Source organism: Sedimenticola hydrogenitrophicus (genome assembly GCF_029017505.1).
Lineage (GTDB): Bacteria > Pseudomonadota > Gammaproteobacteria > Chromatiales > Chromatiaceae > Sedimenticola > Sedimenticola hydrogenitrophicus_A.
Map to the genome: position 1 here is coordinate 229,388 of NZ_JAQGEI010000001.1, position 57,671 is coordinate 287,058.

Consider the following 57,671-nt stretch of genomic DNA (forward strand, 5'->3'; position numbering starts at 1 on the left):
GGGAGACGCCTCCCTTGGGAGAGTCGCTCCCCCGTCGGGATGGTGAAAAGGAACAGGGCTAGGCGGCCTGCTCCTGATCGCTGGAAGGCAGTGTGACCGGTTCGCCGTCCACCTTGGCCCAGGTGATCTTGAGCAGCCGCGCCTTCAGGCTGACGCCGGTCTGGCCCTGCCGCTCGCCACGCTCGTAGGTGAAGGTCTCGGCATACAGATCACCGATCTTGAAACCCACGAGCACCTTGTGATCGGCCTCCATGGCGGGCATCAGACCGCGAATGATCTCCTGTGCCTCCTTACCGGAAACCCGGCAGTCGAAGCGGGTGTACTCGACGTTGTCGGCACTGCCGTGCAGAGCGGAAATGTCCACCGCCAGAAACGCCTCGGCTCGTTCGGGTTTCACCTCCCGGACGCGGTTCAGGTAGCCGATTCCGGTCGTGTGAAGATCGAAGTACTTCGGTTGCGATGAGTCTTGCATGGTGCTTTCTCCTATGAATGAAAGCCGGAGAGAGCAGCCCCCTGGACGGGGAATGACTTTCCCCGGTAGGGTGGATGAAAAATGGATCGACGGCCTTCAAGCCGCTGCGCCTGTTGCACGATCCGGCCAAGGCGCGTGGGTGCCGGTGGAAACCGGCAAGGGTACCGTTGAGTCCGCAACGGTGGCGGTGTAACTACCTTGAATCTAACAGGGAGGACAGGTGCGTCAATGGAAAAACGTTATCTGCGATTCGATACGGTTTTTCCGTATCCAGTGTCGATTGCCTACGCTGGTGACGCAGAGCCCCCGCCAAGCAGGTTCGGATGCCTCTTCTGGCGAAGCTCGTCCACGACCTTGCTCGTAAGCTTCCATGGATCACCTTCGATTCTGGCAACGAGTTCCGTCCAGACCGTATTGAACGCGTCGATGGCATCGTTATCCGTAAATGAGATGCCGGCAGGAAGCAGCGGTGCAATGTCCTCTGTCAGGCTCCGTCCGAGCTTCTCCAGCATCCGCTGCTCGGCGACGGCGCGCGTGATTGCATTACCCTCGATGGCGAGGTAATGCGCGAAGCAGGCGATGAGCTTGTCGGTGTTCATCGAGAGTTGCCTGAGCCCCTCGTACAGATCGAACAGGTCACGGTTCTTGCGCCGCTGCAGCAGTGCTCGAAGCTTTGTGCCGAAGAGCTCCTCGGGCTCGAAGGATACTATCTCGGTGCTTGCCCGGTGCCAGCGGCTATCAACCTCGAAGGGATACGTCTTGGTGCCGTACAGGCTATGGTGCTCCCGGGTATTGATCTCGACCTTCAGTTTGAGTGTGGCTTCAGGATCGACTTCGGGCGCGAACCGGAAAATCAGGTGCATCGAGTGTCCGGCTTGGGCGCGATTGCACTTGCCCAACCAGGAGAGCGCATCACGAATGGCATTGACCGTGGAGCCGATAGCCTCCGGCTGTGTTTGAACCAGGTCGATGTCTTCCGAGTAACGCAGCGGATGGCGGAACAGCAGCTTGTTGATTGCGGTGCCTCCGCGAAAGGCGATCTTGCCCGCCAACGCCGGTGAACTGAACAGATCGCAAAGCGCCCGAGAGATAATCAGATCCTGCTCGACCTGGCGCGCGTCGGGCCAGGGCGCCGTGGCACTCCACTCCTGAAGATAGGATGTCGGGATCAATAGTCGATCTCCACGGGTTCATTGATGACGAGCATCCACTTGACGTTCCGTTCGTGCAGACCGGCCAGGGATTCGGTGACCGGCTTGACGGAGGGGTCCAGGGGCTTGATCGATTTGGCCTTCCGGGCGAATGGCTCCAGGGCCTTGGCCTGGTGCGCGTGTCCGGCGCGTTCCAGCAGATACCCGAGCCGGCGCACGGCGGCGTTCTCGTAGACCCCGGCGGCATTCGCAAGCTTGCGGGGATCGGCGCCAGCGCCGATGTCCTTGGCAATCTGTGCCACGCCATTGATGCCGGTCGCCTTGTGGAAGTAACGGGCGCAATCCAGCAGGGTCAGCTCCACGCCGGCCACCTTGGCGAAACCCGCTTCGCTTTTCATCTGCCCGAGCCGATCGGGCAGGTTGGCCTTGGCGAAGGCCGCGGGAGCCTGGTAGATGAACTGGAGCCGGTGGCGGCCGATATCGAATGCCCGGAGCTGCTTCGGGACGATGACCTGAAACACCATGGCGGCCTGGTGCGAGGCGCCGTGGAAAGCTGCCGCGCGCAACAAGGAGATCCGATAGTCGAGGCCCAGGTAGTCCATCAGCGGGTCGATCCAACGTACCGGGTCGGGCGCCCCGCTGATACGATCCTCGGGCCGCAGGATCAGATAGAAGCCGCGCCGAGGACTCGCCAGGCGCTGCTTCCTGGCCAATCGACCGGCGGCGGCAAGGAATGCCTCCGCAGTCAGGCCCAGCGCCACCCGTGCCTCCTCCCGAGTGAAGTATGCACGGCCGCGGGAAAGCTGATCGTCGAGGTATCGGTCCAGAGTGCTCATTCCCCGCTTATATTCAAAAACAGACAGAAAAGCAATAGATATGCATATGATTGGGGCTGTGGGGGCGATGCGATTGGAAGCACCATCAAGATCGGATTGGCTCCATAGATCCGAGCTGGCGCCGGGGTCAATCCCGTTCATAGCCCAGCCGCTCCAGTATCCCCTCCAGGGCCTCAAGGGAGTGGAAGGTGAACGAGATCCGGCCCCCGCCACGGTCCGCTGCATAGTCGATTCGGGTCTCCGTCCCGACGATTTCACCGACCTGCTGCTCCAGGCGCACGATGTCGGCATCGCGCCGCGTGTGGGTCTCGGTCGACGGTTTGGGGTTGCTGTTCAGAGAATGAATACGCCGCTCCAGCGCCCGAACCGACAGGCCCTTGCTGAAGGTGGTCTGGGCCAGGCTGAGTTGCATGGCCTGCGGCAGACCCACCAACAGTTTGGCGTGTCCGAGACTGAGCCGGCCGTTCTCGACTTGGGCCAGAACCGGGGGTTCCAGTTTCAGGATCCGCAGCAGATGCGTTATGGCATCACGGGATCGGCCGAGTCGGCGGGCGGCCTCGATGTGGGTCAGTTGAAACTCACCGATCAGCTGTTCTACGCCGCGCGCTGTTTCCACGGGGTTGAGGTCCTCGCGCTGGATGTTCTCCACCAGGGCCTGAAGCAGGGTGGAGCGGTCGTCGGCGTGTCGCACCAGGGCAGGAACCTGCTGGAGCCCGGCCAGTTGGGCGGCACGCCAGCGGCGTTCGCCGGCGATGATCTCGTACCGCTGTGGCGCGGTACCCGGGAGGGGCCGGACGATGATCGGCTGCACCACGCCCTCGGCGCGGATGGATTCGGCCAGATCCGCCAGCGCTTCGGGCGTGAATGTGCGCCGGGGCTGGTAACGCCCCGGGCTAAGCAGATCCACATCGAGCTGCCGCAGGCCCCCCTCATGGGCCTTCGCTGCGCTGTGCCACGTGGCGCACTGATTCGGCTGGTCCATTCCGGGGGCGTCGTTCACGGCGTGGGGTCTGTTGTCAGACGCGGTTTCCATGGATACCCGAGGTGCTCGGTTGCAGGTGTCAAACCGCATCATCGTCCGGCGGATCGGCCTTGGTGCGCACGGACAGGGTGTCGACGCACAGCAGGTCCACAGTGAGATAGTCCGCATCGAGGCGCAGCTGGGTATGCTGCTCGTTCTGGTCGTCTTCCCAGGTCTCTTCACGCAAGCGGCCACGGGCGAAGATGCGGGCACCCTTGGGCAGTAGTTTTGCCGCCGCCTCGGCGCGCCAACCCCAGATGCTGGCGGTCACCCAGAAACCGCCACCGTCGGCATAGTTGCCGTCCTCCTGTTTGACACGGCGATCGAAAAAGATCCGCATGTCAGCCACGGGCCGCTTCTCGCCGTTCACATCGAAATACTTCAAATCGGGGACGTTGCCCAAATTGCCGGTACCACTGAACAAGCTACTCATTTCAGTTCCTCCTGGGGTTGGATAGTCACTACCATGGCACCACGAGCGCCTTGGAGCGCACAGCAAAAACCGTATTTCCATTCAACGCGCGTTTTCTTGTTCACAGTCGCGAAGTGCATCCAGTTTGGAAAGGTAATCGCGCAGTCTCCGCAGCTCGTGCTGGCAGGTACTGGAAGCGAGGTTCAGCTCCAGGCGCCGGCGCTCGAAACCAAGGAAGAGTCGTCGCACGGGAGTGGGCAGTGTCGCTAACGCAAGCCGGCCCCGAGCGGTGGTGGTGAGTTCGAAAAACACCGGAACGCCACTGTCGCCCGCATCCCCACGCCAGCGCAGATTGAAGTAACCGCCGTTGTGGTGCACGGCCAGGTATGCGATGCGCGGCGCCCGAAAGGTCGCCTTGAACTCCGAGGCCACGGCGCGCATCCTTCGCTCGATCTCATCACGCTGCCGCTCCAGCTCGCGCAAACGCCTCCGGGCTCCCCCCTTACCCTTAAAGGGCATCAAAGGGCCCTTTGTGTCCGCCTGTATCACTCGCTGTCCTCCGTTCCGGTCATACCACCCGGCGATGGATCGGTGTCTATGGCCGGGCCACGGACGGACATAAAGCGTTTGCCCGCACCGTCGGCGACTGCCGGGCGTGGGCGGATTTCGGGGGCATGGCGGGCGCGGTGCTTGCCGTCGAGGACATCCTGCGGCAGTTCCCCCATGGCTGCGCGCGCCGCCTGGGCGCGTTGGTTGTTCTGTTCCAGGTCGGTGCGATCGACGGCGCAGTGTTTCCACTGTGTCGGGAGCAGAAAGGCGCGGCGGATCAGCCGCCCACCCCGCTGCAGCACCTGTTCAGCATGGTCCCGGCTGAGCAAGCCGACGTGCCGCGCGGTAAGCACCGCGCAGACCAACTCGTCGTAGTCGCCTACCAGATAGGCGCCCATGTAGCCGTAGGGATTGGCGAACTGAAGTGGCACCCGGGCCGGTTTGAGGGAGTGGGCCACGGTGATCTCCACGCCGCGTGCGGAACCGAGCAGCTCGTCGATCTGGTTCCGCGATTGCCGGATCTCCACACGGCCCGTCTCGAGCGTTTCATCGATCTGCAACAGGTACCAGTCCGCATAGGGATCGTCGAGCATCGCCGAGACCCAGATGCGCTTCATCAACATGCCGAAGCGGACCAGGCCGATGATGCCGGGCTGTTGCCCCACTTGCTTGCGGCCGTAGACCAGACGCTGCGCCTGACGGGTCTGGATCACCAGGCAGGCGTCGCCACGCAGGGTGCCAGGCCGTTCCGCGACGGTCTTGTAATCCACCGCGGGGTCCGCGTTGTCCGGGAGCGCGCGGGACGTCCTGTCGTCCGTATCGTTTGCCAATGTCGTTTGGGTCATGGGCCTTCCTCTTTTGTCAGTAGATTGGGATGTGCCACGTGGCACCTGTGAGAGTGATGGCAGTGCCATCACCCCCGGGGCTTGTTCGAAGCCTGCGGTGGACCGGTCGCGGGATTGATGGCACTGCCATCAGCAGCCATATCGGTCCGAGAAGTGATGGCACTGCCATCGGACAAGGGGTCGTATGGAGGGGTGATGGCACTGCCATCACCTTGTGACTGAAGTGCTCGGCGGATCGGATGCAGGCGATCAGGTGAGGGACCGATGGCACTGCCATCACCAGACGCGGGGGAATGGTGCGTCGGTTCCGGGGTCGATGGCTCACGCTTCGCAAGCAGGCTCTGCATGTGGGCCAGCGCACGTTCACGGCTGATCTCTTCCTGCCGCTTGAGGTGGGCCTCCCGATGGCGTTGTTCACGGGCTTTCAGTCCCAGGCTGGTGAGGATGAACGATCCCTGGCGTGCGGCCTTGCACAGTTGCGCCAGGTAGCCCACGGGATTGTCGATGGATTCGTTCTTGCGCTTGGCGGACAGTAGCCTGCCGGCCATTTCATCCAGGATGTCCTGGTGCATGGCCCCTGGTGCGTTGCGCAGGCACATGCTGGCCAGACGGTGCTCGTTCCGTGTCAGCGAGGCAGGGAAGGCGAGGGCTTCCTGGTCGCTGTCCGCTTCGCGCGCGCACGCGTCTGTCTGCTCTACCTCCGCTGTTGTTGTAGTAGTTGTTTTTTTTATATAACTACAACTACTACTAGAATTCGACTTCAGATTTTGAGGTGGACCGCACTTCATTTTTTGAAGTGGGGTGGGTTCGGGCACCGACTTCAAATTTTGAAGTTGGCGGGACGAGAAGCCGAAATAGCGGGTCGCCTCGCCTTGCAGGGTGCGGATGGCTTCCTGGCGCCGGTACATCGGGTTGACGTTCTCGATGCAGCCGTCGCCTTCGCGGAGATCTTCTTCAATGGTGCCCAGCACGGCCGCCGCGATCTTCCGCACCTGGGGATGGGCGTGGGTCTGCGCCTGTTCCAGGAACTGGATGTAGGCCTGGTCGAGATAGAGCGCATCGGCCAGCGGCAAGGGCTCGTCATGGAGTGCGTAGATGTTGCCCCGGAACCGGCCCTGGGCGTCGCGTACGCGGTGGCACAGTGAGAGCCAGCGGGCGGCACGCAGGATGGCCATGGACCGGGCCACCGTTGCCTCGGAACCGACATTCGCGGTTTTGGCGATTTGCTTGTAGGTCGGAAACGCGGTCGGGCCGGTGCCGGCAGCCGCGATCTTGATCACACCCCAGATGCGGGTGTCGACCGGTTGCAGCACCGGGTCCTGAAAGATCAGCCGCGGCATGGCATCGTGCCAGTTACCAAGGAACAGCAGACCATCACCCGATACGGTATTGCGGGTGTCAGCGCTCAGGAGGCGTTCCACGGTGGCATGGATAAAGGCGTCCAGGGCGTGTGTTTCCGGTCTGATCTTTTCGTTATCGCGCTCCACTCAGCTTCCCATGTCGATCTTCGAACAGGCTCATTGTTCATTGGTCCGGAACTGAACCACCTTGTGGTCCTCATCCGCTTGATTCGTCGGCAGGAGACCGGCGGTCTCCCAGGATTGGATCAATGCCCAAATCGTGTTCAGTGGTATGCCGGTGGTTTGTCCCACGTGCAGGTAGCGCTGCTCCTCTGGATCCTCCGCGTGGCTCTGCCAGGCCTTCCAGACGCGCTGTTCGTCTGCCTCCGACGGTGCGGGTGGTCGGCCGATGCCGGTGCCTGACATGCCGAGCAGCTTGCGTCGTGCGGCGTATTCGGCGTTGGTCATGCCGAAGAAGGCCCGCATCATGGCGAGCGGTGCGCGCAGTTGGATGAGTTCGTCCTGAAGAGCGTCATGGCGCTTGTTTCGCTCCATGTGGTCCAGAACCCGGTCGAAGCAGGCAGGGTCGACGGAGATGTCCATGAAGTGGGTGCGGACCTGGCTGATGTGGTACAGATCGCGCAGGGTAAAGCGTTCCAGGCGGGCGATTTGATCCAGCCGAAAGCCGAGATCCAACACCGAATGGATGTCCCCCTCGGCCAGGGTCTCGGTGACATAGCGCAGGGTGTGGAATACCAGCTCTGCATGGGTCGTCTTCGGCATCGTTCGCGTAGCCCCCCGCTATCCGTCGATCTTCCACAGGGCCAGGCCGCCGTCGTCATCCATCTGTTGACGGATGCGGCGGCAGGTCTGCGCCAGGGTCAGCAGGTCATCGATGGTCGATTGCGGGACCGCGGGGTTGCTCAGTAATTCGTAGCCGATCGCCTTCCAGTCGGGTTCGCCGACCAATGTCAGCGCTTGGGCATCGTTCTTCTTCAGGACCAGGTTGCGCAGCAACAACTCGTCCGGGACTCGTTCCATGCGTTCAGGCTGGACGCTCTCTTCCGAGAAGCTAAGCAGCAGCCACCACACCCATTGGCGGTAGAGTTGGCGCAGCGCATCCGCCTCGCCGGCGACCGGAATGATGGACTCGCGCGGGATGTCCACCAGAAAGCCCATGCCCAGTTTGCCGGCGGGCGTAATGCAGTCCTCCAGGTCGTGTCGTTTGGCGATCTTGAGCGTGAGCACGTAACAGCGGCTGCGCAGCGATTTCAGATCGCCAGGGCCGTCATAGGCCGACGAGGAAACCGCCGTAGTCGGCGATTCATCGGCAGATGTTGTGGGGGGCGTCGGTTGTTCGTCGGATGCCGGGTCCTCGACCAGCGGGACTGTGTCATCGACCGATCGATGAGCTGGCACCCCCAGGGATCCAGGTTCACTGGATGTGGGTGGGGTAGCGGACGTGGGTGTGCCAAGTGCCGGCGTCGCCGCCGAAGTGGGGTGCCCGTCGGTGAGGGGCTGTCTCGGTGGACTCGGTTCGTTGCCGCCGGTCGCCAGGCGTGCATCGGTATCGAGACGGACGTGTTTGAGGGACAATCCGGTGATCTCGGCCATGCGGGTTTCCAACTCCCGCTGCACAGCATCGAGATCCCAGTGCGGGCCGTCGTGGGTGGTCAGCGCCTCGGTGAACAGCGCATCGAACCGGTCTGGCATGTCGGGCTGGTCGTTCCAGAAACTACGGCAGGCGGTCTCCAACCGTCGAATCCGGCGGATCTGCGGTGCACCCATGCCGCTGCGCAGCGCTTCGGGAATGACCGGCAGCAGCACATCCGCGGCGTAGTCCATGCGGGAGATCGTGCTCTGGTCGAGTGCGTAGCCTCGTTCCCGCAGGGCTTCCACCAGTTGTCGTTGGGAGAAGGGCTCGTTCCGCTCGGATTCGAGTACCAAGCGCAGTTCCCGTACACCGAGGGCCTTGTCGATGAAGGTGAGTTCTCCCCGTTTGTCGTTCTCGATCAGGTGCGCGGTCAGCACGTGGGATTCGGAGACCCAGGGGCGGAACAGGCAGTGGATACGGAAAAAGCGGTCGTCCGCGGTTTCCCTCCATAGCTCCTTGAGGATCTGCAGGCGGGTGTTGCCCCCCGACTCGACGATGTAGTGGGCATCCCCCGGCCGACGCGTGATGGTCAGCGGATTGTTGAGTCCACCTTGAGCGCGGATGGAATCTTTGATCTCGTTGTAGAGCGGGTTTCGCTCCTTGCGGGGATTGTGCTCGTAGGGTTCGATGCGATCGATCTCCAACAGCATCTGCGTCGCGGTGAGCGGGTCCGCCGGCGGCAACTCGCGGCTCTGGCCGAAGTGACCCTCGCGGAGCATCGACTGGATCTGTTCGCTGGAGGGGTGCTTCTTCGCCATTACTGCGCCCCTTCACATTCGAGTGTCTTGTCCGCCAGATGTGGGAAGAGCTCGAAGACCAGGGCCAGCATGGCTTCACGGGCGCTTGGGGTGGGTCCCTGGCGTTGCGGTTCCCAGCGGTGAACCGGCACGCGTGCCGTGGCCGCCTCCCGGTAGGCGACAGTGTTCGGAATCACCGTGTCCAGGATGGTGATGGCACCCTTACTGGGGCCGTAGGCCTCCCGGCACAATTCCTGGGCGATGCGGCGGGCGTCGACGGTCCGGTCCATGCGGTAGATGAGTCCGCGCAACGGACCGAGCGGCGCACCAAGAAAGGCCATTGGACGTAGTCGGTCCAACATCTGTACCGTGCCGCGGGCGAACTCCCGGGCGGAGAGAATCTCCGGCGGTATCGGGGAGACCAGCAAGTCCGCCGAAAGGATCGCGGAGTCCTGAAGCGGTCCGACCGCACCCTGGGTGTCCAGCAGGATGAAGTCGTAGGTCTCGTCGAAGCGGGTCAGGATATGCTTCAGCCGGACACGCCCGTCCGGGGTATGCAGAATCCAGTTCTGCAACATCCCCTCCGGATCGTCGGATAGGATCAGGTCCAGTTGCGCAATCGCCGTACGGCTGACGATGCCGTCGACCAGGCCTTCGGTGATCAGTGAAGAGAGACCGTGGCCGGCTCGCAGCTCGAGCGGATAGTAACTGGACAATGTGGGCTGCACGTCCACATCCACGAGTAGCACCTTCTGTCCGAGATCGGCCAGCAGACCGCCGAGGTTTGCTGTCAACGTCGTTTTACCGACACCCCCCTTCGTGCTGGTAACGGTGACTTTCAGTGCCATGGGATCCTCCGTGAAGCTCCGGAATACCTGGTTTCTGAGTTGCGGTGGTTGCGTATCTCCATCAATGGCGGGCCCCTCCGTTATGCGTGTTTCCGCAGTGGCCGCAAACCGTACGCCGGCGTCCCCTGGATTGCGGTTCCATCGGTGAGCCGCACTGGTGGCAACGGTGCAGGTGATAGAGGCGGCAGCCAGGGCACGCGGCGCTGTTGCTGTCTACCGCGGACAGGTACGTCATGCCGCAGAACCCGCACACTCTTTCGTGCCATGTCTCCATGGCGACGAGACGCGGCACGAAAACGGTATGGGTCAGGTCGAGCTGTGGTTCACGTACGAGCCGGGTATACGCCTCGTATACATTGATGACGATGCGCGCGGCGCTCCGTTCTGTCTGCACCAAGCGTTGGTGCAGCCGCCAGACGAGAGTGGCCTGTAACATGCGCACATCGTTTTCCCGGTACCAGGTATCGGTGAACGGTGTCTGGCCAGGGGGTGAAGGCGCGCCGCACAATTGACGGTACAGGCGGTTGGCTGTGGATTTTTCCAGCTTTGTCAACTGGCAGACGAGCCCTGCGCGCGCGCCGAGATGAATCAGTCGGATGGCCTCCATGATTCTCGTGGCGTGAACGCAAAGTTCGACATCGCAGCCAGCGCGTTCGATCCGTCTACCACAAGGCGGCGGAATCGAAGGGGCCAGTGCTGAACAGAGTGCAGGTCTCATTCACGTATCCTCTCATTTACGGTACAGTGACCAACGGCGCATGCTCAATTACAGCCTCGATTTCATCAGCACGCCCTTCGCGTAAGGCCACGAACAAACGTGACCACCACCAAGGTTCCTGTCGAGGCATGAGTAACGGCTGCTTGATGAGCGAAATACGTGCGAGTTCCTTGGGCTTCAATTCCGCCAATAAGGAAGCCATCTCGACCTCCATGCCGAGCATGGTGGCAACGAATTCGGGATCTCGCTTGGCGAGGTCGCGGGCTTGGATCAGGTACTCAAGATTTACCTCCGAAAAATCGAACTCCATGGCTACAGCTCCTTTATTTGTATTGCTATGACGAATTCCATTTCGGCGCTGTAGCGTGCGTCCTTGTCCGGCAAACAAAATACGGAGTGTCTTTCCCGCGTGTGCCGCGTAAGGGTTTTCCTACAACCCATGCCGACAGATTCTGGCCAACTGGTGGGGTGCAATGGACTGTCTGTTGGCTTCTTCAATTCGATGTCTCAATTCATTTATTTTTCATGGCTGCGTGCATATTAGGGAACGCTCCGGCGAAGGTAATGAAGCGCCGGTTTCAGTAGGGCGCTCCTTCGGTGACTTACCCGTCATACCTTGGTCAATGACATCGGCCACCAACCGCGCTTCGAAGTACACCCTGCGGCCCAGCTGCCTTCTGGCGTTCGAAAGCGCCACCGCCAACGGTTGCCGTTTACGCGCGATGGCCATGCGCACCCCATTCGGACTCGTGTGCATCACCTCGGCCAGATGCTTGATCGTCAGTAGCGGCCCGTAGTGCGTCAGGAGATACTCATGGGTCGCAGAGATAGACTGATTCACCGTTTGTGCTCCACTGTGCTCGGTACGGCTATCGATGCTAGCGTTTAGTGGCGCGGAAATAACGGACGAAAGATGGCACCTGGAGGCCATCTTTCGCACTTCAAAAACACAGGAGGATGTGCAGAGGCGGAACGTTTACCCGCATGACCTGCTGACCATCATGGTCGGAGCCGGCCTGCTGATTGGAACCATTCCCGCTAAAGCGTGGAGTCACTCAAGGGGCGGCATGTGTGCCTGCCCTGCTTGGTGAAATGGATTAGAGCCTGCCGACCTGTTCTCCAATCTTCCCGAGAATGCTCTCGAAGTCTGGTTGTCCGCTGAAATAGAGGGGTGCGGTGGCTTGGTAGGCAAGGACGTACTGCTCCCGGGTAGCCGGGTCTGACAGCAGAAACGCCTCGTTCTCGGCGATGATCAGCTTGTCGTCTTTCCTGAACCGCTGCTCTTTGCGGGTATGGTATTCCGGGGTGGCGATGAACGCCGCCACCTCCGGATGGTCCAGCAGTTGGCTAATGTCGTAATAGTGGCGCAGAAAGTTTGGGGGCAATTCGCCGGTACTCTGCTGCTGCCGGAATTTGGTGGAGACGGTCTGCAGCTTTTCGACAAAGGTGTAGCCGGGGTGGTAGCAGGATACGTCGACGGCGCGGTTGTCGAGGGCAACGACGTCTGCATTGGCGGCGCGATCGAAGGCCCAGGAGGAAATGGTCCGGGGTATGTTCGGTGTGGTGTCGTCGAAGCCCACCTCCAACAGGATGCCTTCCTTGAGACCGGTCGGGTGGTCGAATGGACTCTCGTAATGAAGACGGATTCCACCGCTCCGGTATTTCTCGTCATCGAATGCGTGATCGCGGGTGATGCCGACGATTCCGTCGATGTGAATGTTCTTCGCAAGCCAGTCGTAGAACTCCCGCCGTGACTCGATGTGCCGCGCCTTCTTGGTTTGATTCGCCGCGGTGAAGACCTCAAAGGGGACACAGGCGGGGTCGATGCGAATGTCGATGTCCTCGGAGAAGCGCTGGATGATGCCGAACCCCTTCGATAACGAGGTACCGCCCTTGAGTTCGAAGCCGAAATCCTGTGCGCCGAGGCCATAGAGGCAGTGCATGATCCAGTAGTCCTTCTCGACGAGCGCCGGCAGCAGACCGCGCTCATCGGCGACGATGCGGATCAGGTCGGCGAAATCTTCACGCTCATGGAGGAGGGATTCAGGCGGCACGTGACAGCGCCCGTTCGAAGAATTTTCGCGTGGCGACCTTGCCGTAATCCCGCGCGGCACGCCGGAGCCTGTCGGGGTTCAGTTCCTTCGCCTTGGCCTGCGCCCGCTCGCGAACCGCGGCCGGATCCTCCGCCAGTTCGGACAGGTTGTTCAGCAGATCCACGAGGAGGAACTCTTCCGTCAGTTGCTTGGGGAAACGGGGCTTCCTGCGGAACTCGAAGGGCTTGCCGCCCAAGGTGAAGTGGCCATGGCGTTTGTGGTTGTAGACCACGCGGGAATTGTAGAGCTGTGTGGTGCCCACGCCCAAGGCGTTGTAGGCATTGGGGGAGGTGAGCAGGAAATCGTCTTCCTTCAGGAAGGTGCGGACGAGTTCCTTCTCATCGGGCGGAACCCGACCGAAAGCCGATGCCTTGGGATAGTGGTAGAGGCCGTTGCGGAGCTTCTGCAGCACGCCCTGATCGACTAGCTCCCGTGCATGCCTGTCAACGCTCTTTGACCACTGGGCGAGGTCCGCACGCCGGTACACGCGACCGGGGCGCAGGTGTCTTTTCAGTTGTTCCAAACGATTCATAGTGCTTGCCTCTGTGGGAAATATAGCGCCAGGAGGCGTATTTGGCAATAATTTTAGTAAAAATTCATGCATTTTAGCCGTCTTGTGTTTGTGGAATTCATCCGATCCAGTTCGGGCCGGATATGGCCCCGCATGGGCAGGTCGGCAAGGCTCGAACAGAGCGGTTCCAGTTGATCCAACACGTACGCTGCTTTCTTCACCGAGTCACGAATTGCAACGTAACGGTAGATTCGATCGGTCCTGTTCCGTTTCTTCTGAAACCCCGGACGCGGTAGCGTGTCACCCGGTGCTTTCCTTGATGCGCTTGCGGATATCCGTGAAGGCCTTTTTGACGGGCTTGCTACGCCCTTCTCGAATGCATTTGGAGCTCTGGGGCCAGCATCTTGAGCTGTGCCGGCGGTTCCTGGGTTTGTTCGTAACTGGCGATGTCCTGGAGAACCGCCTTGGCTTCACTGTGTTGGGTGATCACTATGGTCCGCTGGCCCTCGTTGACATCCCCTAAGGCCTTGGTCCTACGACTTTTGAGACGAAGGGGCGGGTCGTTCGAGGCGCCCCGATCCTGCCTTGATCATCGAGCGGGCGTGGTGCCCGAAACCGCCACCAGCAGGCTGCAGGGTGCGTGGGCGAGCAGCGAGGCGCCGACGGAGCCGTGCCACCAGCGGGCCAGCGCGCTCTGTTCTCGGTGACCGACCACGATCAGATCCGCGCCGACCTCGTGCGCCATTCGGCCGATCTCCTCGGCGGGGTTGCCCGCGGCGAGACGCGTTTCGACAAAAAGCCCCGCCTGTCGCAGCGTGTCCGCGCCCTCCGTCAGCACGCGGCGCACCTCCTGATATTCACGCTCCGGCAGGTCCGAGGGTGCCGCCGCCTCAGCGAGCGTGACCCCCAGCTCATGGGCGACGACGGCGAGGAGATAGACCCGGGCCTGGCAAAGCAAGGCCAGCTCGGTCCCCTGATCCAGCGCCTCACGGCCTTGCCGGCTGCCGTCATAGGCCAGGAGGATGGTCCGGTACATCGTGGTTCTCCTTATCTGTGATCGTGATATGGAGCGCCTTTCCCGGCCCTTCGTATGTGAATGCCGGCCATCGGGGCTACCTCCCTCGCATTTGATAGATAGCTATCTATTTGTTATCGTACAGCAGGACAACGATGCAGGCAATGCCATGACAAAACCCCTCGATGATCAGGAACGATTCGGCCTCCAGCTCGGGCTGGTCGCCCGGCTGTGGCGCTCCGAGATCGACCGACGGCTGGCCGCCTTCGGCCTCACCGAATCCCGCTGGTTGACACTGTTGCATCTTTCCCGGCGGGCCGAGGCGGCTACCCAGCGTGAACTGGCCGAGGCGGTCGGGGTGCGGGGGCCGACCCTGGTGCGCACCCTGGATCGGCTGGAAGCCGAGGGGTTGATCGAACGCCGGTCGGAAGCTGGCGACCGCCGCACCAAGTCGGTTCACCTGCGCGCGGAAGCCGCCCCCATCCTGGAGCGAATCGAAGCAACCGCAGCGGCGGTGCGCGCGGAAATCTTCTCCGACCTATCTCATGGCGAGGTAACGACCTGTCTAAAGGTCTTGGAGCAGATCACCGGCAAGCTGGGCGGCGCGCCAAGGGCGATGCTGCCTGCGACGAAGACCGATGAGGGGTAGGCCGTGGACCAGCATGTGACCCGTCTCGAACGCCAGAGCGACGATCCGGAAACCGATCTGCGCACAGCCCCCGACAAGGAGACAGAGGCTGGGTCAGAGGCGGTTTCACCTCCTCGCCGCACCCGGCCATGGCGACGGTATGGCGCGATCATGGCGGCGCTGGTCGTTCTCGGGGCCGGTGGCTGGTGGCTGTATCAGCAGTTCACCCACGTCTTTGTGACGGACGCCCGCATTGCAGCCGACATCGTTGCCGTGAGCAGCCGGGTTCCCGGCTGGGTCACTGCCGTTGAGGTCACTGCGGGCGATACCGTTCGCAAAGGCGACATACTGGTCCGGATCGACGACCGGGAAAGCCGCCTGCGCGTTCAGGAACTCGACGCGCAGCTGGCGGGCATCGCCCGCCGCCGGGAGGAGATCGAAGCCCGCATCGCACTCACCGATCGTCAGACCGAAAGCCGTATCACCGCCCGGCAGGCGGCGATCAGGGCGGCGGAGGCCGCGTTGGCGGCAGCGACGGCGCAACGCGACTTGGCGAAGGCGGAGAATGACCGGGCGGAGAAGCTGGTGCCGCGCGGGCTCCTCACCCGCGAGCGCCTGGACCAGACGCGGGCGGCGCTGGAGACGGCAACGCAACAGGTGTCGAAGGCCCGGGCGGACCTGGAGAACGCCCGCGCCGTCTTCGCCGAGGCCGAAGCGGCACGCGGGGAGCTCACGGTGCTCCAACGCCAGTTGGCAGAGCTCGATCCGGAAGAGCAGCGGCTGCGCGCGCAACGAGAGCGCGCGGCGCTCGACCTCGAAGACCGCTCCATCGTCATGCCATTCGCCGGCGTGGTGGACCAGACCTTCGTGGATGAGGGCGAATACGTCACCCCCGGCCAGCGCCTGCTGATGGTGCATGACCCGCAGCGGGTGCGCGTCGAGGCCAACGTCAAGGAGACCGACATCCGCTTCTTCCGGCCCGGAAAGACCGTGACGATCACCGTCGATGCCCTGCCGGGGCGGCGCTTCGAGGGCAAGGTCACACGCGTGGGCCAGGCCGCCACCAGCGAGTTCGCCCTGCTGCCCAACCCCAACCCGAGCGGCAATTTCACCAAGATCACTCAAAGGCTACCGATACGCATTGCCGTTGAACAAGAGAGCGGCGAACTCAAGCCGGGTATGATGGTAGAGTTGGAGGCCAGGACCGGTGGCTAGCGCGCCGCATCCGGACAGTATCGAGGGGCTGTTCGCCCGCTTCGGCCCCGCCTATCGCTGGCTGGTCACGGCCACGGTCATGATGGGTACCATCGCCACCATCCTGACCGCGACCATCGTCAACGTGGCCCTGCCCGACATCATGGGCGCCTTCGGCATGGGCCAGGACAAGGCGCAGCTCCTGTCCACCGGCTTCCTCGCCGCGATGACCGGCACCATGCTGCTCAACGCCTGGATGGTCGAGACGCTCGGCCAGCGAGCGACCTTCATGCTGGCGGTGACGGTCTTCATCGTCGCCTCCGTCATGGGCGGGCTGGCCCCTGCAGAAGGCGTGCTGATCCTGGCCCGCATCCTCCAGGGCGGGGCGGCCGGCATCCTCCAGCCGCTCGCCATGCAGACGATCTTCCAGGTCTTCCCGCCGGAGAAACGCGGGTCGGCCATGGGCATCTACGGCATCGGCGTGGTGCTGGCCCCGGCGCTCGGCCCCACGCTGGGGGGCATCATGGTCGATAGCTTCAGCTGGCGCTATGTCTTCTTCATGGCCGTGCCGTTCTGTCTCATCGGCCTGTTCCTCGCCACGCTTTTCATGCCGGGACGGGCCACTTCGGGTCCGTCGCGGCGTTTCGACTGGATCGGTTTCGGGCTGATGACCGTGTTCCTCGTGACCTTGCTCAACGGCCTGTCGAACGGGCAACGTGACGGCTGGATGTCCGACCCCATCCTGCGCGATTTCGTCGTCGCCCTTGTCTCGGGCATCGGCTTCATCGTCTGGGAGCTGCGCTCACCCGCGCCCATGCTCAATCTCAAGCTCTTCACGAACCGGGTCTATGCGGGCGCGTCCGTCGTGGCCTTCATTTTCGGGGCGGGAATCTACGGTTCGACCTACTTGGTTCCGCTGTTCGTGCAGACGATCCAGGGTTATACGCCGACGCGCTCCGGCCTGCTGCTGATGCCGGCGGGCCTGATCCTGGCTGTCGTCTTCCCGATCGCCGGAAGACTGACCGACAAGACGCCGGCCTATGCCACGGTCATGTTCGGGCTGGCGGTCTTCGCGCTGTCGTCGTTTTTGATGACCGGCGTCGATACCAATACGTCCTTCTGGCTGTTTGCCTGGTGGATCATGCTGGGCCGGATCGGGCTTGGCTTCATCATGCCGAGCCTGAACGCCGGCGCCCTCAAGGCGCTACCCATGACGCTACTCGGCCAGGGCTCCGGCGCGATCAACTTCGTGCGCCAACTCGGCGGCGCCTTCGGCGTCAACCTGCTTTCCATCGCCCTCGAACGGCGCTCGCAGCTTTACGTGGACAGCTTCACGGCGGCGCAGCATGCAGGCAACAGCGCGACGCCCGGCTTGCTGCGCGATGTGACCGGCCTGCTCGCGCAGGCCGGTGTACCGGAAGCGGTTCGCCAGGCCGGGGCGATGAACTATCTCGGCCGCATGATCTACACCCAGGGCAATATGCTGGGATATCGCGACAGCTTCTTCATCGTCGGCGCGATCTTCCTGGCCGCCCTTGTCCCGGCGCTGATGATGCGCCGCAGGCCACAGCCCCCGCCAGCGCAAGCCGTTGCACAGGATGCGCCTCAGCCAGCCCGGTGAGAAACGGCCTTCGTCACCGGAGAACCTCGTCGTTATCGTGTTTTGATCCGGCCTATTTTTAGTGGCTCGAAAAAACATCCAACAAGTGCTGATGCGTCGTCCGGCATGCGATAAAGGTGCGGCGAGCCCAGGTAGTCGACATGAAGCCCAACCATGTACGCATATAGGGAAATCGCCAGTATGCGCGGCTCGCCGGCATGGCTGATCTGGTCGCGCTCCAGGAGTCTCGTGAAGAAGCGCGTCAGCGATTTTATGGTCTCGTCCTTGATCGACTGCTCGCGGGCAACCATCTCCGTCATATCTTCCGTATGCTCGCATTTCAGGAACAGGATGGTATAGACGCGGCGCAGGCGTGCGTCCTGGTGGAGCTCGAGCAGCGCCGTGGCGCAAAGTTCTTCCAGGTCATCGAGGGTGTCCGCGGTCTCCAGAACCCGGTGCAAGGCGCTTTCCATCGGCATTCGTACCCGTTCCACCACGGCATTGAACAGGTCGGCCTTGTTCTCGAAGTGCCAGTAGATCGCGCCCCGGGTCATGGCCCCGGCGCGCGCGATCTGGTCCAGCGTGCTGCGGGCGACGCCCTGCTCGAAAAAGACCTGCTCCGCCGCATCGAGGATGCGTTCACGTGTTTGCTCGGCTGCTCCTTTCGTTCGTCTCATGGGTTCACTCTTTCATGGCATTGCGCCCAGGGACGCCGCCCATGGATGATTGTTGACATACATTCACGAATGTATGTTATTGTTCGCATGCACGCAAGTTCAGATTACCGGTGGGCCGGCCGCGATGGCGGCTTCCCGCCGACAGCCGCAAGACCCTGTTGGCCCGCGGCAACCAGTGACTCAAGGAGACGCCGATGGCGCATAGGTTCCGTTTTCGTATTCTGCCGCTTTGGCTGGCGGCGGGCTTGCTGCTGGCTGGCTGTGATGACGGGCCGAAGCAGGCCGATGCCGCGCCATCCGCGCCGCCGCCCGAGGTCGGGGTGGTCGAGTTGCAGCCGCAACGCGTGGTCTTGTCCATGGAGCTGCCGGGGCGAACCGTGGCCTTCCGAATCGCCGAGGTGAGACCACAGGTTTCCGGGATCCTGCAGGAACGTCTCTTCAAGCAGGGCGCCCAGGTAAAGGAGGGCGAGATCCTGTACCGGATCGATCCGAACCGCTACCGGGCCGCGCACCAGAGGGCCGAGGCCGAGCTGGAGCGTGCCCGGGCCGAGTTGCGTCAGGCGCAGCGGGAGTGGGTACGCACTTCAAATATGTTCGAGAAGAATGCGCTCAGCGAGCGTGAGCGTGATCAGGCGCTGTCGGCGCTCGAGACTGCGCGGGCCGACGTCGCCAGCGCCAGGGCCGCCGTTGAGACCGCGCGCGTCGATCTGGACTACACCGAAGTCAAGGCCCCCATCAGTGGCCGCACGGGTCCGACGCTGTTCACCGTCGGCGCGCTGGTGACGGCCAACCAGGCGCAGCCGCTGTTGCGCGTCGTCCAGCTCGACCCGATGTATGTCGATATCCAGCTGCCGGTCGAAAAGCTGAGCCGGATTCGGACCTCCGTGGCAGAGGGCGGTCCCGCCGCGGCCGGCCCCGGCGAGGCCGAGGTTGCGCTGTTGCGTGAGGACGGCCGCATCTATCCGCATCGCGGCCGCCTCGATGTCACCGACGTGACCGTCGATCAGGGCACGAGCGCCGTGATGCTCAGGGCCGTGGTGCCCAATCCTGATGGCGAGCTGCTGCCGGGCATGTACGTGCGCGTCCGCCTTCGGGAGGCGGTGCGTGAAAATGCGATCCTGGCGCCGCAGCAGGGGGTCACGCGCGATCCCCAGGGCCGGGCGACGGCGCTGCTCGTCAACGACGCGGGCCAGGTCGTGCAGCGCCGGCTGGAGACGGCGCGTGCGATCGGCGGCTTCTGGCTCGTGGACAATGGCCTCGAGGCGGGTGACCGGCTGATCGTGTCGGGCCTGCAGAAAGTGAAGCCGGGCGCCGCCGTCAAGCCCGTGACGGCGGATATTCCACTGGCGCCGTCGTCGCGCCCGCACGGCACCGGTACGGATGGCGCGAAGACGGGCCCCGCGACCGAAGGAGGCGATGGCCGGTGATCAATTTCTTCCTTTCGCGGCCCGTCTTCGCCTGGGTGTTGGCGATCGTGACCATGCTCGCCGGCATCATGGCGATCTTCGTGTTGCCGATTCAGCGATATCCCGACGTCGCGCCGCCGGCCGTCGAGATTCAGTCCGATTATCCCGGGGCCTCGGCCGACACGGTGTCGAACACCGTGGTGCAGGTCATCGAGCAGGAGATGACCGGGATCGATAACCTCCTCTATATGAGTTCGACCGCGGATTCCTCCGGACACGCCACCGTCACGCTGACCTTCGCGGCAGGCACCGATCCGGACATCGCGCAGGTGCAGGTGCAGAACAAGCTCAAGCTGGCCGAGCCGCGGCTTCCCGAAGTGGTGCGCCAACAGGGGATCAGCGTGGAGAAGGCCAGCTCCAGCTTTCTGATGGTGATGGCCTTCGTCTCCACCGATGGACGCCTCAGCAAGCAGGACCTGGCCGATTTCATCAGCTCCGAGCTGGCCGAGCCCATAGGCCGGGTGACCGGTGTGGGGAGCGTGCAGGTCTTCGGGTCGGAATACGCGATGCGGATCTGGCTGGACCCTTCGGCCTTGATCAACTACGGCCTGACCGTCGCCGACGTGATCGCCGCCATCGAGGCGCAGAACGCCCAGGTCACCGCCGGCCAGCTTGGCGGCCTGCCTGCCGTGGACGGACAGCAGCTCAACGCGACCGTGACCGCGCAAACCCTGCTGAACTCCCCCGAGGAGTTCCGAAAGATCCTGCTCAAGAGCAACCCGGATGGCTCCCGGGTGCTCCTGGAAAACGTGGCCCGAATCGGGCTCGGCGGCGGCGCGGTTAACATCGACACCTTTTACGATGGCGAGCCGGCTGCCGGATTGGCCATCAATCTGGCCCCGGGCGCCAACGCGCTGGAAGTGACCGACGCCGTTAGATCCCGCATCGAGGAACTTGCGCCTTACTACCCGGAAGGGGTGGAGGTGCGCTACCCGTTTCAGACCGCGCCGTTTGTGGAAGCGTCCATGGAAGCGGTCGTTCAGACCATCATCGAGGCGATTGCCCTGGTGATTCTGGTGATGCTGTTGTTCCTGCAGAGCTGGCGCGCCACCCTGATTCCCGCGATTGCCATACCGGTGGTGCTGCTGGGCACGTTTGCGGTGATGGCCGCCTTCGGGTTTTCCATCAACATGCTGACCCTCTTCGGGCTGGTCCTGGCGATCGGACTGCTGGTGGACGATGCGATCGTCGTGGTGGAGAACGTCGAGCGGGTGATGCACGAGGATCGCCTCGGCCCGATGGAGGCGACCCGCAAATCGATGGGGCAGATCGCGGGCGCGCTCGTCGGGATCGGCGTCGTATTGTCGGCTGTATTCATACCCATGGCCTTCTTCCCCGGCTCCACGGGGGCGATCTACCGCCAGTTTTCCCTGAGCATTGCCGGCGCGATGATCCTCTCGGTCCTCGTCGCGCTCATCCTGAGCCCCATGCTGTGCGGCCGCGTGCTGAAGGCTTCCCACGAACGGACCCTGATGCAGCGGCTGTTCGGCTGGTTCGAAGCCGGGTTGCGGCGTTTGACCCGGGGCTATGTGTGGCTGGTCGGTCATACCGCCCGCCATGTCTGGCTCTACAGTTTCGCTTTTCTGGGTATCGTCGGCGTGGTCGCCGTTCTCTTCATGCGGTTGCCGGGCGGCTTTCTGCCGGCTGAGGACCAGGGTTTCGTCGTGGTCCAATATCAGTTGCCCGCGGGCGCGACCCAACAACGGACCATCGACACGATGGAGACCATCGAGAATTACTTTCTGGAGCAGGATGCGGTGCGGGGCATCTTTACGATCGCCGGCTTCAGTTTTGCCGGCCGGGCGCAGAACGCGGGGCTGGCTTTCGTCAATCTCAAGCCCTGGAGCGAACGCGATCCCGAGACCCAAAGCGCCGGGGCCGTCATCCAACGGGCGAACCGGGCGCTCTTCGGTCTGGTGCGCGACGGGCAGGCGTTCGCGTTCAACCTGCCGCCGATCCCGGCCCTGGGTCGGGCGTTGGGCTTCGAGCTGCAATTACAGGACCGCGGCGCCATCGGCCACGAGGCCCTGATCCAGGCCCAGGGGCAGTTGCTGCAGCTCGCGGCGAAAAGCCCCGTCCTGACGAGCGTGCGCCCGAACGGTCTGCCCGACAATCCACGCTACAAGCTCGACATCGATCACGAGAAGGCCCAGACCCTCGGCGTGTCGCTCGCCGAGATCAACCAGCTCCTGTCGGTGACCTGGGGCTCCCGCTACGTCAACGACTTCCTTCATGAGGGGCGGGTCAAGCGGGTTTATGTCCAGGGCGACGCCCCTTTCCGGATGCTGCCGGAGGACTTCGACGAATGGTACCTGCGAAACGCCGGCGGCGGCATGACCCCCTTGAGCGAGCTGACCAGCGGCCGCTGGGAGTATGGCTCGCCGCGTCTCGAGCGCTTCAACGGCGTGCCATCGCGCCAGATCCAGGGCGAGCCGGCGCCGGGCTACAGCACGGGCGAGGCCATGGCCGAGATGGAGCGCCTGATCGGCCAACTGCCCGAGGGTGTTGCCGGGGCCTGGAGCGGCATGTCCTACCAGGAACGCCAGGCCGGCGCGCAGGCGCCGCTGCTCTACGCGCTTTCGGTTCTGGTGGTGTTTCTGGCGCTGGCGGCCCTCTATGAAAGCTGGACGATCCCGATTTCCGTCATGCTGGCGGTTCCGTTGGGCGTGCTTGGCGCGGTGCTCGCGGCCATGGTCCGGGGCCTGCCCAATGATGTGTTCTTCCAGGTCGGCATCCTGACCACCGTCGGCGTGACCGCGCGCAACGCCATCCTCCTGGTGGAGTTCGCCCGGACGCTGGAAGCCCAGGGGATGGAGCTGATCAAGGCAACCAAGGAAGCCGCGCGTGTCCGGTTGCGGCCTATCTTGATGACGTCGGTGGCGTTCAGCATGGGGGTGCTGCCGCTCGCTTTCGCCACCGGGGCCGGCGCCACGACCCGAATCGCCATCGGCACGGCCGTTCTCGGGGGGATGATTTCGGCAACGATTCTGGGGACCTTCTTCATTCCGCTCTTTTACGTCGTCGTTCGCCGTATCACCGATTTTCTGAGCCGGCGTGTGCCGGGCAACGGGCGCACCGGTACCATGGCGTCCGAACAGTCAGGAGAAGGGGCGCGCCATGAATAGAGGGGCCTTGTTGATCGGCATGCTTGTGCTCTGGCTCGGCGGATGCTCGCTCGCCCCAGAGCTCAGCAAGCCCGAAACGGCGGTGCCGCAGGACTGGTCCTCGAGCGCGCTGGCGCAAGGGGAGGAAATCCCCACCGATTGGTGGCGTCGTTTCGGCGATCCGGCGCTCGTCGACCTTGTTGAAGAAGCGCTCAGCGCCAACACGGATTTGCAACAGGCCGCCGCCCGCGTGGCCGAGGCGCGGGCGCTTCTCACCGGCCGGGAGGCGGAGCGGTATCCGCTTCTGGAGATCGAAGGTAATGCCGCCCGCCAGTCCCTGAGCGAGGAGACCGCGACGTCTGCCGGCCGCGGCGGGGAAACCTTCACCGATCTCCAGGTCGGCGGCGTACTCTCTTACGAGCTGGACCTGTGGGGGCGGCTCGCGAACGCCAGCGAGGCGGCGCGGACACGGCTTCTGGCCAGCGCGGCCAACCGCGAGGCGGTTCGGCTGGCGGTGATCGGAGAGGTGGCCAACGGCTACTTCAATCTGCGTGCGCTCGACCGTCAGATCGAGATCGCCAAGCGCACCGTGGCGTCCCGCCGTGAAACGGTGGCATTGCAGCGTACCCGGTTCGAAGGCGGCGATGTTGACGAGCTGACCCTGCGGCAGGCCGAGTCGGAACTTGCAGCGGCCGAGTCCGAGCTGCCGGCGCTTCGCCGGCAACGCACGCTTCAGCGCAATGCGCTTGCCGTCCTTCTGGGGCGCAGTCCGCAAGAGATCGCCGAGCGGCCGATCGCCGTGGCGCGCCCGATCGATGCGATCGATGCCCCTGCCAGCGTCCCGGGGGGCCGGCCCGCCGATCTGATCGTTCGCCGTCCTGACATCGCCGCGGCGGAGCAGGAACTGGCGGCGACGAACGCCGAAATCGGTGTCGCCCGGGCGGCGTTTCTGCCCACGATTTCGTTTGCCGGACTCCTTGGCCTGCAAAGTGCGTCGGGCGGCGACCTGTTCCAGGGATCGGCGTCCACCTGGCAGTTCGGTGGGTCACTGCTCGGGCCGCTTCTGGACTTCGGACGCGCCGAGGCCTTGGTGGCCCAGGCGGAGGCACGCCAGCGCCAGGCGCTGATCGCCTATCGGGCGACCGTGCAGACGGCCTTCCAGGAAGTGCTCGACGCCCTGGCGGGTCTGCGCCGCTCGGAGCAGCGCCTGCAGGCGCAGGCCCGCCAAGTGGCGGCGCTGCGACGGACCATCGAACTGGCCCGGCAGCGTTATGAAGGCGGGGTCTCCAGCTACCTGGAAGTGCTGGACGCCGAGCGCAGCCTGTTCACCACCGAGCTCGGCCTGGTAGAGACCCAGCGCGAACGTCTGCAATCATCCGTGAACTTGTACCGGGCCCTGGGTGGCGGTTGGCACGGATCCTTGGTCACGGAGGCGACGGATCCTGAGCCGGAACCCGCCGACCCCCCACGAGGTCAGCGAGGGTCTTGACGAAGGCCGGATGGGCACGCGGCTTGCGGGCCTCCTTGTAAAGGAGATGATTCAGTTGCTGCGCGACCGCGTGATGCTGGTCTTGATCCTCTGGCTTTACACGATCGAGGTGGTGATCTGCGCCTACGCCCTGTCCTTCGAAGTCAATGACATGCCGCTCGCCGTCGTCGACCTCGACCAGACATCGGCGAGTCGCGCCCTGGTCGAAAGCTTTATGGTAACAGACGCGTTCGCGCCCGCCGGGTATCCCGCTAACGCGCCTGCGGCGACAGATTGGCTTCAGACGGGCCGGGCACGTGTTGCGCTCGTCATCCCGGAACGCTTCCAGCATGATTTGGCGAGGGGCGACGCGCCTACCGTGCAGGTACTCCTTGACGGGACCAATTCGAACATGGCGGCACAGGCCCGCGGTTATGCGCTTGAGATCGTCAACCGTTTCCAGGCGGCTTCGACAACCGCAGCGGCGTCGGGAGGGGGTGTCCAGCCGGTAGTCCGGGTCTGGTACAACCCTGACCAGACCTACACCTCATTCGTGGTGCTTTCCATGATTGCGCTTGCCGCCATGATGGTGGGGGTGATCCATCCAGCGGCCTCCATCGTCCGCGAGAAAGAAGCCGGCACTATCGAGCAGCTCCAGGTGACGCCGATCGGCACGGCGGAGCTCTTCGTCGCCAAGACCTTCCCGACACTCGTTATCGGGCTCCTCTCGATATTCCCAAGCCTCTTGATCGTCTGGTGGTTCGGCGTGCCTATGCGGGGCAGCTTCCTTCTCTTCCTTGCGCTCACTGCGGTATTCCTTGTGAGCGCGATTTCGCTGGGCGTGCTGATCGCAAGCGTGAGCCGAACATTGCAGCAGGCCCTTTTGCTAAGCTTTTTCAGCTTGTTCCCGTTGATGTTCCTCTCCGGGACACTTGCGCCCGTTGAAAGCATGCCCGGGTTATTGCAAACTCTCTCTCTCGGGAGCCCGCTGCGCCATTACATGGACGTGATCCTCGGCGTGTTCCTGAAAGGGATAGGCCTGTCCGAGCTTTGGCCGCAGGCGCTCGCGCTCTTGGTGATCGGCGCGCCTCTTTTCGCCACAGCGATGCTCATCTTTCGGCGCGGCAAGCCATAGTGGTTTCGGCTGCGACTGTCCTCTGGCTCGGAGAATTGGTAAGGCTGTCAATCGGCACCCAATCGGGAGCCCCAATCGGCGTACGGCCGTTCCCATCCGTCGCGTTCACATCCACCCCGCGCAGCGGTGTTTGGACTTGCTTCGGAAAAGTGGAGAGCACCTGTAGTTTAAAAAGCAGCAAGCAAGGAAAGGTGCGGAATGAGTTCACGTCAGAAGCAATTTACAGAAGAGTTCAAGCGCGAGGCGGTTCGTCTTGTGGAGGAAAGCGGTCGGACGATGGCGGATATTGCCGAGGATCTGGGCGTTGGCAAATCGACGCTTGGCAAATGGCGTCGTCAGTATCGGGAGGAGGCGCTAGGTTTGACGGCGCTTCATGATGCTTCGCAGCTCCGCCCGCAACGCCTGTTGGAGGGCGATTTCCTCGCGGAGCGCATGGGCCGTCTCTATGTGGCCGTTGCGCATCGCCGTGTTGAGCGGCGTCCTGTTCGCCTCATCGCGCGGGTGCGGGCGTGCGCCGCGTTTCATGAGGGCAATCGCCGTGTCGGTGTGTCCCCCGGCGGCGGCATGGTGCAGCGGAGTCTGGCCGTCATCGGTCGCCACGTTTATGTCCGCGCCTTCCCGGAGCAGGGTGATAACCATCCCGGTCTTTCCCTGCCTCGCCGCGCGCAACAAATCTCGCTCAAGGCTCATCGGCACCCCCTTCCGGCGCTGGTAATCCTCGTGCTCGGGGCCGATGTGCAGGGCTGGCGGTCCGTGTCGTAGAAGAGGTCGTTCTCGAAGACCAGGCTCAGGGTGCCGGTTTCCGTCTCGTCGGCCGCGAGGGCCGGCAGCGACCCTATGGAACCTGTCACAGTCACCACCAAGGCGGCCAACCATTTTCCCTTGAATAGCGGACTTGTCCCGATTTTCTTTCTCATCTGCAAGCTCAAGCCATGCTGCTGATGGTGCGTCGGAAGCGCGCCAGTGCCAGACCGAACAAGGCGGCTCCGATCGCGGCGATGGCGATGAACTGCGGCCAGACGGCGGCGAGGCCCGCGCCGCGGTACAGGATCGCCTGGGCGAGCATTACGAAATGCGTGTTGGGCGCGGCGAGCATGATGTACTGGACGGCCTCCGGCATGCTCTCGCGCGGCGTCGAGCCGCCGGAGAGCATCTGCAGCGGCAGCAGCACCAGCATGAGCAGCAGGGCGAACTGCGGCATGGAGCGGGCGACGGTGCCGAGGAAGATGCCCATCGAGGTGGTCGCGAACAGATGCAGCGCCGTGCCGGCCAGGAACAGCGCGAGCGATCCTTGGATCGGCACGGACAGCCAGCCCTGCACGACGGCGGTGAGCGCGAAGGCGGTGGCGGCAAGGACGACCAGCGCCATCGCCCACACCTTGCTGCTCATGATCTCGAAAGGCGTGACCGGCATGACCAGCAGATGCTCGACGGTGCCGTGCTCGCGCTCGCGGATCAGCGCCGCGCCGGTGAGGACGATGGAGAGCATGGTCACGTTGTTGATGACCTGCATGATGGCGCCGAACCACGACTTGTTGAGCTGGGGATTGAAGCGCGCCCGGAGCGCCAGATCGACCGGCAACTCCGGAACCTCGCGGTAGCGCCGCGCGAAGGCGCGCACCTCGTCGTTGACGATGGTCTGGATGTAACCGCTGCCGGTGAAGGCCTGGCTCATGCGCGTGGCATCGACGTTGAGCTGGATCGTCGGTCGGCGTCCGCGCAGGACGTCGCGCTGGAAGTTGGGCGGGATGTCGAGGGCGAAGGTGTCGAGGCCGGCATCCATGCGGGCGTCCATCTCGGCCTGGTCGATCAGCTCGGGCGGCAGGAAATAGGGCGGGTAGAAGGCGCTGACGATGCGCCAGGAGAGCGGCGAGCGATCCTCGTTCACCACCGCGATCGGCGCCTTGTTGAGGGTCTCCGGCATGGCCGTGGCCGCCGTATAGACCGAAACGGTGAAGGCATAGACGATCAACACCAGCATGATCGGGTCGCGGGCGAGACCGCGCAGCTCCTTGATACCGAGATGCAGGATGTTGGCCGCGCGCACGGCTCAGGTCTCCTGCTTCTTGAGCAGCGCGGCGGACAGCCCGATCAGGATCGGCACGGCGAGCGCCAGCGGGAGAAAGGCGGCATGCAGGTCGGAGAAGTTCAGGGCCTTCGAGAAGGTGCCGCGTGCAATGGTCAGGAAATGTGTGGTCGGATAGACCTCGCCGATCAGCCGGCCCATCCCTTCCAAGGACGACACCGGGTCGATCATGCCCGAGAAATTCGCCGCCGGCAGGATGGTGAGCACCGCCGTGCCGAAGATCGCCGCGATCTGGCTGCGCATGAAGGTCGAGATGAGCAGACCCACGGCCGTGGCGGCACCGACATAGAGCAGCGCGCCCGCCGCCAGCGTCAGGAAACTGCCCTTCAGCGGCACGCCGAAAACCGTCACCGCGAGCAACGTGAGCAGCAGGAAGCTCAGGAAAGACAGCACCACATAAGGCAACTGCTTGCCGAGCAGGAACTCGAGCCGCGTGGTGGGCGTGACGTAGAAGTTGGTGATCGAGCCGAGTTCCTTCTCTTGCACGACGCTGAGCGCCGCGAGCATGGCCGGGATCAGCATGAGCAGCAGCGGGATCACTGCCGGCACCATCGCCACCAGGCTCTTGACGTCCGGGTTATAGCGGAACCGGGTCTCGATATTGACGAGCCCCGCCAAAGCCTCGCCGTAGCCGGCTTCCCGCGCCTTGGTCGCCAGCCAGTGGGCATGAATCCCCTGCACATAGCCGCGGACGGTCTCCGCCCGCGTGGGCATGGCGCCGTCGATCCAGGCGCCGATCTCGACCCGCCGGCTCCGGGCGATGTCGCGCGCGAAGCCCGGTGGGATCTCGATCGCCAGACTGATGTCGCCCTCGCGCATTCGCCGGTCGAGATCCTCGTAGTCGGTGATCGGCGCCCGCTCGACGAAGTAGCGGGAACCGGCGAGGTTGAGCGTATAGTCGCGGCTGACGGTGGTCTGGTCGCGGTCGAGGACCGCGAAGGTGAGATCCTCGACATCGAGGTTGATCCCATAGCCCATCACGAACATCAGGATGACGTTGCCGAGCAGCGCCAGGGTCAGCCGGATGGGATCGCGGCGCAGTTCCAGCGCTTCGCGCCGGGCGTAGCTCGCCATGCGGCGGGGATCGAAGAACCGGCGACCGCCACTCGACCCGCCATCATCGCCGTTCGCGCCCTCGGCCGCGCGCGGCGCGGCAGCGGCCCCGCCTTCGCCAACGGCGTCCTCGAGGTAACGGATGAAGGCCTCTTCGAGGCTCTCGACACCCCGCTGCTGTATGATCCCCGCCGGCGTATCGGTGACCAGCACTCGGCCGGCGTGCATGAGCGAGAGGCGGTCACAGCGCTCGGCCTCGTTCATGAAATGGGTGGAGATGAAGACGGTGACGCCGTCACGGCGCGACAGCTCCACCAAGATGCGCCAGAAGGCGTCGCGCGCCACGGGGTCCACGCCGGAGGTGGGCTCGTCCAGGATCAGCATCTGCGGCTTGTGGATCATGGCGACCGCAAGCGACAGGCGCTGGCGGACGCCGAGAGGCAACTTCCCCGGCAGACTGTCGAGGACCGCGCCGAGGTCGAAACGTGCGGCCATCTCCTCGACACGACCCGGAATGTCGCCGGGCGCGACGTGAAACAGGCGCGCGTGCAGCGCCAGGTTCTGGCGCACCGTGAGCTCGGTGTAGAGCGAGAAGAACTGCGACATGTAGCCGACGCGGCGGCGCGTCGCCAGATCGTGCGGGTCCACTTCGTGTCCGAACAGCCAGGCCCGACCTTCGCTCGGCGGCAGCAGGCCGGTCAGCATCTTCATCGTCGTCGTCTTGCCGCAGCCGTTGGAGCCGACGAAGCCGAAGATCTCGCCGCGCCGGATGCGGAAGGAGACATGATCGACGGCGGTGAACTCGCCGAAGCGCATGGTCAGATCCCGGGCCTCGATTGCGGTATCGTCATCGTCTTCCGGCCGCGGCGGAATCTCGACCGCTCGATAATCCCGGCGCCTGTCCTCCTGCAGCAAGGCGATAAAGGCCGCGTCCAGCGAGGTCGTACGCGTCTGCCGTCTCAGGCCTTCCGGGGTGTCCACAGCCAGCACCCGCCCGCCGTCCATTGCCGCCAGCCAGTCGAAGCGCGCCGCTTCCTCCATATAGGCCGTGGCCACCAGCACGCTCATGCCGGGCCGGGTGCGGCGGATGCCGGCGATCAGCTCCCAGAACTGCCGCCGCGACAGGGGATCGACGCCGGTGGTGGGCTCGTCGAGGATCAGCAGGTCCGGGTCGTGGATCAGCGCACAGCACAGGCCGAGCTTCTGCTTCATCCCACCGGAGAGCTTGCCGGCCGGGCGGTCGAGGAACGGCTTGAGCCCGGTGGCCTGGGTCAGCGACACGATGCGCCAACCTCGCTCGCCGCCATCGTGCCCGAACAGGCGGCCGAAGAAATCGAGGTTCTCGAAAACCGAAAGCGTCGGGTAGAGGTTGCGGCCCAGACCCTGCGGCATGTAGGCGATGCGCGGACAGGCCATTCGGCGGTAAGGCGCATTGCTCATGTCGCCGCCGAGCACCTCGACCGTTCCCGCCTGAACCTTCCGGGCGCCGGCGACGAGCGCCAGCAGGCTCGATTTGCCGACGCCATCCGGGCCGATCAGCCCCGCAAGGCATCCGGCCGGGATGGCGAGATCGACGGCGTCGAGCGCGTGCACCTTGCCGTAGCGCAGGGACACATCGCGCAGGCGCGCAACCGCCGCCGCGCCGCCGCCATCCTCGATCTGAGCATCCAGATCACGGCTCATTGCGGCAGCCGGGTCTGCAGTTCAGGCGGCCACTCCACCCGAGGGTCGAGCCGTACATAGGCCATGCCCGGCAGACCGGTCTTGACCTGGTGGAGGTGCTTCCTGAGCAGGTCCGGGTCGATCCGCGCCTTGATGCGGAACATCAGTTTCTGCCGCTCCTCGGCCGTCTCGACCGTCTTGGGCGTGAACTGGGCGACGTCGGCGACGAAGGAGATTTCGGCCGGGATCACGTATTGCGGGGCGGCATCCAGCACGAGTCGCGCCTCGGTCCCCAGCGCGACCCGCCCGGCCTGTTCGGTCGGTAGGAAGAAGGTTATGTAGACATCGGTGAGATCGACCATGTTCAGCACCACGCCGCCCGGGGAGAGCACCTCGCCGGGCTGGGCGACGCGGTACTGGACGCGGCCGTCGCGCGGCGAGATCAACACGCTGTCGTCGAGGTCGGCCTGGATGCGCTGGAGGGTGGCCTGGGCGGCTTCGACCGCCGATTGCGCAGCGACGACGTTCGATTTGGCTTGGCCGATGGCGGCCTGTGCGGCCGCGGCCTGAGCCTTGGCGGCGGCGACCGCGGCCCTCGCCGCCTCTGCCGTGGCCCGGTCGTCGTCGAGCTGCGCCTCGGAGATGGCGTTCTTCGCAGCGAGCTCCCGGGTGCGGGCGAGCCGCTTCCGGGCCGCGTCGAGCTCCGCCTCTCTCTGGGCGATAAGCGCCCGGGCGGCCTCGGCCTCGGCCTCGCGCTGCGTGACCTGGCTCGTGGCCGTCTCGACCGAGATCCGGGCGCGCTGCAGCTGCGCCTCGGCCTCCCGGAGCTGCGCCTGCAGGACGGCCGTGTCCATCCGCGCCAGCTCCTGCCCGGCACGGACGAAGTCACCCTCGTCGACCCCGATCTCCTTGACCCGGCCCGCGGTCCTGGCTGCGATATCGATCTCGACCGCCTCGATCCGGCCGTTGGCGCTGGCGATCCCCGCCGGCGGCGTCGGCGGCTGGAGAACCTGCCAGGCGGCAACGGCCGCGACGACGGCCAGCGCAACGACCGCGATCCATGGCCACCGGCTCTTGAACGCTTCAGGCATCCCCTCTCGTCTCCCGTAAGCCTGGCCCCGGCGCGCCTTGATCTCTCCCAGGCCCTGCGCCCCGCCTGTTATTCATACCGCGTGTCCTTCCTGCGTTGATCGGACACGGGTTTTGCCCCACACTGACCCTAACGAACGTTAAGTAAGGTGAGGCGATGAGTGTAAATCAGGCGGCCACAGATGTCGACCGGCGTGCGTGCATCCTGACGCAGGCGATTCCGTTGTTTGCGGCAACGGGTTACAGCGGCGTATCCATGCGGGATATCGCGCGTGCCGTGGGCATCAGCAAGGCGGCCATCTATCACTATTTTCCGGACAAGCAAGCCCTGTACCTCGCCGCGGTGGAACATGCCTTTACCGACAAGGTCGAGGGCATCCGGCGGGCGCTGGCGGGCGGCGGAACGGCGATCGAGCGGCTTGAACGTTTCGTGGAACGGTTCACGGCGCTGGCGGCCGGCGATCCGGACTTCCGCGCCCTGCTGCAGCGGGAACTGGTGGACGGTGATGAGACGCGCCTGAAGCTGCTCGCCGATCAGCTGTTTCTGGAGCCGTACGAAGCGATTGTAGCCCTGGCAAAGGAATTGGCCCCGGATCTCGACCCCTATCTGTTGGCCAATTCCGTGGTGGGTTTGGTGCTGTTTTGTTTTGAGACCCTCCCGCTGCGCCGCCACCTGCCGGGACGCAAACCGGAGCACGAGAAGCCCAAGACCATAGCCAAACACGCATCGACACTGCTCGTCCGGGCACTCGGGGTGGAGGCTGCGGAGCCCGACGGAGGGCGTTCCGGGTAAAGGTATTGCACGGGATGAAACAAAGACGGGGCGTCAGCAATTAAAAATGTAGTACGCCCCTGATCGATATTGCTAGATCTGAACTTGGAGGCGCGATGATGAAGGATATTGATGTTTTACGCCGGTTAGCCGGGCAGGACATTTCAATTGAACTGGACGACGGGGTTCTGATTCTCGATTTCGGACACGACGTTTTCCCATTCCTTACGGACCTGGAAAAACGCGAGCACTATTTCAAGATCATGGATGCCGCAGATAATGCAGATGATGTGAAGGTTGTGCTCTCGCTGGCAGAACCCAATAGCTTGGGCGACGAGACTTATGACGGATATCTGCGAAAAACCTGTGGCACAGATGCCGATCTGGGCAATCTCGGAGACTCATGGGACTTCAAAGGGAATACTGATCGCTTGAGGCAACTGTGTTTTCACCGCTATACCATTGAGCGAAGAGTGGCTTCCAAAAAGATCATTATTGACGGCCTGAGAGGGGCTATCGTCACGCCTTTTTTCGGGGGAACCTTGTCGGCCGACCTCAGATATGCCACGCCCGATATGCGTTTCTCGCTGATCCATAAGAAGTATGGCCTTCATCCAAGTGGGGCCCTGGCCTTTTTTCTGCCGAGATATATAGGCAAAGGAAGGGCCATGGAGTTGATGTTGACGGCTGATTCCATCGATGCGGAACAGGCGCTGGAACTCGGGCTGATCAATGCCATTCTCCCGGCCGAAGATTTCGTGTCTGAATGTATTAAACGGGCGAAAAGTATAAGCGGCATAAACCTATCAACGCTTGAATCTACCAAGTTGTTGTCAACACCTTATAGGAAGGAACTGGAAGGCCATTTCAAGACAGAAGAAAGCCTCGTGGGCTATTCCTGGTAGGCCAAATTGTGATCTATGCAATATATGACGGCTGGGAAAGATGAGAATGACTAAGCGCAGCGCCACTGTCGGAGTCGGTCCAACGTTGGCCGCCTGTGTGTTTGGGCTTGTTGTCTGGATGACGATGAGTGATGAAGCGCATCCCGGTTTGCTAATCGCCAGTGGCCGGATTGAGGGCGGATCATGGGGCGCCGGAATGCCCCGCATGGTACAAGGCAATCGCGGTTTTGTTGCCAAGGGATGGTTTCGGAGCGGTGCGTTCCGGGACCCCGCCGGGGAAGCGGCTCAGGATGGACCGCCCCGGTGTTCACTTTACTAGGAGCGAAAAGGAGAAAGAGCCATGACGAAACGTAAGCAGACAAGTAAAACCGAAGCCGAGGCACGCGAAGTAGCCACCGCCGAGTCGGTCGCGCAGATGGATCGTGACGAGATGATCGCGGTCGCAGCCTATTACCGAGCCGAACAGCGGGCTTTCGAGCCGGGTCACGAGCTCGAGGACTGGGCGCAAGCCGAGAAGCAGATCGACGCCTCGCTCCACGCGCATTGAACGAGATGCCGCGCTGCAATCGAGCGCGTGTACTGAACCCCGGGCGGGGTGGGCTCGCCCGGCGCCGGTCTGAGCGTTGGGTGACCTGTCCGATAACAACACCGCCGTTGTGCTCGGACAAGGTGCCGGATGCAAGAAGGTGAGAAGATTAAACAGGCATGTTAAACGCAGCATCATCGTTATTATCGGCCTGATATCGCCCATGCGCTACTTCATGGATTTCGGCTACCAAGTGCTGTTCAAGGGCAACGGGTTCACCTATGTCTGGCCGATGTAACGGGCATCCTGGTTCTGGGCAGCGGGCTGTTCGCGGTGTGGCGGTTCCGGCGGCTGCTGTGAGGAGATTGTCCCGATGACCAATCGCCTGCGCATCACCGTCGTGCTCACCGTCCTGTTCCTGCTGTACGCCGGCATCCAGCTCTATGCGGTCGCCAAGGCCCAAGCGGCGTTCGCGCTGCCTGGCCCGGTCGCCGCCGGTCTGGTCGTCTGGGTGGGGCTGATGACCGTGCTGCCGCTGCTGCTCTGGAGGCTCGAGCGGCGCGGCGGGCACCGGCTGGTGGTGACCGGCGCCTGGGTCGGCTACAGCTGGATGGGGTTCGCGTTCCTGTTCTTCTGGATCGCGCTCGGCGTCGATCTGCTGGCGCTGGCGGCGAGGCTGTGGGAGGCGGGGCCGCGACTCACCCCGCGGCAGTCGTTCCTGCTGGCCAACACGCTGACCCTCGGCGTGGCCGGCTACGGCTTCGCCGCGGCGCGCCGCCCGCGCATCGAGCGCGTGACGCTGACCACGCCAAAACTGCCGGAGCCGCTGCGCATCGTGCTGCTTTCCGACGTCCACCTGGGCGCGATGCTGGGCCGACGCCGGCTGCGGCGCATCCTGGCCCGGGTCCGGGAGCTCGATCCGGACCTGCTGCTCTCGGCCGGCGACCTGGTGGACGGTCAGACCGACCGCCTGAACGGCCTGGCGCCGCAACTTGCGGAGCTCGCGCCGCGGCTCGGCAAGTTCGCGGTCACCGGCAACCACGAGTTCTTCGCAGGGATCGAGCGCGCCCTCGACTTCCACGCACGCGCCGGCTTCACGGTGCTGCGCGGCACGGCGGTCGAGATCGGCGCGCTCACGATCGCCGGCGTGGACGATCCCACCGGCGCCATGCTGGGCGTGGCCGTGCACCGCGACGAGCACGCGTTGCTCGCCGGCCGGCGGCCGGGTTTCACCATCCTGCTCAAGCACCAGCCGGTCGTGGACCCGTGGGCCGCCGGCCGGTTCGACTTGCAGCTCTCCGGCCATGTCCACCACGGGCAGATCTTTCCGTTCGGCCTGCTGGTGCGCCTGAGCTACCCCATGGCCACCGGCCTCACGCGGCTCGCCGGCGGCTGGCTGTACGTGAGCCGCGGCACTGGCACCTGGGGACCGCCGCTGCGGGTACTGGCGCCGCCGGAAATCACGCTTATCGAGCTGCGTCCCGCACAAGTCGAGACACTCTCGATCGCGGCTTCGAATCCAGCGGAAACCAACCGTGAAAAATTTACCCAACCCTGTTCAACAAAAATGGTGCTCGCATGATTTCCCGCACACGGCAACAAGGACGAGAGCCACCGCTTACGATGGATCCCCATAGGTCGGGTAATCGGTATAGCCTTTCTCACCAGGGGTGTAAAAGGTGTCGAAATCGGGCGCATTGAGCGGCAGGCCCTTGCGCCAACGCGCGGGCAGATCCGGGTTGGCCAGAAAGCTTTGGCCCACTGCAATCAGCTCCGCCTTGCCGGCATCGAGATCGGCCAGGGCGCGCTGGGCGTCATAGCCGCCGACCAGGATAACCGGGCCCTTGAAGGCCTCGCGCATGGCCTGCTTGATACGCTCCGGCACCTCTGGTGCGCCCATGGCCGAGTGATCCACGATGTGCAGGTAGGCCAGGTCCAGCTTGCCGAGCTGCCCGGCCAGATACGTGTAGTCCGGGTCCATCTCGGCATAAGGCGGCATGTCGTTGAACACCCCGTAAGGCGAAAGCCGAATGCCGACCCTCGCGGCGCCGATGGCCTCGGCCGTGGCCCTGGCCACCTCCAGCATGAAGCGGGCACGGTTTTCGATGGACCCGCCATAGGCATCCGTGCGCCGGTTGGAGGTGGGGCGAATGAACTGTTCCAGCAGATAGCCGTTGGCCGCGTGCAACTCGATCCCATCGAAACCGGCCGCCATCGCGTTTTTCGCTGCGTGGACGAACTCCTCGCGGGTAGCGGCGATCTCATCGAGGCTCATCTCATGGGGTACCGGATGCGGTTGCGGGCCGGCGGTGTCGGTGTGGATTTCTCCGGCGGCGGCGATGGCCGAAGGCGCCACCACCCGCGCGCCCGCCGGCAGGTGCTTCGGGTGTGCGATGCGGCCGGTGTGCATGAGTTGGGCAAAGATCTTTGCTCCCTTCGCGTGCACCGCCTCGGTGACCGACTTCCAGCCCTCGACCTGTGCGGCGGAGAACAGGCCGGGGATGCGCGGATACCCCAGGCCGTTGGGCGAAGGGCTGGTGCCTTCGGTGATGACCAGGCCCGCCGAGGCGCGCTGCGCATAATATTCGGTCATCAGGGCATTGGGAATGTTGCCGGTGGCGCGGTTGCGTGTCATCGGCGCCATCACGATGCGGTTCTGCAACTGAAGGCCCGCAACCGTTGCCGGTGAGAATAAATCCCGATCGTTACGACTCATGCTTTTCTTCTCCTTATTGATTTGATGTTGATTTTGGATCACCCGATCGTCGAAATCGACGCGAAGCCTGGCCTCGGCCGGCCCGCCGATACGTGCCGGGTCCCGGCTGCCGGCGGTCACGTGCTTCGCCCCGCGGGCGGCGAGCGCATCCAGAACCCGGGTCCCGAGTTTGCCCGAGGCGCCGGTGACGAGGATGCGGGTGTCGCGAAAATCGGCCATGGTGCCTCGCTGGTGGTTACTTTCGATTACCTGATAGATAATAGGAACCTGAATTCGACCGCACAAGGAGGCACGTTGATGTCACGAGGTTACGGCGACGATACCGTTCAGGTCTCCCCGGAGTTGCACGCGCCACTGCCGTTGCCCGCCCACGGCGAGAGCTGCCCGGTGCGCGACGTGCTCGACCGGCTGGGGGACAAATGGTCTGTGCTGATCCTCGTCACGCTGGCCCACAGTCCCCTGCGCTTCAACGCGCTCGCCCGCACCGTGCCCGACATCTCCCGCCGCATGCTGGCCGAGACCTTGCGCCATCTCGAACGCGACGGCCTGGTCTGGCGCGAGGTCACCCCCACTACACCCCCGGCGGTGAGTTACGGCCTCACTGCGCTCGGTGCTTCCCTCTTGCCACCGCTCACCGCCCTCATCAAATGGGCAGAGGAAAACCAGCCAAAGATTGCCGCCGCCCGCGCGACTTTCGGAGCGCAAGCCGTAGCGGAGAACCCGGAACAGCCCGGGTAGATCGCGTATAGGAAAAATCAATGCCCTCTTTCCCCGAGTCGAGCGGCATCTCCTCGCCTCATGAACCGAGAATTTCGGCCTGTTTCCCTCCCGCAGTGATCGTTTGTCTCGAATGACTTGAGGATTGATGCTATGGCTTCTGTACTCGCCACTGATGTCCCCGAAAGCACGGGTACCACCATATGATATGGAGTGGCTTGCTCGATTATGTCCTCGACCACTGGATGTTTCTGGTGGCATTCGCGCTCATCATGGCCGTGGCGGTGATCTATGTGCTAATGAAAGACTGAGGATATTTGTGATTTGACGGGTTTCATTCCTCGGACAGTGGTGGTTCTGGGACTGGCATCGATGTTCAATGATACCGGCAGCGAGATGATCACTCCGCTATTGCCGCTTTTTCTCACGGTAACGTTGGCACCAGGCCGGCAGCGGTCGGACTTGTTGAGGGCCTGGCCGAAGCCACCGCGAGTATCCTCAAACTGATCTCCGGTTGGTTGGCCGATCGCGGCTGGAATCCCAAGCGGTTGGTTGTGTGCGGCTATACCGCCTCCAATGCCGCACGGCCTCCCATCGCCTTGGCAGTGGGATGGGCCTGGGTGCTGGTCCTGCGTTGCCTTAACCGCGTTGGTAAGGGATTGCGTACCTCGCCGCGCGATACGCTCGTCGCCGCTGCCGTCGATACACGGGCGCGGCGTCATGCTCGGACCACTGCTGGCGTTCATGTTGCTTCAAGCGGGCGTCGAGATGCGGCAAGTGTTCCTCGCATCGGTAGTGCCGGGGACGTTGGTCATTGCATTGCTGATCCTGGCACTGCCCGCGCCGGTTACGTCGGATGGTGCGGAGGTGCCACGACTTCGTTGGCGTGCACTCGATGCCCGCGTCCGTGGCCTCATTCTTGCCGCCGGCGGACTGGCCTTGGCCACCGCAGCGGAGGCTTTCCTGGTGCTTTGGGCAAGCTACAGAGGGCTGGAGGTGGCCTGGGTACCGCTGTTGTGGGCCGCCGCGCACGCCATGCGCGCCCTGGTTTCGACTCCGGCCGGCGTTCTTCCAGACCGCATCGGTCGCACCCCTGTCGTGATCATCGGGTGGTTTGCCCGCATCGGGTTGCTCCTGGCCTTCGCGGTGATCCCGGATTGTCCCCTGTTGGTCTGGACGCTGTTGCTCCTATACGCGGCAGCGACCGCGTTCACGGAAGGAGCAGAACGCGCCCTCATCGGAGATTTCGCGCCCCCGCGAACAGCGCGCGACAGCCTTTGGTATTTATCATCTGGTCTCCGGTCTGCTCGTACTGCCGGGGGCGGTAGTGTTTGGATCTTTGTGGCAATGGATCGGGTTGGAAGCCGCCTTTTTCACTGCGGCGGCTGTTACAGTGATATCCGCTGTGGGGTATCTGATGATAATCCGCAGATGATTGGCACGCGAAAATCTGCTCTTTCTCGATCGGTATCGGACCGATCACGATCGATACCTACCACGGCGAGTACACCGAAGCGTCTGCAAGACTGGTGCAGCGCCTCAAGGCGCATTTCGGTGAAAGCGCTTTATGTCGGCTAGACAACAGATGGAGACACCGATCCGAATCGAATACCTTGGCGATTTCCCTCAGTTTGTGCCGGTTATCGCGCGGTGGGTGTTCGACCAAAATCCGGCTTGATCGTCAGATAGATGCCCGCCAGAATCATCGCGCCACCGGGCATCGTCCATCTGGACGGCGGCTCATCCAGGAAGACCAAGGCGAACACGGCCGCAAAAACGGGGGTCGACAGCCGGATCGTTGTCGTAACCAGCGGGTGCAGGCGCTTCGATCTCATGGCAGCTCATCCCGCGAGCCGACATGCCACTCGATTCTGTCCATGGCGGCCAACACCGGGGCGGACTCGTCGGCGTCCAGTTCGGTCAGCGGGGTCCGCATGCGCCAGAAATACGCCTCCGCGTCCTCGATGGGCGCGCTCCAAAACCCGACATCCTCCACGCAGTATCGGACATGGAGTGCGATTCCAACAAAGTCACTACCAACCATCGAGAATAGTTCATATCCGGCGAGCGCCGCGCCAAATCGGGGGAGATCTCCGTGTCCAAAGCAAGCCCGGTAGGCGTCGAGGTATGCCGTCATTGGCGGCGCAATCACGAGTTTCTGTAACTCGACACCCATGCTTGCAGAAAGCGCCTAAATTAGGTTTCGCCTGACCCTAGCGGCGAGAAAGATGGCGGTGGCTTCGCCACGGCCATCGAATGACTGGATGTTGGTGCGTTTTCGAGCAGCAGGGTGTACTTGATCACCACGTCCAGGTCGAAGAACTCCACCATCTCCAGCGAGCGCCAGATCTCCTCCCATCCGCCGCCCAGGTCAGGGCGGTCCAGGACGTCCACCAAGGTGCGCTCCAAGCTAGTTACACGAACGGATAAAGCCGGCGCGATCCACCTCTTTGACGGTGAAAAGCTGGTTCGCGGAGGCCGCAAGCTTCGTCGGAACCGCACCGGTCGGAACCGGTGGGAGCAAGTCACTGGCCGTTTAGTGTAGCTTTTATGCGGTGTTATTTAAAAATATCTTTGTTAAACAATAGATTAACACCTGTTCGGCAGGAGTAATGGGCAATGGGCGCTAAGAATTAAGTTAAATAAAACAATGGGTTACAACAAAAAACACACTATTGAAGCAAGGGGCTGAAAAACTGTAACCTGTAGTGTAGCTTTTATGCTGTTGATATTAAAAATATCCATGTAAAACAATGGTACAACACCCCTGCATCATTGGGGTGTGGGTGGGGCTGGCGGTGTGGTTCATGGTGCTGTGCGGTGGTTGTGGTCCGGTTTGTCGGGTATGGGTCTATTCGAAGCTGTAGTGCTTCTCGACCGGCTTGAGGATCTTCCAGGTGCAGGAGAGGCCGGCCGGAAAGGTGACCAGATCGCCGCGGCCGAAGCTCTGGGGCTGGCCGCCGTCCGGGGTCACCTCCACCTGGCCGCGCAGGAAGTAGCAGATCTCGGTGCGCTCATAGCGCCAGGGAAACTCGGAGATCTCCTTCTCCCAGATGGGCCACTCGAAGACGCCGAGGATCTCCAGCTTGGCCGGCGAGGCCTTGTGTTCATAGAGGATTTGCATAGGCGGCTTCCGGGTTGACGGTTCAGGGCCGCACAGTGTAGCCGAAATCGGCCGGACGGTCAGGCCCGATCTGGCAAAAGGGACGCCGGCGGGTGTTGCGCCGGCCCGGGTGAACCCAGATACTGTCCGCTATGAATAATGAACTGGAACAATCGGCCCGTGAACTGGCCGCCCGGCTGCTGGACAGGAAGCTGAAGCTGGCCGCCGCCGAGTCCTGTACCGGTGGCTGGATCGCCAAGGTAGTGACCGATATCGCCGGCAGCAGCGACTGGTTCGAGCGCGGCTTCGTCACCTACAGCAACGCGGCCAAGCAGGAGATGCTGGGGGTGCGGGCAGAGACCCTGGCGGCCCACGGTGCCGTCAGCGAGCCGGTGGTGCGGGAGATGGTGGCCGGCGCCCTGGCCCACAGCCATGCCGACCTGGCGCTCTCGGTCAGCGGTATCGCCGGTCCGGGGGGCGGTGCCCCGGAGAAGCCGGTGGGCAGCGTCTGGTTTGCCTGGCAGCGCCGGGGAGCGGAGGCGGTCGCCACTTGCCACCATTTTTCCGGCGACCGGGAGGCGGTACGCCGGCAGGCGGTGCTGGTGGCATTACAGGGGGCGCTGGCGATCTTGTAACAGGCGTGACCTGTCCAGATGGTAGGGTGGGCACGTCTTCTGTGCCCACGCTGTCCCGTGTTGTCGCCTCCGCGTGGGCACAAAAAGCGTGCCTACCCTACCAAGCTGTCACTGTCCAGGGGTCGGAGTCAAGCCGCCGATAACCTGGCGACTTGCCGCCAAAGGTTATGCGGCTTGACTCCGACCCCTCAAGAAACTCCCGGGCCGCCTCACCCCTCCGTATGCCCCGCCAGCCGCTTCAGCCGCCGCACCCCGAGGAACACCGCGGCCACCACCAGCGGGATGGCCAGGCCGGTGCCCAGTTCCACGTTGATGCCGACACCGGCCGACTTGAGCCCCTTCAGGCCATAGCCCACCAGTCCCAGCAGGTAGTAGCTGAGCACCACCACCGAGAGCCCCTCCACCGTCTCCTGCATGCGCAGTTGCAGATGGGCGCGCCGGTCCATGGAGCGGAGCAGGTCCTTGGTCTGTCCCTCCATGCTCACATCGACCCGGGTACGCAGCAGGTTGGAGGCGCGCGCCACCCGGGTGGCCAGGGCCTGGATGCGCTGGTCCACCGAGCGGCAGGTGTGCATGGCCGGTGCCAGCCGCCGCTGCATGAACTCGTGCAGCATCTGCACCCCCTGGATGCGCTCCTCGCGCAACTCGGCCAGGCGCTGCTGGATAATGTCGTCATAGGCGTCCGCGGCGCTGAAGCGGTAGCTGGTGCTGGAGGCGATCTGCTCCACCTGCGCGGCGAGTCCGGTCAGCTGGTCCAGCGCGTGGTGTTCGTCCTCCAGGTTGTCGATGTCGACGATCTCGCCGGTCAGGCTGTTCAGCGCCTGGTCCAGCCGGCCGAGCTGCTGGCCGTACTGCTGGGCCAGCGGGAAGGCGAGCAGGGCCAGCAGACGGTACTGCTCCAGCTCGCACAGGCGCTGCAGCAGGCGCCCGGCCTGACGGCTGCGCAGGTGATTGTCCTGGATCAGGAAGCGGCTGAAGCCGTCGGCATGGATATGGAAGTCGGTCCAGACCCGGGCGGCCCCGCCGGCCACCAGCGAGCCGGTCACCGTGTTGCTGGCAAACAGGGTGGCCAGCTCCTCGATCTCCTGGTTGGGGTAGGTTTGGGGTGCCAGGGCCAGGTGGGTCGCGGTCAGGAGTTTACCCGGCAACTGCGCCAGCCAGTCGGTCGGCACCCGGTTGATGGCGGTCTCCTGGAACGGCTGCTCAAACGGCGCGCTGTGAAAAAAGGTGTAGCTGGAGAATTCGCTGTGGCGCTCCCACTTCAACCGGAACACCCCCAGGTCGGCGCTGTGGTGGCGGGCGGAGGGGGATGGCGGTGCCACCCGGAAGCGCTCGCACAGCGCCGCGATCATCTCCCGCTCTTGCGGCAGCAGGCTCTCGTCCGAGAGGATCGCCAGATGGCTCGCCTGCACCGGGGCGGTCAGCTGTTCATAGGGGCGGGCGTGGACTTCACTGGCCAGCTGGTTGCGTAACGGATAGTTGGCGATGCCGGCGGTCTCTCCTGATAACATGCACGGATTCCTGTTCAGTGGCGAAAGGCAAAAAGATACACCGGACCGATTGTACCTGTAATTCCCGCCGCGGGGTCCCGGCGGATGGAGTAATAAGGCCATTGTCGGCAAACGAAGTACCAGCAAGATGGTGCTTTGTTTGACAGAAATGGCCTAAATTCTGAACGGACTCATGACTTGAGCCTGCCGCTGTGTAATAATGGAGAACATCAGTAGAACTTAACGGGTGGCGGGATGTCGCCTACAGTCAAATCGGGGGAAGCAATGGACGAAAATCGCAAGAAGGCTTTGGGTGCCGCACTGAGTCAGATCGAGAAACAGTTCGGCAAGGGCGCGGTGATGCGCATGGGTGACGGTACGGCTCTCAAAAACATCGAGGTGATCTCCACCGGATCGATCAATCTGGATATCGCGCTCGGTGTCGGTGGTGTGCCCAAGGGGCGGGTGATCGAGATCTACGGTCCGGAATCCTCGGGCAAGACCACCCTCACCCTGCATGTGGTGGCGGAGTCCCAGAAAATGGGTGGCACGGCGGCCTTTGTCGATGCCGAGCACGCCCTGGATCCCCAGTATGCCGAGAAGCTGGGGGTCAACGTGGATGAGCTGCTGGTCTCCCAGCCCGATACCGGCGAGCAGGCGCTGGAGATCACCGACATGCTGGTGCGTTCCGGCGCGGTGGACGTGGTGGTGGTCGATTCGGTGGCGGCGCTGACCCCCAAGGCGGAGATCGATGGCGACATGGGCGACACCCACGTCGGCCTGCAGGCGCGCCTGATGTCCCAGGCGTTACGCAAACTGACGGCCAATATCAAGCGTTCCAACTGCGTGGTCATCTTCATCAACCAGATCCGCATGAAGATCGGCGTGATGTTCGGCAATCCGGAGACCACCACCGGTGGTAACGCCCTCAAGTTCTACTCTTCGGTGCGCCTGGATATCCGCCGTACCGGCGCCATCAAGAAGGGCGACGAGGTGATCGGCAACGAGACCAAGGTCAAGGTGGTGAAGAACAAGGTGGCGCCGCCCTTCAAACAGGTCAACTTCGAGATTCTTTATGGCGAGGGTATCTCCCGTGAGGGCGAGCTGATCGATCTGGGTGTGCAGTACGGGCTGGTGGAGAAATCCGGTGCCTGGTACAGCTACAACGGTGACCGTATCGGCCAGGGCAAGGACAATGTGCGCAATTTCCTCAAGGAGAACCGGGATATCGCCCAGCACCTGGAGGATCAGATCCGCGCGCAGGCCTTTCCCAAACCCGAGGTGAAGTCGGATGAGGCCGAGGCCGGCATCGAGGTCTGAGGTGCCCGAGGCTATGGAGCAGGCCCGGGTGGATCGGGCGCGGGCGGAGCTGGAGCAGGCGGCCCTCCGCCTGCTCGCGATCCGGGAACACAGCCGGGTTGAGTTGCGCAGGAAGCTGCAGTCCCGATGTGAAACCTCGGCATTGCTGGAGCGGGTGCTGGACGGGCTCGAGCTGCAGGGCTACCTGAGCGATGCCCGTTTTGTCGAGCAGTATGTCAGCAGCCGTAAACAGAAGGGATTCGGACCCGTCAGGATCAGGCAGGAGCTGCAGGAGCGGGGCGTGGCATCCACCTTGATCGATCCCCAGACCGATCCCCGGGACGGCGAGTGGCGGGATCAGATACGCGCCTGCTGCCGCCGCAAGTTCGGCGACTCCCCGCCGGCCGATTTCAAGGAGCAGGCCAGGCGCGCCCGTTTTCTCGAATACCGCGGTTTTCCCAGCGAACTGATTCGCGACTTCCTGTGGCACGACCCGGGTGACGGCTTCGGGTCTTAAGGGCCCGCGCAAGAATTAGTTCCTGTATTCGGTTGCCCCTGGACCCCGCTGGCGGCATTACGCTTTTTTGGCAAGGGAACAGCCATTGCCTGCAACGCGTGCCTTGCCAGCGTGGCCCAGGAACGCCCTCTGTACTACGGAATTATTCTTGCGCGGGCCCTAAGCGTTGCGGAGGCACCTCGGATGGGCACGGATTTTTACATAGGGAAGCTGTTCGACAGGTGATTGGCCGTGCGAAGTGGCATGCAGGTGCCCGGCCTGAGGGGGAACCCATCTGTGTCCATCCGTGTGTATCCGTGGTTCGGATAGGGGCGGTCGCATCGTCCCGCAGGATTCCCCGTCACACTGGCTATACTCAACCCGGCGGTTACATTAATCTAGGGCACCAATCCAGGGCACCGTCGGGTCCGATGCCGGATGGTCCGGCGCTTGCCGGCCGGAAGCGCTCACGCAGGACAGGCCTTCGCTCGCTGACTGGACCGCATCATCCGAGGAGTGTGGCTTGCGTCACCCATCTTTGACATTAGCGCCGCGGCAGGCTGGCGGCGCCCCAGCACTGGCGGCGGGCGGGTGGCCGGACAACCGGCCGCCCCCACCGGGTGAGGCGAATGAATAGCAGCAAACGGTTTGAGCTGGAAGAGGCGCTGCGCCACAGCGAGGAGCGTTTTCGTGACTTCGCCGCGGCGGCGGCGGACTGGTTCTGGGAGATGGGGCCGGATCTGCGTTTTACCTTCCTCTCGGGCCGGGTAGAGGAACTGCTGGGGCTGCAGCCGGAGGAGCTGATCGGCAGGACCCGGCAGGAGGCCCATCGTCACCAGCACCATGGGGCGCAGTGGCGCGCATACCTGACGCGGCTGGAGGCGCACGAACCGGCATTCTCCATCGAGTTGGACTGGATTCGTCCGGATGGCGAGACGCGCCCTATTCGCCTGCAGGGACGGGCAAGATTCAGCAGCACCGGCGGCTTCCTCGGCTACCGGGGCGTTGGCACCGACCTGACCGCCGTCAAGGCGATGGAGCAGGAGCGTCTGAAAGAGGCCGGGTTTCGCCAGGCGGTGATCGAAAAGGCGGCGGAAGGCCTGTGTGTCTGTTATCCGGTCACCGATCCCCCCTACCTGCGGTTCAGCCTGTGGAACCACCGGATGACCGAGATCACCGGTTATAGCCGCGAACAGATCAATCAACAAGGCTGGTACCAGACCCTTTACCCCGACCCCGAGGTTCAGTCCCGGGTGGTCGAAAGAATGCAACGGATGAGCCTGGGGGATGACCTGAGCGGCGAGGAGTGGCAGATAACCCGCGCCGACGGCTCGTCCAGGATCATCAGTATCTCCACCTCGGTGCTGCCGTCGGAGGGGAAGGCGCCACGTGTTCTGGCGCTGATCCAGGATGTCACCCGCAAGCGTCTGCAGCAGGATGCGATACTGGAGATTGCCCAGGGTGTCTCCGCCGACAGCGGTGAGGGTTTTTTCAACTCCCTGCTGCAACACTTGACGCCCGCGCTGGGGGGCTGTTTCTCCTTTATCGGCCTGCTGGACCGGACGTTGCCGGATCGGGTCGCCACCCTTGCCGTTTACAGCACCGAGTCAGCGGTCGCTAATTTCACCTATCCACTGGCGGGAACGCCCTGTGCGGAGGTGCTGGATGCCGACTACTGCATCTATCCGCAGCATGTGGCCGAGCTGTTCCCCAACGACCCGGACCTGGCGAAACACCGCGTGGAAGGTTATGCCGGTGCGCCGTTGGACGATTCTCGCGGTCAGCGCCAGGGTTTGCTGGTGGTGCTGTTCAAAACGGCGATTGACAAGCCCCAGCAGGTGGAATCCATCCTGCGCATCTTCGCCACCCGCATCTCGGCCGAGCTGGAGCGGCGGCAGACGGAACAGCACATTCGCGATGAGCGGCAACGCCTCCAGGATTTTGCCGAGATCGCCTCCGACTGGTTCTGGGAAATGGGGCCGGACCTCCGATTCAGTTATTTCTCCGAACGCATCGGCGAGACCCTTGGGGTTCCCGTGGCGTATCTGTTGGGCAAGACCCGTCAGGAGCTGCTCGGCCGGGACTACGATCAGGCGCGCTGGGACAGGCACCTGGCGCTGCTCGAGGCGCGCCGGCCGTTCCGTGACTTCGAGTATGCCTTCCGCCGGGCGGACGGGGCGCAGTTCCACGTCCGCATCAGCGGCAAGCCGCTGTTTGATGAGGCCGGGGTTTTTTGCGGCTACCGCGGTATCGGCAAGAACCTGACCCGGGAGATCGCGGCGAGAAACGCGGAGCGTCAATTGCGGGACCGCTTGCATGATGCCCTGGAGAGTGTGCCCGGCGGCGTGATCCTGTTTGACCGGGAGGACCGGATGATCCTCTGCAACAGCGCCTATCGGCGCGCGGTGCAGGAGATAGAACCGGTGCTGAGACCCGGCATCTCCTTCAATGAGCTGAATCGTGCGTTGGTCGATGCGGGGTTGATCGACCTGGAGGGGATGAGCATGGATGCCTGGGTCAGCAAGCGCGAGCGCCTGCACCGGGAGCGTCGTCCGTTTGTGCTGAAGGTGAAGGGCGAGCGCTGGATCGAGGTGTTTGAATACGTCACCAAGGAGCGGGGCACACTGGTCCTGCGCACGGATATCACGGAACGGATGCTGACCCAGAAGGCGCTGAAGGCGAGCGAGGGCCGTTATCGCGCGCTGATCGAGCAGGCCGCCGATGGCCTGATCGTCACCGACGAGCAGGGCATCATCACCGACTGCAACCGCTCCGCCCAGCTCATGCTGGGGCACCCCGAGGATGACCTGCTGAAGCGGCCCCTGGTGGAATTTATCGAGCCCGCCGAACGGGAGAAGTATCGGCAGCAACGCGCGGCTATTCACCACCGGGGGGCGATGCTCCAGCAGTGCCGGATGTGCCGCAGCGATGGCACGGTGCTGCCGGTCGAGGTGAGTGCCCGCGCCCTGCCGGATGGCGGCACCCAGGCGCTGATTCGGGATATCTCCGAACGCCTCTCCTCGGAGGCGCGGCTGCGGCTCTCCGCCACCGTATTCGAGAGCACCCGCGAAGGGGTGGTGATCACCGACCGGGATGGCCGCATCACCGCGGTCAACTCGGCGTTTACCGAGATCACCGGCTACAGTGAGGCGGAGGTGAGCGGCCAGACACCCAGTATCCTGAAGTCGGGCCGGCACGACGCGGCCTTTTACAGGGAGATGTGGGCGTCGCTAGACCGGCTCGGTTATTGGCGTGGGGAGATCTGGAACCGGCGGAAAAGCGGCGAGATCTATCCGGAGTGGGAGACCATCAGCACGGTCAGGAATGAAGCGGGTGAGCTGACCAACTACGTGGCGGTGTTTTCCGACATCAGCGATATCAAGGAGTCGGAATACCAGTTGGAATACCTGGCCCATCATGATCCGCTTACCGAACTGCCCAACCGACTGCTGTTCACCGCGCGCCTGGATCATGCCCTGGAACGGGCACGGCGTGACGGGCTCTGCCTGGCGGTGCTGTTCATCGATCTCGACCTGTTCAAACACATCAACGACAGCCTGGGCCACCCGGTGGGCGACGCCCTGCTGCTGCAGGTGGCCCGGCGTCTCAAGCAGCAGTTGCGCGACGAGGACACCGTGGCGCGCCTCGGTGGTGATGAATTTACCGTACTGCTCGAACAGCTGGCGGACCCGCAGATGGCGGGCAACATCGCCGCCAAGCTGACGGCGTGTTTTGTCGAGCCCTTTGTGATCGATCAGCGCAACCTGCATGTGACCGCCAGCATCGGTATCAGCATCTTCCCCAACGATGCCGACACCTCCGCAACCCTGCTGCGCAATGCCGATACGGCGATGTATCAGGCCAAGGAGCGGGGACGCAACGACTACCAGTACTATGCGGAGGAGATGACCTCGTCGGCGGTGCAGCGGGTGTTGCTGGAAAACAGCCTCCGGCAGGCGCTCAATCTGGACCAGTTCGTGATCTACTACCAGCCCAAGCTCGCGTTGCCCGACAACCGCCTGATCGGTTGCGAGGCGCTGATCCGCTGGCGGCATCCGGACATGGGCCTGATCCCGCCGGACAGCTTCATCCCACTGGCGGAAGACACCGGCCTGATCGTCAGCATCGGCAGCTGGGTGCTGAACAGCGCCTGCACCCAGATCAGGCGCTGGCAGCATGCCGGGCTCGAGACCGGTACCCTGGCGGTCAACCTGTCGGGACAGCAGCTGCAGCGCGACAATCTGGTGATGACGGTGAAACAGGCGCTGGAGCAGAGCGGCCTCGATGCCGCCTATCTGGAGCTGGAGATCACCGAAGGCTTTATCATGGATCAGGCGGAACAGGCGATCGGGGTGTTGAATGAATTGCGCGCGCTGGGCGTGACCCTCTCGATTGACGATTTTGGCACCGGCTACTCCTCCCTCTCCTACCTGAAACAGCTGCCGATCAACAACCTGAAGATCGACAAATCGTTTGTCCGGGACATTCCCCAGGACCCGAACGACGAGGCGATCGCACGCGCCATCATCTCCCTGGCCGGCAATCTGCAGCTGGATGTCATCGCCGAGGGCATCGAGACCGAGGCGCAGCTGGATTTCCTGCGTCGTGAGGGCTGCGGGCAGGGGCAGGGCTACCTGTTCAGTCCGCCGCTGCCGGCAGCGGAATTTGAACGCTATCTATGGGAGCAGGGCGCGATGCGCAAGCCCTCCCACTGACGCCGCCGGCCACTGGCGTGCCGGCCTCCCGGACGTTGGTTTACATCTCGTTACAATCCCGAACAAATCTCTACAACTCCAGCGAATCCGGTTTACAGCCGAACGATAGCCTCCTCGACACTGGGCCGGCACTGGGCCGACACTGGGCGCCACGGGGCCGACCATCGGGCCAGGTCGGGATTGTGTTCTCCAAATTACCTGTTGAAACAAAAAATTCAGTTATCGAGGCTATCGTTATGAGGATAAAAACACGGCGTTGCATACTCCGGGGAGTCGTTGCCACAGCGTTATGTGCGGCCTGGGGACCGGCATCGGCATTGAACCTGATGAAGAGTGATGCCTCGGAGGTCAATCTGGATATCGAGGCGATATTCGGCGTCTTTCATAGTGAAGAGCGCTATAGCCAACTGCACAGTACCCCCGGCAGTGCCAGTTGGCAGGAGGGCTATATCAAATATGGCCTCAGCGGTTCCACCCGCGCCGGTTCCGGCACCCTGTTCGGCGCAGCCAACCTGGTGACCTCGGGTACCTTCGGCGACGGTGATGCGGCCGGGTTTACCACCGGCGATGAAACCGAGACGGACTTTGAGGATCTGTACGTCGGCTGGCGTAACGAGATGTTTGAATTCTCGGTCGGCAGTCAGAATGTCACCCTGGGCGACGGTTTTCTGATCAATGGCGACTCGCTCAATTTCGGCAAAGGCTTCGAGGCCATCCCCGGTGCACCCGATTTCGACCGGGGCGGGGCCTATTGGCTGGCCGCCCGCAAGGCATTCGATAAGAGTGTGGTGCTGAAGTTGGGTGGTGAGAGTGGTTTCAGGGGCGACCTGTTCTGGCTGGAGTCGGATAACGCGGCCCAGGCGAGCATGGAGCTGGCCGGTCTTAACCTTGAGCATGTGTCCGATCACGGCACCGTGGGGGCCTATGTCATCAAGGGGTTGGATGTGGATGATGCCCAGGCGGCATTTCTCGGCTATACCCACCGCGACGGGCAGCGTACCGCCGGGGTCCGGTTCCAGGGGAGCATGGGCGTGGAGAACCTGTTTCTGTCGGCCGAATACGCCAGCCAGGATCAGGGTGACAACACCCGGCTGGATGGGGATGCCTGGTATCTGGAGGCCGGCTGGACCTTCGCCAATCTTGCCTGGTCACCCAGCCTGAACTACCGCTACAGCCAATTCGACAATGGCTATGATCCGCTCTTCTTCGGCTTCAATCGCGGTTACGGCACCTGGTTCCAGGGCGAGGTGGCGGCCAACTACGCCGGCCCCTTCAGCACCAACACCAGTGTCAACCACATCGCCCTGAAGGCGACGCCGATGGAGACCTTGACAGTGGGCGCGCTGTTGTTCGATTTCGAGGGTGATTCAAACAACAATCTGGACGCCACCGAGCTTAACCTGTTTGCCGAATGGGTGGTGAACGATCATCTGATCCTCAGCCCGGTGATCGGTTTCTATAATCCGGAAAAGAGTGCCGCCCAGGGCGGCAGCCAGCTCGGCAGCTCGGACACCAGCAGCTATTTTCAACTGCTGACGATTGTCCCGTTCTGAAGCCTCCGACGGAAGGGTAGGCGGACAGGTCAGGGTGAGGAGAACTGTTAATGGATAAGCGGCAATGAATAGAGAGTACAGATTGAGTATCGATGGTGCGCCGTGTGCCGGGGAGAACGGGACCTTCAGCGTGCTGAATCCGGCCACGGAAGCGGTGCTTGCCGAGTGTCCCAACGCCTCGGTGAGTCAGCTGGATGCCGCAGTCGCCGCGGCTGCGTCCGCATTCCGCGAGTGGCGGCACAGCAGCGATGATACGCGCAAGCGGCTGCTGCACGCCATCGCCGACAAGATAGAGGCCGATGGGGCGGAGCTGGCCGAGATCGTGGTGGCCGAACAGGGCAAGCCGCTGTTTCTGGCCCAGGCGGAGGTGGGTGGCGCGGTCGCCTGGACACGGGCGACGGCGGAGCTGGAGATTCCCCTGGAGGTGATTGAGGACTCCGCGGGAAAGCGGATCGAGATGCACCGCAAGCCGTTGGGTGTGGTCGGCTCCATCACCCCGTGGAACTGGCCGCTGATGATCGCGGTATGGCACATCATGCCGGCGCTCAGGACGGGCAATACCGTGGTGATCAAGCCCTCGGAATATACCCCGTTGAACACCCTGCGTCTGGTGGAGCTGATCGCCGAGGTGGCCCCCAAGGGCGTGGTGAATGTGATCACCGGCACCACCGGAATCGGCCGGGCGATGAGCGTCCATGCCCGGATCAACAAGATTGTTTTTACCGGATCGACAGCTACCGGAAAGGACATCATGTTCCATGCCGCCAACAACCTGAAACGCCTGACCCTGGAGCTGGGGGGCAATGACGCCGGTATCGTTTTGCCGGGAACCGATGTGGACGCGGTGGCAATGCCGATCTTTCAGGGGGCGTTTCTCAATATGGGGCAGACCTGTGCCGCCCTGAAGCGGCTCTATGTGCATGACTCGCTTTACGATGCGCTGTGTGCCAGGCTGGTTGCTATCGCACAGCAGCAGCAACTGGGCAACGGCATGGCGGAAGGGACCACCTTCGGCCCGGTGCAGAACCGCAAACAGCTGGAGATCGTCTCGGAGCTGGTCGAGGATGCCCGCAACAGCGGTGCGCGCATCCTCTGCGGCGGTGAGCGGCCGACCGGTCAGGGGTATTACTATCCCCCCACCATCATTGCCGATGCGACGGACGGCATGCGTATCGTTGACGAGGAGCAGTTTGGCCCGGTCCTGCCGGTAATCCGCTACAGCGAGGTCGACGACGCGGTACGCCGTGCCAATGACTGTGACGCCGGCCTCGGCGGTTCGGTCTGGGGGGCTGACGTCGAATTGGCCAAACAGGTGGCCACACGCCTGGAGTGCGGTACGGCCTGGATCAACGGCCATGCCGAGGTGTTGCCGCACGCGCCCTTCGGCGGCTGCAAGATGTCGGGCTTCGGAGTGGAGTTCGGTGTTGAAGGGTTGCTGGAGTACACCTCGCCCCAGCTGTTGAATATCAATAAGTAGTCTCCGCGTCCGGACCTTCGGACATTAGCAGGCGGTGACTGGGTCACCGCCTTTTTTATATATGTCGTGAATCGGCCCGGGGGCGGGCCTCCCACCGGTATAGAAGCGGCACCCGCCGCAATGATCTAGCGGCTCGTAGGATGTGGTGAGTGAAACGAACCGCATCAATGGTGGAGTGGCCCCGGACGGTGGGCAGTCCGTAGGACGGTCCTTGCGCATGGCATCTGTTACCAGAGCAATCGCGCTCAGCACGCCCCGGCCAGTTCGGCAAGGTGGCCCTCCAGGGTTTCGCGGCTCTCGGCGTAGAGGTCGCGCACCTGCTGCAATTGGTGCCGGAGGATAGTCTCCGGGGAGGCGCCGATCTCGGCCTCCAGGCCGGCCAGCAGCTGGCGCAACGCCTCCAGCCCGAAGTTGCCGCTGGCACCGGCCAGCTTGTGCAGCAGTTCGCCGGCCACGGCGCCGTCCGCTGCGACCGTCGCCTGTTCAAGCTGCGCCAACAGGGTGTCGGCCTGCGCATAGTATTTTTCCAGCAGCAGGCCGAATTGGCCGTGTCCCAGGCGGCCGATGTGTTCGCTCAACAGGGTGTGGTTGAGGAGTTCCCCCTCTGGACCCGGCGCTGGGTCAGCCTGCCGCGCCTGCCGCTCCGCCGATTCGCCGAACAATCTTTCCAGTGTCTCCCGGAGCGTGGAATAGAGAATCGGTTTGCCGATGACATCGTTCATACCCGCCCGGTAGTAGTGCGCGATCTCCTCATCGGTCACCGAGGCGGTCAGGGCGATGACCGGAATGGCTGCCCTGGTTTGATCGGGTAGTGCGCGAATCCGCCGGGTGGTCTGCATACCGTCCATCCGCGGCAGGTGGATATCCATCAGGATCAGGTCGTAGCGGTTGGCCGCGAGACACTCCAGGGCGTCGAAACCATCCGCGGCGACGTCGACCCGATGGCGATCCTGCGCCAGCAGGCCGACGGTGACATCCTGGTTGATCGGTGTATCTTCCACCAGCAGGATGCGCAGGGGAGGGATGGCCGTGTCGGTAACGGGTTGCGGTTGGGGCGCTTGCTCCGTGTGCAGTGGATAGTTCAGTTGAAACCAGAACCGGGTGCCCTGGCCGGGCGTCGAGAGAAAGCCGATTTCGCCCCCCTGCTGCTCCACCAGTTTTTTGCAAATCGCCAGTCCCAGCCCGGTACCGCCGTAGTGGCGGGTGATCGAGGAGTCCGTCTGACTGAAGTGTTGGAAGATCTTGTTGTTGGCCTCGGGGGGGATGCCGATGCCGCTGTCCTCGACTTCAAAGCGGACCAGCAGCTCCGTGGCGCGGCGTTGCACAGGCCGCGCACGGAGTGTCACCGCTCCCTGGGAAGTGAATTTGATGGCGTTGGAGCAGAGGTTGAGCAGAATCTGATGCAGGGCGCGGGCATCCCCCAACACCAGTTCCGGCACGTCATCGGCAAGCTCAATCCGCAGGGTCAGGCCTTTCCCCTGAGCCAGTGGCCGCAGCAGACTGCCGAGGTCGTTGAGGGTGTCGCCAAGCGAGAGCGGCGCGGTGGCAAACTCCATCTTGCCGGCCTCCAGCTTGCTGAAGTCGAGCACGCTGTTGAGAATGTCGAGCAGGGATTGACCCGATTGGTAGATCGCCCCGACCTGGGCACGCTGGCGCGCTGTCAACTCGCCTCCCAGCAGCAGCTGGGCCATCCCCAGCACGCCGTTCATGGGGGTGCGGATCTCGTGGCTCATGGTGGCCAGGAACTGGGATTTCGCCTCCGCCTCCGCCTCCGCCTTCTGGCGCGCGATCTCCGCCTTGAACCGGTCCTGCTCCGCCTGCTCCCGGGCCTTGCGCGCGCTGATATCGGCGATGGTGCCTTCGTAGTAGATCAGGTTATCGTGGTCGTCGACCACCTTGCGGGCGGAGATGGAGACGTGAATCCGGTCGCCGTTGCGCCGGTGCCACAAGGTTTCAAAGCCGGCGACGCGCTGCTCGCTTTCCAGCCGCTGGCGAATGGCGCGCAAGTGTGCCCGGTCGCAGAAGCACTGGGAGCCGATATCGGTCATCGTGCTGATAAAGCTCTCCGGATTGTCATAGCCTAACAGCGTGATCAGCGCCGGATTGACGGAGATGATCTCGCCCCGTGGCGAAATGCGGAATATCCCCTCGATGGCATTCTCCACCAGCGAGCGGAATTCCCGCTCTGACTGCTCCAGGCTGCGATAAAGCTTGGCCGTCTCGATGGAGATGGCGGCCTGGGCGGCAAGCACCTTCAGGGTCGCCACCCGTTCCGGGGTGAATACGCTCCTGGCTTCGTTGTTCTCAAGGTAGAGCACGGCGGTCAGCGCGCCATGATAGAGGATCGGCAGGCAGAGAATCGAACAGGGCGGCTTGTGTCTCAGGTAGCTGTCCTGAAGGAAGAGCTGGTCCTCGGCGGTGGAATCGATGACCACGCTGCGATGGGCCCGTGAGACATAGTGGATCAATGCCAGCGGGATATCCGCCCCGGCCGCGGATACCGGGGTCCCGTTGCGGATCTGTTGACGGCCATCCATGTCGGCGTCGGCGGCCACCGTCAGCTCACCCTCCCGGTTGAGCATCAACACGCTGCGCTGGGCGCCGGCGCTCTCCATCGCCAGGGTCATCAGCCGGTCGAGGATGCGCTCAAGAACGATCTCGTCGGCAATGGTGTGGGCCGCCTTCAGTACCGAGGTGATATCCAGGTTCTGATTGCTGATCCCGTGCCCGCCCGGGTCCCGGCCGTGGCCGGCCTGGAGTGCCGGGGCCGGCGCCACCCGCTCGGCGAAATTGTGCTGGTAGTGGCGGATCATCTGGTCGCACTTGCTGAGCGCGCCCCACTCCATGTAGATCGTCCAGGCCTTCTGCAGGTTTGCCAGTGCCAGGGTGTTTTTTCCCCACTCGATATAGAAGCGCCCGGCCAGCTCGTTGCAGAGCGCCCGGTCGAGGGTGAATCCGCTCTGCTCGACAGCGGTAATGGCGTTTTCATAGAACGACATGGCCAGCAACCGGTTGCCGGCCACGCGGCAGAGTTCGGCCCGGATCAGCAGCACATGGTGCTTGTGGTTCCGAGGCGAGAAGGCGGCGAATCGTTCGATCTTTTTCAGGATCGCGGCGATCTTTCGTCGCGTGATCAGCCGCCTGGGCAGCGGCTCCCAGGGGAGCCGGGCAATCTCCGCCAGGGCCGACAGGTAGAGGAAGTAGGGTGAGGTGTAGGTGCCGCTGATGTAACCGAGATAGCCCAGGCCCTTGCGACAGGCCGCCACCGCCTGGGCATAGTCGGCAAACAGGTAGTGCAGGATCGCCTTGTAGAAATAGTGCAGACAGATGGCGGTCTTGTGATTGTTGGCCTTGTGCTGGTCGAGCATCTCCGACTCGCGATAGTACTCGCCCTCGAGCCGGGTGGCCGGTTTGCAGTTGCCGAGCAGATTGTCAATGGTCTGCAGAGTGAACAGCGAGTACTCCTCCGACTGTTTCTGTCCGCTGAGCCGGATCTGATACAGATAGTCGACCAGCTTCGGCTTCAGCTCTTCGAGTCGGGGCACGAGAAAAAAACAGTACTGGATATAGGTGGCCAGGGCATAGGCGCCCCACTCGACATCGCCGCAATCCAGCGCCAGATGGTGGCCCTGCAGCAGCGGCTCGAGGGTTTCGGCGAGCGGTTGTTTCCAGTGCGCGATATAGGTGTAGTGGAGGAACAGGGTTTTATGATGGGTGGTCCTGGAGGGCAGGCGCTGGTCCAGCCTCAACGCCAGCTGGCCAAGGGCGTAGCCTTTATCGATCTCAGCGTAATAGCCGCACAGCATACCCCCGTAGCCGGCAAAAGACTGCGCCGAACAGGCCATCAGTCCGTGCTGCAGCGTCAGCTCCACCTGTTTCGCCATCACCAGAGGGCGTAATGCCGAGCTGGAAAACTTCACGATGCCGAACATGCTGGTGAGGATCGGCAGGGCGGCCTTGACCTGGTGGTTGGTGATTTCGGGCGCATCGAGCAGCTGCGACTCGGAATATTTGCCGAGTTGCCATTGAGTCTTCAGCAAGGTCAGATGAATCTGCAGTTTGCCGGGCGATTCCGGCAGATGAATGCCGAGTCGGGCGAGTACCTCCAGGGCGACCTTCAGCGCCTGGTCGAAACGGTTGCAGGCGGTCTCCGCCTGGATTCTCAACTCGTGTATCCGCAGTTCGTCCTGCAGGCTGTGGGTGTGCGTCAGGATCTCCTCGATCAAGCGCGTCATGCGGACAAAATCGGAACGGCCGAAGGCACTCTCCGCGGCGGCGGTATGGATGGCCAGGCTGGTCCGGTAATGCCGCGACCAGACATCCTCGGGCAACAGGTCGAGGCCGTGCTGAAAGTATTCCGCCGAGCCCTCGCAGGCGGCCGACTGGCGGGCCTTGAGACCCGCTTGGAGGTTCAGCTCCGCCAGCTGGATCCGCTCTTCCGGCTGCTCGATGATTTCCTTGGCCAGGTTGAGATGGTTGACGATTTCAAAAATATGGTCATCCAGCTCGTGTGCGGGGGTGTTTCTGCGCAGCAGCTGACCAATCTGCAGGTGCAGCGCCTGTCGCTCCCCGGGCAGCACCAGCGAATAGGCCGCCTGCTGCACCCGGTCATGCACGAAGCGATACCAGGCCTGCTCGCTGAGTGCCTCGGCCATCTGGTAATGATTGTCCAGCGGGATGAGCAGCCCTTCCGGAAGGCTGGGCCAGAGCGCCTGGATGGTCGCAGCATAGCTCTGGTCGTAGACCACCGAGAGGGTTTTTAGATTGAAACGGCTGCCGATGCAGGCCGCCAGCTTCAGCACCTGCTGGGTCTCTCGCGGCAGCCCCTCGATGCGGGTGACCAGCAGGGTGATGACATCGTCCGCCATCTCCTGGGCACGGATGCCGTGTTCATCCCAGTGCCATTTGCCCTGGCGGAAATAGATCAGTCTCCGGCCATGCAGCGAGCCGAGGAACTGCTTCAGGAAAAACGGGTTGCCGTGGGTTTTTTGCAGGCAGATGTGCGCCAGCGGGCGGGTCTCAACTGCCGAGCGGTGCAGCGTGTCGGCGAGCAGATGGCTGATCTGGTCCTGGTTCAGCGGTTCCAGTCTGATCTGCTTCAGACTGCCCTTGAAGCTGGCGAAATTGTCGATCAGCAGACGGATCGGATGGGTCGATCTGATCTCCTGGTCGCGGTAGCTGGCAATCAGCATCAGGCTGGACAAGGCGCCGTTTCGGGTCAGGGTGTTGATGATATTGAACGAGGCGATGTCGGCCCATTGAAGGTCATCCAGGAACAGCACCAGGGCCCGGTCATGCGAGGCGAATCCCTCCATCAGGCGCACGAACAGGCGTGAAACCAGGTTCTGCTCCTGATGGGCTGGCAGCCGCTGGAGCGCAATCTGCTGCCCGATGATCAGTTCCAGCTCGGGGATCAGGCGGATCATCAGGAGGGCGTTGCCACCCAACGCGGCCTGCAATCGGGCGCGCCAGAGACTGATCTGTTGTTCCGATTCCGTGAGCAGTTGGCGGATGAGTGACTGCAGGGCGAACACAATCGCCGAGTAGGGCCGGCTACGGCTGAACTGATCGAACTTGCCGCTGATGAATATACCGTTCTGCTCGATCACCTGCTCGCGGATCTCGTTCACCAGGCTGGACTTGCCGATACCGGAATAGCCTGAAATCAGCACCGTCTGCGGTCGGCCGCGCAGCGCCTCTCCATACCACTCCAGCAGTTTTGCGATGGTGGGATCCCGGCCATAGAGGCGTTGTGGAATCAGGAACCGCTCGGGACGATCCTGGCGGGCGATGGGGAAGGGCGCGATCCTCCCCGTCGCCTGTTGCTGGCGGATACATTCATCAAGGTCCGCCACCAGGCCAAAGGTGGATTGATAGCGCTGTGCGGCATCCTTGGCCAGCAG

General features: G+C 63.2%; 50 protein-coding genes and 2 pseudogenes (1 of these 52 cut by a window edge). 21 read left to right on the forward strand and 31 right to left on the reverse strand.

Translation table 11 applies throughout. From position 1 onward, the window contains the following. Positions 1-58: 58 nt before the first annotated feature. From O9K64_RS00980 to O9K64_RS01070, 19 genes and pseudogenes are all read right to left on the reverse strand, one after another. Complete coding sequence (locus O9K64_RS00980; RefSeq protein ID WP_275096202.1) at positions 59-472, reverse strand: STY4534 family ICE replication protein; 414 nt, start codon at positions 470-472, stop codon at positions 59-61. A gap of 284 nt (positions 473-756) precedes the next feature. Next, positions 757-1,644: a nucleotidyl transferase AbiEii/AbiGii toxin family protein gene (locus tag O9K64_RS00985; protein ID WP_275096203.1), complete on the reverse strand. Its 888-nt coding sequence runs from the start codon at positions 1,642-1,644 to the stop codon at positions 757-759. Beyond that, positions 1,641-2,459, reverse strand: coding sequence for a type IV toxin-antitoxin system AbiEi family antitoxin domain-containing protein (locus O9K64_RS00990; protein WP_275096204.1), 819 nt, complete (start codon positions 2,457-2,459; stop codon positions 1,641-1,643). Before O9K64_RS00990 ends, O9K64_RS00985 begins: the two co-directional genes overlap by 4 nt. A 127-nt stretch (positions 2,460-2,586) precedes the next feature. Then, positions 2,587-3,492 carry a ParB/RepB/Spo0J family partition protein gene (locus O9K64_RS00995; RefSeq protein WP_275096205.1) on the reverse strand — a complete coding sequence of 302 codons (906 nt, stop codon included), beginning with the start codon at positions 3,490-3,492 and terminating at the stop codon, positions 2,587-2,589. 28 nt (positions 3,493-3,520) lie between these two features. After that, entirely contained in the window at positions 3,521-3,913 is a 393-nt protein-coding gene (locus tag O9K64_RS01000; protein ID WP_275096206.1) for a single-stranded DNA-binding protein, read from the reverse strand. Between the two features lie 81 nt (positions 3,914-3,994). After that, entirely contained in the window at positions 3,995-4,411 is a 417-nt protein-coding gene (locus tag O9K64_RS01005; RefSeq protein WP_275096207.1) for a hypothetical protein, read from the reverse strand. A 26-nt stretch (positions 4,412-4,437) separates the two neighbouring features. After that, a complete protein-coding gene (locus tag O9K64_RS01010; protein ID WP_275096208.1) occupies positions 4,438-5,286 on the reverse strand; it encodes a PFL_4669 family integrating conjugative element protein in 849 nt (282 codons plus the stop codon). Positions 5,287-5,354: 68 nt separating this feature from the next. Next, a complete protein-coding gene (locus tag O9K64_RS01015; protein WP_275096209.1) occupies positions 5,355-6,773 on the reverse strand; it encodes an STY4528 family pathogenicity island replication protein in 1,419 nt (472 codons plus the stop codon). 30 nt (positions 6,774-6,803) lie between these two features. Continuing rightward, positions 6,804-7,409: a DUF2857 domain-containing protein gene (locus tag O9K64_RS01020; protein ID WP_275096210.1), complete on the reverse strand. Its 606-nt coding sequence runs from the start codon at positions 7,407-7,409 to the stop codon at positions 6,804-6,806. 18 nt (positions 7,410-7,427) lie between these two features. Further along, the gene (locus O9K64_RS01025) at positions 7,428-9,038 is read right to left on the reverse strand and encodes a ParB family protein (protein ID WP_275096211.1); all 1,611 of its coding nucleotides are present in this window, start codon (positions 9,036-9,038) and stop codon (positions 7,428-7,430) included. After that, positions 9,038-9,865 (reverse strand): ParA family protein, encoded by an 828-nt coding sequence (locus O9K64_RS01030; protein WP_275096212.1) that lies wholly within the window; start codon positions 9,863-9,865, stop codon positions 9,038-9,040. The genes O9K64_RS01025 and O9K64_RS01030 overlap by 1 nt, the downstream gene beginning before the upstream one ends. Before the next feature lie 61 nt (positions 9,866-9,926). After that, positions 9,927-10,583 carry a FlhC family transcriptional regulator gene (locus O9K64_RS01035; RefSeq protein WP_275096213.1) on the reverse strand — a complete coding sequence of 219 codons (657 nt, stop codon included), beginning with the start codon at positions 10,581-10,583 and terminating at the stop codon, positions 9,927-9,929. Positions 10,584-10,599: 16 nt separating this feature from the next. Then, complete coding sequence (locus O9K64_RS01040) at positions 10,600-10,893, reverse strand: flagellar transcriptional regulator FlhD (RefSeq protein ID WP_275096214.1); 294 nt, start codon at positions 10,891-10,893, stop codon at positions 10,600-10,602. A 213-nt stretch (positions 10,894-11,106) separates the two neighbouring features. Then, on the reverse strand, positions 11,107-11,424 hold the full coding sequence (locus O9K64_RS01045; protein WP_275096215.1) for a hypothetical protein: 318 nt from the start codon (positions 11,422-11,424) through the stop codon (positions 11,107-11,109). Positions 11,425-11,680: 256 nt separating this feature from the next. Then, positions 11,681-12,637, reverse strand: coding sequence for a nucleotidyl transferase AbiEii/AbiGii toxin family protein (locus O9K64_RS01050; RefSeq protein WP_275096216.1), 957 nt, complete (start codon positions 12,635-12,637; stop codon positions 11,681-11,683). Next, positions 12,627-13,208 carry a hypothetical protein gene (locus O9K64_RS01055; RefSeq protein WP_275096217.1) on the reverse strand — a complete coding sequence of 194 codons (582 nt, stop codon included), beginning with the start codon at positions 13,206-13,208 and terminating at the stop codon, positions 12,627-12,629. Before O9K64_RS01055 ends, O9K64_RS01050 begins: the two co-directional genes overlap by 11 nt. Before the next feature lie 53 nt (positions 13,209-13,261). Further along, on the reverse strand, positions 13,262-13,522 hold the full coding sequence (locus O9K64_RS23725) for a type II toxin-antitoxin system RelE/ParE family toxin (protein WP_420493143.1): 261 nt from the start codon (positions 13,520-13,522) through the stop codon (positions 13,262-13,264). Between the two features lie 26 nt (positions 13,523-13,548). Continuing rightward, positions 13,549-13,713 (reverse strand): annotated as a pseudogene (locus tag O9K64_RS01065) (type II toxin-antitoxin system prevent-host-death family antitoxin); the annotation flags it as partial. A gap of 63 nt (positions 13,714-13,776) precedes the next feature. After that, positions 13,777-14,223, reverse strand: coding sequence for a universal stress protein (locus O9K64_RS01070; protein WP_275096218.1), 447 nt, complete (start codon positions 14,221-14,223; stop codon positions 13,777-13,779). 148 nt (positions 14,224-14,371) lie between these two features. On the opposite strand from O9K64_RS01070, the gene O9K64_RS01075 reads away from it, so the two are divergent. From O9K64_RS01075 to O9K64_RS01085, 3 genes are read left to right on the forward strand one after another with little or no spacing between them, the layout of a single operon-like run. Then, positions 14,372-14,851 carry a MarR family transcriptional regulator gene (locus tag O9K64_RS01075; RefSeq protein WP_275096219.1) on the forward strand — a complete coding sequence of 160 codons (480 nt, stop codon included), beginning with the start codon at positions 14,372-14,374 and terminating at the stop codon, positions 14,849-14,851. Positions 14,852-14,854: 3 nt separating this feature from the next. Beyond that, complete coding sequence (locus O9K64_RS01080; protein WP_275096220.1) at positions 14,855-16,045, forward strand: HlyD family secretion protein; 1,191 nt, start codon at positions 14,855-14,857, stop codon at positions 16,043-16,045. Continuing rightward, positions 16,038-17,645: a DHA2 family efflux MFS transporter permease subunit gene (locus O9K64_RS01085; protein ID WP_275096221.1), complete on the forward strand. Its 1,608-nt coding sequence runs from the start codon at positions 16,038-16,040 to the stop codon at positions 17,643-17,645. Before O9K64_RS01080 ends, O9K64_RS01085 begins: the two co-directional genes overlap by 8 nt. Before the next feature lie 32 nt (positions 17,646-17,677). On the opposite strand, the gene O9K64_RS01090 is transcribed toward O9K64_RS01085, so the two are convergent. Then, positions 17,678-18,301 (reverse strand): TetR family transcriptional regulator, encoded by a 624-nt coding sequence (locus tag O9K64_RS01090; RefSeq protein WP_275096222.1) that lies wholly within the window; start codon positions 18,299-18,301, stop codon positions 17,678-17,680. Positions 18,302-18,495: 194 nt separating this feature from the next. Between O9K64_RS01090 and O9K64_RS01095 the strand changes: the two genes are divergently transcribed. From O9K64_RS01095 to O9K64_RS23730, 5 genes and pseudogenes are all read left to right on the forward strand, one after another. Further along, a complete protein-coding gene (locus O9K64_RS01095) occupies positions 18,496-19,728 on the forward strand; it encodes an efflux RND transporter periplasmic adaptor subunit (RefSeq protein WP_275096223.1) in 1,233 nt (410 codons plus the stop codon). After that, positions 19,725-22,892 carry an efflux RND transporter permease subunit gene (locus tag O9K64_RS01100; RefSeq protein WP_275096224.1) on the forward strand — a complete coding sequence of 1,056 codons (3,168 nt, stop codon included), beginning with the start codon at positions 19,725-19,727 and terminating at the stop codon, positions 22,890-22,892. The genes O9K64_RS01095 and O9K64_RS01100 overlap by 4 nt, the downstream gene beginning before the upstream one ends. Next, on the forward strand, positions 22,885-24,360 hold the full coding sequence (locus O9K64_RS01105; protein ID WP_275096225.1) for an efflux transporter outer membrane subunit: 1,476 nt from the start codon (positions 22,885-22,887) through the stop codon (positions 24,358-24,360). The genes O9K64_RS01100 and O9K64_RS01105 overlap by 8 nt, the downstream gene beginning before the upstream one ends. Before the next feature lie 46 nt (positions 24,361-24,406). Further along, positions 24,407-25,474, forward strand: coding sequence for an ABC transporter permease (locus O9K64_RS01110; protein ID WP_275096226.1), 1,068 nt, complete (start codon positions 24,407-24,409; stop codon positions 25,472-25,474). A 198-nt stretch (positions 25,475-25,672) separates the two neighbouring features. Beyond that, positions 25,673-25,834: pseudogene (locus O9K64_RS23730) on the forward strand (transposase); the annotation flags it as partial. Here the strand turns inward: O9K64_RS23730 and O9K64_RS23735 are convergent. Genes O9K64_RS23735 through O9K64_RS01130 form a run of 4 tightly spaced genes read right to left on the reverse strand, consistent with a single transcriptional unit; the run spans position 25,829 to position 31,366 of the window. Further along, positions 25,829-26,350 carry an ankyrin repeat domain-containing protein gene (locus tag O9K64_RS23735; RefSeq protein ID WP_420493144.1) on the reverse strand — a complete coding sequence of 174 codons (522 nt, stop codon included), beginning with the start codon at positions 26,348-26,350 and terminating at the stop codon, positions 25,829-25,831. The pseudogene O9K64_RS23730 and the gene O9K64_RS23735 sit on opposite strands and share 6 nt — an antisense overlap. A gap of 49 nt (positions 26,351-26,399) precedes the next feature. Next, on the reverse strand, positions 26,400-27,521 hold the full coding sequence (locus O9K64_RS01120) for an ABC transporter permease (protein WP_275096228.1): 1,122 nt from the start codon (positions 27,519-27,521) through the stop codon (positions 26,400-26,402). Positions 27,522-27,524: 3 nt separating this feature from the next. Beyond that, positions 27,525-30,296, reverse strand: coding sequence for a ribosome-associated ATPase/putative transporter RbbA (gene rbbA / locus O9K64_RS01125; RefSeq protein WP_275096229.1), 2,772 nt, complete (start codon positions 30,294-30,296; stop codon positions 27,525-27,527). Beyond that, on the reverse strand, positions 30,293-31,366 hold the full coding sequence (locus tag O9K64_RS01130; RefSeq protein WP_275096230.1) for an HlyD family secretion protein: 1,074 nt from the start codon (positions 31,364-31,366) through the stop codon (positions 30,293-30,295). Before O9K64_RS01130 ends, rbbA begins: the two co-directional genes overlap by 4 nt. A 155-nt stretch (positions 31,367-31,521) precedes the next feature. Between O9K64_RS01130 and O9K64_RS01135 the strand changes: the two genes are divergently transcribed. From O9K64_RS01135 to O9K64_RS01155, 5 genes are all read left to right on the forward strand, one after another. Beyond that, positions 31,522-32,157 carry a TetR/AcrR family transcriptional regulator gene (locus O9K64_RS01135; protein ID WP_275096231.1) on the forward strand — a complete coding sequence of 212 codons (636 nt, stop codon included), beginning with the start codon at positions 31,522-31,524 and terminating at the stop codon, positions 32,155-32,157. Between the two features lie 95 nt (positions 32,158-32,252). Then, the gene (locus O9K64_RS01140; RefSeq protein WP_275096232.1) at positions 32,253-33,041 is read left to right on the forward strand and encodes an enoyl-CoA hydratase/isomerase family protein; all 789 of its coding nucleotides are present in this window, start codon (positions 32,253-32,255) and stop codon (positions 33,039-33,041) included. 340 nt (positions 33,042-33,381) lie between these two features. After that, a complete protein-coding gene (locus tag O9K64_RS01145; protein ID WP_275096233.1) occupies positions 33,382-33,588 on the forward strand; it encodes a DUF2934 domain-containing protein in 207 nt (68 codons plus the stop codon). A 139-nt stretch (positions 33,589-33,727) separates the two neighbouring features. Next, positions 33,728-33,865: a hypothetical protein gene (locus O9K64_RS01150; protein WP_275096234.1), complete on the forward strand. Its 138-nt coding sequence runs from the start codon at positions 33,728-33,730 to the stop codon at positions 33,863-33,865. Between the two features lie 75 nt (positions 33,866-33,940). Continuing rightward, on the forward strand, positions 33,941-35,149 hold the full coding sequence (locus O9K64_RS01155) for a metallophosphoesterase (RefSeq protein WP_275096235.1): 1,209 nt from the start codon (positions 33,941-33,943) through the stop codon (positions 35,147-35,149). 36 nt (positions 35,150-35,185) lie between these two features. On the opposite strand, the gene O9K64_RS01160 is transcribed toward O9K64_RS01155, so the two are convergent. Continuing rightward, positions 35,186-36,502, reverse strand: coding sequence for an alkene reductase (locus O9K64_RS01160; RefSeq protein WP_335342209.1), 1,317 nt, complete (start codon positions 36,500-36,502; stop codon positions 35,186-35,188). Positions 36,503-36,580: 78 nt separating this feature from the next. On the opposite strand from O9K64_RS01160, the gene O9K64_RS01165 reads away from it, so the two are divergent. Both O9K64_RS01165 and O9K64_RS01170 read left to right on the forward strand, forming a co-directional pair. Beyond that, on the forward strand, positions 36,581-37,021 hold the full coding sequence (locus O9K64_RS01165; RefSeq protein WP_275096236.1) for a winged helix-turn-helix transcriptional regulator: 441 nt from the start codon (positions 36,581-36,583) through the stop codon (positions 37,019-37,021). A 555-nt stretch (positions 37,022-37,576) separates the two neighbouring features. After that, positions 37,577-38,578 carry an MFS transporter gene (locus O9K64_RS01170; RefSeq protein ID WP_335342210.1) on the forward strand — a complete coding sequence of 334 codons (1,002 nt, stop codon included), beginning with the start codon at positions 37,577-37,579 and terminating at the stop codon, positions 38,576-38,578. A 62-nt stretch (positions 38,579-38,640) separates the two neighbouring features. On the opposite strand, the gene O9K64_RS01175 is transcribed toward O9K64_RS01170, so the two are convergent. The 4 genes from O9K64_RS01175 to O9K64_RS01190 form a co-directional block, all read right to left on the reverse strand. Then, positions 38,641-38,835 carry an EamA family transporter gene (locus O9K64_RS01175; protein WP_275096238.1) on the reverse strand — a complete coding sequence of 65 codons (195 nt, stop codon included), beginning with the start codon at positions 38,833-38,835 and terminating at the stop codon, positions 38,641-38,643. After that, the gene (locus tag O9K64_RS01180; RefSeq protein WP_275096239.1) at positions 38,832-39,044 is read right to left on the reverse strand and encodes a hypothetical protein; all 213 of its coding nucleotides are present in this window, start codon (positions 39,042-39,044) and stop codon (positions 38,832-38,834) included. Before O9K64_RS01180 ends, O9K64_RS01175 begins: the two co-directional genes overlap by 4 nt. Positions 39,045-39,196: 152 nt before the next feature. Further along, positions 39,197-39,397 (reverse strand): hypothetical protein, encoded by a 201-nt coding sequence (locus O9K64_RS01185; protein WP_275096241.1) that lies wholly within the window; start codon positions 39,395-39,397, stop codon positions 39,197-39,199. Positions 39,398-39,851: 454 nt separating this feature from the next. Further along, positions 39,852-40,124, reverse strand: coding sequence for a cupin domain-containing protein (locus tag O9K64_RS01190; RefSeq protein WP_275096242.1), 273 nt, complete (start codon positions 40,122-40,124; stop codon positions 39,852-39,854). A gap of 131 nt (positions 40,125-40,255) precedes the next feature. On the opposite strand from O9K64_RS01190, the gene pncC reads away from it, so the two are divergent. After that, positions 40,256-40,738: a nicotinamide-nucleotide amidase gene (pncC, locus tag O9K64_RS01195; RefSeq protein ID WP_275096243.1), complete on the forward strand. Its 483-nt coding sequence runs from the start codon at positions 40,256-40,258 to the stop codon at positions 40,736-40,738. A 209-nt stretch (positions 40,739-40,947) separates the two neighbouring features. Here pncC and O9K64_RS01200 read toward each other — a convergent pair whose 3' ends face one another. After that, positions 40,948-42,249: a DUF3422 family protein gene (locus O9K64_RS01200; protein WP_275096244.1), complete on the reverse strand. Its 1,302-nt coding sequence runs from the start codon at positions 42,247-42,249 to the stop codon at positions 40,948-40,950. A 264-nt stretch (positions 42,250-42,513) separates the two neighbouring features. Between O9K64_RS01200 and recA the strand changes: the two genes are divergently transcribed. The 5 genes from recA to O9K64_RS01225 all read left to right on the forward strand — a co-directional run bounded on the left by recA (position 42,514) and on the right by O9K64_RS01225 (position 51,768). Further along, on the forward strand, positions 42,514-43,548 hold the full coding sequence (recA, locus tag O9K64_RS01205) for a recombinase RecA (RefSeq protein WP_275096245.1): 1,035 nt from the start codon (positions 42,514-42,516) through the stop codon (positions 43,546-43,548). A 1-nt stretch (position 43,549) separates the two neighbouring features. Next, positions 43,550-44,044: a regulatory protein RecX gene (locus O9K64_RS01210; RefSeq protein WP_275096246.1), complete on the forward strand. Its 495-nt coding sequence runs from the start codon at positions 43,550-43,552 to the stop codon at positions 44,042-44,044. Between the two features lie 608 nt (positions 44,045-44,652). Further along, the gene (locus O9K64_RS01215) at positions 44,653-48,738 is read left to right on the forward strand and encodes a PAS domain S-box protein (RefSeq protein WP_275096247.1); all 4,086 of its coding nucleotides are present in this window, start codon (positions 44,653-44,655) and stop codon (positions 48,736-48,738) included. A gap of 326 nt (positions 48,739-49,064) precedes the next feature. Beyond that, positions 49,065-50,291, forward strand: coding sequence for a hypothetical protein (locus O9K64_RS01220; RefSeq protein ID WP_275096248.1), 1,227 nt, complete (start codon positions 49,065-49,067; stop codon positions 50,289-50,291). A gap of 64 nt (positions 50,292-50,355) precedes the next feature. Further along, a complete protein-coding gene (locus O9K64_RS01225) occupies positions 50,356-51,768 on the forward strand; it encodes an aldehyde dehydrogenase family protein (RefSeq protein WP_275096249.1) in 1,413 nt (470 codons plus the stop codon). A 245-nt stretch (positions 51,769-52,013) separates the two neighbouring features. On the opposite strand, the gene O9K64_RS01230 is transcribed toward O9K64_RS01225, so the two are convergent. After that, on the reverse strand, positions 52,014-57,671 hold the 3' portion of the coding sequence (locus O9K64_RS01230) for an AAA family ATPase (protein ID WP_275096250.1). Its footprint extends 762 nt past the window's final position; the window shows 5,658 of its 6,420 coding nt (coding positions 763-6,420); its start codon lies beyond the right edge, outside the window; the stop codon is at positions 52,014-52,016.

Coding starts and splice junctions, on each gene's coding strand:
- O9K64_RS00980 (WP_275096202.1), bottom strand. CDS start 472: ATGCAAGACTCATCGCAACCGAAGTACTTCGATCTTCACACGACCGGA.
- O9K64_RS00990 (WP_275096204.1), bottom strand. CDS start 2,459: ATGAGCACTCTGGACCGATACCTCGACGATCAGCTTTCCCGCGGCCGT.
- O9K64_RS00995 (WP_275096205.1), bottom strand. CDS start 3,492: ATGGAAACCGCGTCTGACAACAGACCCCACGCCGTGAACGACGCCCCC.
- O9K64_RS01000 (WP_275096206.1), bottom strand. CDS start 3,913: ATGAGTAGCTTGTTCAGTGGTACCGGCAATTTGGGCAACGTCCCCGAT.
- O9K64_RS01005 (WP_275096207.1), bottom strand. CDS start 4,411: ATGCCCTTTAAGGGTAAGGGGGGAGCCCGGAGGCGTTTGCGCGAGCTG.
- O9K64_RS01010 (WP_275096208.1), bottom strand. CDS start 5,286: ATGACCCAAACGACATTGGCAAACGATACGGACGACAGGACGTCCCGC.
- O9K64_RS01020 (WP_275096210.1), bottom strand. CDS start 7,409: ATGCCGAAGACGACCCATGCAGAGCTGGTATTCCACACCCTGCGCTAT.
- O9K64_RS01025 (WP_275096211.1), bottom strand. CDS start 9,038: ATGGCGAAGAAGCACCCCTCCAGCGAACAGATCCAGTCGATGCTCCGC.
- O9K64_RS01030 (WP_275096212.1), bottom strand. CDS start 9,865: ATGGCACTGAAAGTCACCGTTACCAGCACGAAGGGGGGTGTCGGTAAA.
- O9K64_RS01035 (WP_275096213.1), bottom strand. CDS start 10,583: ATGAGACCTGCACTCTGTTCAGCACTGGCCCCTTCGATTCCGCCGCCT.
- O9K64_RS01040 (WP_275096214.1), bottom strand. CDS start 10,893: ATGGAGTTCGATTTTTCGGAGGTAAATCTTGAGTACCTGATCCAAGCC.
- O9K64_RS01055 (WP_275096217.1), bottom strand. CDS start 13,208: ATGAATCGTTTGGAACAACTGAAAAGACACCTGCGCCCCGGTCGCGTG.
- O9K64_RS01070 (WP_275096218.1), bottom strand. CDS start 14,223: ATGTACCGGACCATCCTCCTGGCCTATGACGGCAGCCGGCAAGGCCGT.
- O9K64_RS01075 (WP_275096219.1), top strand. CDS start 14,372: ATGACAAAACCCCTCGATGATCAGGAACGATTCGGCCTCCAGCTCGGG.
- O9K64_RS01090 (WP_275096222.1), bottom strand. CDS start 18,301: ATGAGACGAACGAAAGGAGCAGCCGAGCAAACACGTGAACGCATCCTC.
- O9K64_RS01095 (WP_275096223.1), top strand. CDS start 18,496: ATGGCGCATAGGTTCCGTTTTCGTATTCTGCCGCTTTGGCTGGCGGCG.
- O9K64_RS01105 (WP_275096225.1), top strand. CDS start 22,885: ATGAATAGAGGGGCCTTGTTGATCGGCATGCTTGTGCTCTGGCTCGGC.
- O9K64_RS01110 (WP_275096226.1), top strand. CDS start 24,407: ATGATTCAGTTGCTGCGCGACCGCGTGATGCTGGTCTTGATCCTCTGG.
- O9K64_RS23735 (WP_420493144.1), bottom strand. CDS start 26,350: ATGGTTGGCCGCCTTGGTGGTGACTGTGACAGGTTCCATAGGGTCGCT.
- rbbA (WP_275096229.1), bottom strand. CDS start 30,296: ATGAGCCGTGATCTGGATGCTCAGATCGAGGATGGCGGCGGCGCGGCG.
- O9K64_RS01130 (WP_275096230.1), bottom strand. CDS start 31,366: ATGCCTGAAGCGTTCAAGAGCCGGTGGCCATGGATCGCGGTCGTTGCG.
- O9K64_RS01135 (WP_275096231.1), top strand. CDS start 31,522: ATGAGTGTAAATCAGGCGGCCACAGATGTCGACCGGCGTGCGTGCATC.
- O9K64_RS01140 (WP_275096232.1), top strand. CDS start 32,253: ATGATGAAGGATATTGATGTTTTACGCCGGTTAGCCGGGCAGGACATT.
- O9K64_RS01145 (WP_275096233.1), top strand. CDS start 33,382: ATGACGAAACGTAAGCAGACAAGTAAAACCGAAGCCGAGGCACGCGAA.
- O9K64_RS01155 (WP_275096235.1), top strand. CDS start 33,941: ATGACCAATCGCCTGCGCATCACCGTCGTGCTCACCGTCCTGTTCCTG.
- O9K64_RS01160 (WP_335342209.1), bottom strand. CDS start 36,502: ATGGCCGATTTTCGCGACACCCGCATCCTCGTCACCGGCGCCTCGGGC.
- O9K64_RS01165 (WP_275096236.1), top strand. CDS start 36,581: ATGTCACGAGGTTACGGCGACGATACCGTTCAGGTCTCCCCGGAGTTG.
- O9K64_RS01170 (WP_335342210.1), top strand. CDS start 37,577: ATGCCGCACGGCCTCCCATCGCCTTGGCAGTGGGATGGGCCTGGGTGC.
- O9K64_RS01175 (WP_275096238.1), bottom strand. CDS start 38,835: ATGAGATCGAAGCGCCTGCACCCGCTGGTTACGACAACGATCCGGCTG.
- O9K64_RS01180 (WP_275096239.1), bottom strand. CDS start 39,044: ATGGTTGGTAGTGACTTTGTTGGAATCGCACTCCATGTCCGATACTGC.
- O9K64_RS01190 (WP_275096242.1), bottom strand. CDS start 40,124: ATGCAAATCCTCTATGAACACAAGGCCTCGCCGGCCAAGCTGGAGATC.
- pncC (WP_275096243.1), top strand. CDS start 40,256: ATGAATAATGAACTGGAACAATCGGCCCGTGAACTGGCCGCCCGGCTG.
- O9K64_RS01200 (WP_275096244.1), bottom strand. CDS start 42,249: ATGTTATCAGGAGAGACCGCCGGCATCGCCAACTATCCGTTACGCAAC.
- recA (WP_275096245.1), top strand. CDS start 42,514: ATGGACGAAAATCGCAAGAAGGCTTTGGGTGCCGCACTGAGTCAGATC.
- O9K64_RS01215 (WP_275096247.1), top strand. CDS start 44,653: ATGAATAGCAGCAAACGGTTTGAGCTGGAAGAGGCGCTGCGCCACAGC.
- O9K64_RS01220 (WP_275096248.1), top strand. CDS start 49,065: ATGAAGAGTGATGCCTCGGAGGTCAATCTGGATATCGAGGCGATATTC.
- O9K64_RS01225 (WP_275096249.1), top strand. CDS start 50,356: ATGAATAGAGAGTACAGATTGAGTATCGATGGTGCGCCGTGTGCCGGG.